Source organism: Gemmatimonadota bacterium (assembly GCA_039715185.1).
GTDB lineage: Bacteria > Gemmatimonadota > Gemmatimonadetes > Longimicrobiales > RSA9 > DATHRK01.
On record JBDLIA010000007.1, the window covers coordinates 1 to 57,671 of the forward strand.

Sequence of the window (57,671 nt, forward strand, 5' to 3'; positions counted from 1 at the left end):
CTGCCGCTGCACAGAAGCGGCGCGGCGCGCTGGACGCGCGACTCGCTCGTGCCCTGGCCCGTCGAGGCACGGGCGCGCGAAGCGCTCGAGGCCGACGCCGAGACAGCCGAACAAGCGGCGGCCGGCGCGGGGTAGGCCGCGCCCGGGCATGGCTGCGTGGGCGACGCGCGCCGAAGTGAGAAGCCGCCTGCGCCTGGGCCGCCCTGGGCATGGCCGAGCGCGGGTACGCCCAGCCGAGCGAGTCCTACCTCACAGCGCCAGGTCCCAGTGCTGGCTCACGAGGTCGTGGCCGAAGGCGCGGTCCTCTTCTTCGCTCATCAGCTCGTAGCCTTCGGCTTGGTAGATGCGGCGCGCCGAGGCGAGGACGCTGTACGTCCAGAGGGTGATCGTCGAGTAGCCGGCCTGCCGGGCGAAGCGCGTGCACTCGTGCACCAGTCGAGCTCCGATCCCCAGGCCACGTGCCTTGGGGTCGACCAGGAGCAGGCGCAGGCGAGCCACTCCCTCGCGCTCCGGGTGCTTGACCAGGAAGACCGAGCCGACGTTCTCGCCTGCCTTCTCGGCGATCCAGCAGCGCTCGCGCTTGTGGTCGAAGTCGCGCAGGAACGCCGCCGCGATCTCCGCGCAGAGCGCCTCGAAGGATTCGTCCCAGCGGTACTCGCGGTTGTAAAGGGCACCGTGGCGCTGTACGACCCAGCCCATGTCGCCGGCCTGGTGCGGGCGCAGGATGTAGGGCACGCGGTGCTCGGAGCCGGCCCCGAGCAGATCCTCGATGCTGGCCATCGCATCGGTCAGCTTGCGCTGCTCGGCCTCCTCGAGCTCCCGAAGCAAGGCCTCGATCGAGTCGCGAGAGGAGGCGTTGAGCCTGGCGAAAGCTTCCTGACCGGCTCGGGTGAGCGACAGGAGTTGCCTGCGACGGTCCTCCTCCGAGGGTTGTTTGCTGATCAGACCCTTGCGCCCGAACGCGCTCAGGATCCGGCTCAGATAGCCGGCGTCGAGCCCCAGCTCGTCGGCCAGGTGCGTAGCGGTCGTGTGCTCGTGGTGGGCCAGTTCGTACAGGACGCGCCCCTCGGAAAGCGAGAACTCCGTCCGCAGAAGCCGTTCCTCTAGCAGCCCGATCTGGCGGGTATAGAAACGATTGAATCGCCGTACCGACTCGACCCTCTGAGGGAGTTGAACCTGGTCCATGAAGCCTCCGACGCATCGTAAGGTCCATTGCTTGAATAATACGATTAGTTGCTCTTGGCAACCATCTGCCCAAGGGGCGATGCGCACTGCTCATGGTGCAGGGGAGACTCAGGGACCTGCCATCGAGCTTCCCGATGAGAACTCGACCATCTACCCCCCGAAGACCTCGTCGAGGAACGCCTCCAGCTCGGCCCAGCTCTGCTGGTCCGCGGCCTCGTTGTAGGCCAGCGGCAAGCCGAACTCCTCGCCCTTCGCCGTAGCAACCGGATTGGTGAAGGCGTGGACGGCGCCGGGGTAGGCGACGAAGCGCAGGTCGGCGCCGGCGGCCTCCATCTCGGCTTGGAAGGCCTCGACTTCCGCGGGCGGCACGAAGGGGTCGTCGGCGCCGTGGGCGACGAACAGGCGGGCGGTGATGTCGGCCATGCCCGCCGGCGACTCGGTGGCCAGCGAGCCGTGGAAGCTCGCCACCGCGTCCAGGTCGCGGCCGCGCCGCGCCATGTCCAGCGCCACGCCGCCGCCGAAACAGTAGCCGATCGCCGCCATCGCCGACGGATCCGTGGTGGCGTGGTCCTGGAGCAGGGCCAGGGCCGCGTCGAAGCGCGCCGCGCCCGCCTCCATGTCGTTCAGCACCTCCATCATGAAGGTCTGCGCGTCGCCGGGGTGTTCAGCCTGCTTGCCGTCGCCGTACATGTCCAGCGCCAGCGCGGTGTAGCCCATCTCGGCGAGCATGCGCGCTCGCTCGCGCACGTAGTCGTTGTGTCCCCACCACTCGTGCACCACCAGCACGCCCGGGCGCTCGCCGGTGCGGTTGGCGTCGTAGGCGATGTAGCCGGTGAGCGCCACGCCGTCGACCTCGTAGGCGACCTCTTCGCCGACGACGTCGGGCGCGGCCTGGGCCTCGACGGCTTCTCCCGCCGGCGCGTCCGCGGCCTGCTGGTCCGCGGTATCCGCGCAGCCGACCAGCGCGAGAGTCAGGAGGGACACGAGGAGTTTTCTCATGGGATCCACGATTCCTGGTTGCGCGTTCCGCCGGCTACCCGGCGCGAGACACCGAGCCTAGCGACCATCGCACCAACGGGCGAGGGGCTTGGCGAGTTCCTGACGGCGATTGGCCGAGTCATGAAAAGGCCCGACAGCTCCTCTCTAGCGGCCGGGCCTTTCCGTATTGGGTGCGCTACCTGCGCGCCGTCAGTCAGTCGTCCATCGCGCCCATCGTCCAGCTGCCCTCCCAGCGGATCGTGAAGCGCCCGTCATCGCCCATCGCTACGACCTGCGTCGTGCCGCCGCCTTCCATGCCCTCGAACGTACCTGTACCGCCCAGGATCGTCCACGTGCCCCCCTCGGCGTCGTTCCAGTAGGCCAGCCACCACATGTTGCCCTCGCCGTCGCGGCCGGCGCAGTAGCCGGCTGTGCGAATCGGCATGCCATCGGCGGTCGCCAAGCCGGTGCCGGCGCAGTCCTGCGACATCAGGTGGAAGGGGTTCTCGGGATCGTCGGCGATGACGACCCCTTTGAGCGCGTCGCTGGTCCGGAGCCTACCGTCGGGCAGCTCCGTGGCCTGATCGTGGGACGGGACGTAAACGACGTAGCCGCCCCCATCCATCTGCTGTGCGATGCCGCTCGCCGGTTGAGCAAAGACGAGCGCGGCCGCCGCGAACGCGGCGAATGTGAAGCGCGTCATGGGTTCCTCCTGAGGTCCCCGGGGATCGTGGGTGTCCCTTCCTCCAGGATGACCCAGGTGCAACCGCGCCGCAATCGTCCTGGTCGCGACCAAAGCCGGCCGTCGCCCACCTACTACGGCCCTCCGGCTCAGTTGACATATGCCCGATTCAGCATATGTTGAAAACCATGCCACGGACCGCCGCCGCAACCGACGTCTATAGCGCCATCGCCGAGCCGCGGCGACGCGCGATCTTCGCGTTCGTGTGCGCTGAGGAGCGCTCCGTGAACGAGGTCGTGGAGGGACTGCGCATGGATCAGCCCTCCGTTTCGAAGCATCTGCGTATCCTGCGGGAGGTGGACCTGGTGCACGTTCGGCAGGAGGGACGGCGGCGATTCTACTCCGCCAACCGGGACGCGCTCGACCCCGTGCAAAGCTGGATAAGCGAGTGTGAGCGCCTGTGGCACCGGCACCTGGACGCGATCCAGGAGCGCGCCGAATCAGGCCGAGCTTCTCGGCCGCACTCGCACCCGTCTAATACCGACCAACCCCTGGAGGATGGATGACTACCCAGATTACCGAGACGAAGCCGATGAGCGGAGAGTTCACGATCGAGTTGGAGCGCCTGATCGACGCACCGATCGGCGCGGTATGGGAGGCGGTGCTGACCGAAGTGGGGCCGGGCTTCCTCGGGCGGGATTCGACCCCTTTGGGCCTGAAACTGGAGACCTTCCCCGGAGGGCGATGGTACCGTGATCTGTCCAACGACACCGGCCACCTCTGGGGCCACGTGCAATCGATCAAGCCACCGGCGCTGCTGGAGCTCACCGGGCCGCTCTTCATGTCGCTGCCCGTGACCAACAACGTCCTGTATCGGCTGACGGAGGAAGGCGGAAAGACGACGCTGCGGTTCGTGCACTCCGCCTTCGGACCCATCCCCGACGACCTCCCCGACGGTCTGCGCGAAGGCTGGGGTTCGCACGTGGACGCGATCGAGCGAAGGAGCGCACGATGAGCGCTCAATCCCTGGTCGAGCTCCGTCCCTTGGTATCGCGCGTCGACTGGCTGGCCGCGCGCAGGCAGCTACTCGCCGAGGAAAAGGCGATGAGCAAGGCGCTGGACGCGCTGGCCGCGAAGCGCCACGCGCTGCCCTGGGTGCGCGTCGACGAGGACTACGAGTTCCGGACGACGGAGGGCGTCCAGTCGCTGGCCGACCTGTTCGCCGGCAGAGGCCAACTGGTCGTGTATCACTTCATGTTCGGCCCGGACTGGGAGGAGGGCTGCCCGAGTTGCTCGTTCTGGGCCGACAACTTCGACCGCATCGACGTCCACCTGGCGCACCGGGACACGACGTTGCTCGCCGTATCGAACACGTCGGTGGAGAAGATAGAGGCCTACCGGGAGCGCATGGGCTGGAGCTTCAAGTGGGTGTCGTCGCTGGGCACGGACTTCAACCGGGACTTCGCGGTCACCTTCACCCCGCAGGAGCTCGAGGCGGGCGGGGTCGACTACAACTTCACCCTCAGCGCCTTTCCTTCGACCGAAGCTCCGGGGCTCAGCGTGTTTGCTCGTCTGGCCGGCGGCGGCGTCGCGCACGCGTACTCGGCGTTCGCCCGTGGGCTGGACATTTTCAACGGCGCCTACCAGATCCTCGACCTCACGCCCAGCGGACGGGACGAGGGGGATCTGCCATACACGCAGGCGTGGATCCGGCGGCGGGACCAGTACGAGGACTGACGCCCGCCCCCTATCAGCGGGACGACCAGTGGACGTGGCGGATACGCCAGCCATCGGAGGTGCGTACCAGCAGCATGCTCTCCGTGCCTCGTGAGTCGATCTCCCGGTCGCGCCACGCCCCGGTGGTGTGCGCCTGGCTCGTGTACAGAGCGGCGTCGCCCAGCACCGCGACCGACTCCTCGCTGACCACACGATCGGTGGCGGCCGCGAAGGCCATGTCGCCCGGCATGTGCCCGGCGCGGTACTCGGCCAGCGTCTCCGCGTGGCCGCTCTCGTAGATCGTCACGTCGGGGTGCATCCGGGCGATGGCTGCCGCGCTGTCCCCCGCCTCGAGCGCCGCATGGAAGGCGTGGACGACCTCCAGGACCTCCGCCTCGGCGGAGTCGTCCTGGGCGACGGCGGTCACCGGCGCGGCGAGGACGAACCGGACGTCGCGCGTGCGCCCGTTGGCGGCGTTGAACCCGGTCACCGCGCCGCCATCGCCGCGCTCGAAGTCGAGGGTGGCGAACGGGAAGCCGCCGCCGAACGAATCCTCCTTGCCCGGGTTGGGGGTGAGCGTCACGTCGTCCATGCGACGGTGCGTCACCACCAGCTCGCCGTCGCGGGCCACGATCTCCCAGTACGCCTCGACCTCCTCGCCGTAGAAGCGGCCCACGTACTCGGCGAGTTGCTCCTCGGTCAGCGGGTCGCCCTCGACCCGCGTCGCCGGGTGGACGCCGTTCTGGTTCAGCGTCAGCCGGCCCACCGAGCCGTCGTCCTCGCGGTGGAAGGTCACGTGAGCGTCCACGATCACGATCTTGAAGGTCGAGTCGGAGGTCGGCGCTATCTCCAGCTCGGGCTGGCCCGTGCCCTGGATGTGGAATGTCGACTCGTCGCGCCGGAACGTGAGCACGAACGCGGGCATCTCCTCCAGCGAATAGCGCCCGGCGTAGTCGTCGAAGACCTCCGGGTCGAAGTCGGCAGGGTCGTACGCCTCGTCGGACACCGCCACGGCCTCGGACTCGTCCTCGACGAACCGGTCGCCGAAGAACGCCTCGGCCACCTGCGCTGAAATCGCACCGGGGAACGACGCGTAGTTGCTCTGCACGATGAGGCCGGCGTCGAGGTCCGGGAACATGAAGAAGCCCGAACGGTGCGCAACGTCGGCGCCGCCGTGGTGCACGCGCCGCAGGCCGCGGAACTCGTCGACGAACAGGCCCTGCCCGTAGCCCGTCGTGTCACCGTCGGTGAGCACGTAGCGGGTCATCATCTGCCCGACGATGTCCTCCCCGCCCAACTCCGGCTCGAAGTAGTTGGCCATCCAGATCGCCAGGTCGCCCACGGTCGAGTAGATACCGCCGGCACCGGCCGCGCCGCTCAGGTCCGACGCCTCCTTGTAGGCGCCGTCTTCGGTCACGTAACCCATGGACGCGCCCGGCACGATCGTGCGCGGGTCCGCGCGCACCATGGTGTGCTCCATGCCCAGCGGCAGGAACACGTTCTCGCGCATCCACTCCGGGAACGGCTTGCCGCCCACCTTCTCCACCACCTGCGCGAGCAGCCCGAAGCCGGTGTTGTTGTAGTTCCACTCGGCGCCCGGGGCGTTCTGCAGCTCGGGCTGACGGTTGACGATGTCGATCAACTCGGCGCGATCCACGTAGTCGTAGTTCAGGACCCGGCCACCCATCGCCAGCAGGTTCAGGAACTCGCGGTAGCCGCTCGCGTGCGAGAGCAGGTGCCGCAGCGTGATCGTCTCGTCGAACTCCTTGAGGTCGGGCAGGTGCGCGCGCACGTCATCGTCCAGCGACAGCTCGCCGCGCTGCGCCAGGAGGTGGATCGCGAACGCGGTGAACTGCTTGGAGGTGGAGCCGATGTTGGTGCGCGTGTCCACCGTGAACGGCAGCTCGTGCGACAGGTTGGCCAGGCCGTAGCCCTTGGCGAACACGAGTTCTCCGTCCTGCACGACGCCCACCACGCCGCCCGGAGAGCCGGGCCGCTCGAAGCGCGCCATGAGCTGATCCACGCGCACGCCCGTATCGGCGGCGATCGGCTCCACCAGCGCCAGCGCGAACTCGTAGCGCCCGGTCTGCTCCTCGAAGGGAGAGACCTCGATGCGGTAGACGCCCGGCTCCTCGGCGTCGAACGCGAAGAATTCCTCGCCGCGGGCGGGGCCGTCGAAGCGGCCTACGGCTTCGCCGTCCGGGCCCAGAATGGTGACCACCACGTCCAGCGAGATCTGCTCGACCGCGCCGCGCACGTAGGTGTCCGCGCCCAGGTCGAGCGTGAACGCGTGCGTGGCGTCGCCAGGCAGCGAATCCGCCACGGCGACGCCCACCTCTGCGCGCCTGGCCGCCGGTTCGGAGACTTCCTGGGCGGCGACTTCCTGGGCAGCCAGCGGGGTGGCCGTCGGTGCGGCTAACGCGGCGACGAGAAGCGACAGGGCGGTGAATGGCAGAGCTACGGACCTGGGGTTGGTGCGGGTCATGGTTCCTCGTGCGTGCACGTGTGCGCGTTTGCTCCCAACGGCCCTCAGTACGACGGCCGGGGGCGTTTACTTCACCGGCCGCTTAGGTTGCCCCGGAACCTGGTGCACACCTCCTGGAGGAATTCGATGTCGCTCGATCATCGCCCGTGGCGCGGCACCGTTCTCGTTGCGTGCGCGGCCCTGCTGGCCGCCTGCGCGGATGCCGGCGATTCCCCCGAAGCACGCGCGCTCGCCGCCGCCGACCGCTACGCCGAGGCATACTTCGAGCAGTTCCCCGAGGAGGCCTTCGAGGCGGGCTACTCGGGCGCGCCCGCGGACCGCTGGAGCGACCGCTCGGCGGAGGCGCTGGCGGCGTGGGCCGCCACCGAGGACGGCCTGCTCGCGGAGCTACGCGCGATCGACCCCGCGGAGCTCGCGGGCACCGACGCCGAGATCCCCTACGCCTACGCGCTGGACCGGCTGGAGGCCTCGGAAGGCCGACGCGTGTGCCGGCTGGAGCTGTGGAACGTGAGCCCCACGTGGACCGGCTGGCCCGAGGCGTTCCCCACCGTGCTCGGCCAGCAGCCGGTGGACACCGAAGCCAACCGCGCCGCCGCGCTGGCGCGGGTGCGCGACATCGCGCGCTACCTGGACACCGAGATCGCGAACCTGAGCGCGGGCGCCGAGGCGGGCTACGTCGCGGCGCGCGCCGACGTCGACGCGGTCATCGAGCAGGCGGGCGCGCTGCTCGCGCTCTCCGCGGACGAATCGCCCTTCACCGGGCCAGCCTCGCGCGCGGACGACGAGGACTTCGCGGCCGCGCTCGCGGAGGCGGTCGACGACGAGGTGATTCCGGCGATCAGGCGCTACCACGACTACCTGGCGGGCATGTACGCGCCGTCCGCGCGCGAAACCGTCGGCGTATCGGCCAACCCCGACGGCGCCGAGTGCTACCGGGCTTCGGTGCGTCACTACGTCACGCTGGACATCCCGGCCCAGGAGATCCACCAGACCGGATTGCGCGAGATGGAGCGGATCCAGGGCGAGATGCGCGCCATCGCCCAGCGCATGTTCGGCACCACCGACGTGAAGGAGGCGCTGCGGCTGGCGCAGGGCCCGGACTTCACCTTCCGCTCCGAGGAGGGGATCCTCGCCTACACGGGCGACGCGGTGGCGCGCGCCGAGGCCGCCATGCCGCGGGCGTTCGGCTTCGTGCCCGACGCCGAGGTGGAGATCCGACCCTACCCCGCGTTCCAGAAGCGCACCGGCGGCGGCTTCTACAGCGCCGGCCCGGTCGGCCAGCCAGGCGTCTACCAGCTCGGCACCTACGCCCCCGAGGAGCTGAGCAAGGCGGGGCTGGAGGCCACCGCGTTCCACGAGTCCTGGCCGGGTCACCACATGCAGGCGCAGGTGGTGCTGGCGAGCGGCGGCGCGCACCCGGTGCTCAAGTACTTCTACAACTCGGGCATGGGCGAGGGCTGGGCGCTCTACACCGAGCGGTTGGCCGACGAGCTGGGGCTCTACACGGGCGACATCGACCGCCTGGGGATGCTCTCCAACGAAGCGCTGCGCGCCGCGCGGCTGGTGGTGGATCCGGGCATGCACGCGCTCGGGTGGACCCGCGAGCAGGCCGTCACGTACATGCTGGAGAACACCGCCGAGGCGCGCTCGTCGATCGACTACGAGGTGGACCGCTACATCGCGGTGCCCGGCCAGGCGACGGCGTACCTGATCGGCTCGCTGGAGATCCAGCGGCTGCGCGCGGACGCCGAGGGGCGACTGGGCGACGGGTTCGACCTGCGCGGATTCCACGACCTGGTCCTGCAGAACGGCACGATTTCGCTGACGATGCTGGGCGAGCAGGTGGAGCGCTGGATCGCCGAACAGGAAGTGGAGGCCGACCAGACCGTCGCCGTGGTCGCGGTGCTCGACGAGCTGCACGCGGCCGCGTCGGCCGCCGACTTCGACCGCTACTTCGGCGTGTACACCGAGGACGCGGTGTTCATGGGCACCGACGCCACCGAGCGCTGGACGATCGGCGAGTTCAGGGACTACGCGCGCGCGCCGTTCTCGGAGGGCCGCGGCTGGACCTACACGGTCACCGAGCGGCACGTCTTCTTCTCGGCCGATGGCGCCACCGCGTGGTTCGACGAGCGGCTGGACAACGCCAACCTGGGCGAAACGCGCGGCACCGGCGTGCTGGTGCGCGCGGACGGGGACTGGAAGGTGGCGCACTACAACCTGACGATTCCCGTGCCGAACGAGCTGGCGCGGGATCTCGTCGAGAGGATCAGGGGGCTGGACGGGTCGTGAGGTCGCTCGAGGTCGAGGTCTACAGCGATTACACGTGCCCGTGGTGCTACGTGGGCTGGGCGCGGCTGGAGAAGCTGCGCGCGGAGCTGGCGGAAGAGGTGACGCTGGAGGTCCGCTGGCGGCCCTTCGAGATCCACCCCGAGGTGCCCGCCGAGGGCATGCCGGTGGAGGATCTGCACTACACCCCGGAGGTCTGGGCGGCGATGATGGAGAGCCTGCGTCACAACGCCGCCGCCGAGGGGCTCGAGGTGGCGCAGAGGCCGCTGGTGGCCAACACCCATGAGGCGCTCGCCGCCGGCACTTGGGCGCAGACCGAGCACCCCGACGCCTTCCCAGCCGTCCACGCCGCGCTCTTCCGCGCCTACTTCGCGGAGGGCCGCAACATCGGCGACCGCGCGGTGCTGCGCGAAGTCGTGGAGGGCGCCGGCCTGGACGGCGCGGAGCTGGACGCGGCGCTCGACAGCGGCCGCTACGACCGCGCGATAGCGGACACGTTCGCCGACGCCATGCGGCTGGGCATCAACGGCACGCCCACCTTCGTGTTCGGCGGCCGCTACGGCACGGCGGGCGCGCAACCGGTGGAGGTGCTGCGGCGCGGCGCCGAGCGAGCTCTCGCCGAGGAAGTCTCGGAGGCTACTCCAGAGGGGTGATCTCCAGCCCCTCCCGGTCCGCTATCCTGCCGTACAGGCCCCAGCCCCCGAAGATCTCGCCCACCGCTATCACCAGCGTGTTGTCCCCCGCGTCCAGCGGCAGGTAGACCGCCGCCTGCTCCTGCAGCAGCAGCCCCTGGCGCCGCGGAAAGTTGGTGCTGAACGCGTTGCGCATGGTGGCTATCAGGCGCCCGTTCAGGAAGACGCTGGCGTCGTCGCTGAAGCCGAGGCGCAGGCGCACGGTGCGCGCGTCCGCTGAGCGAATGCGCACGCCAGCGAGCACCGCGCTGATGCCGCCCTGGACGCGCCCGGCGTGGCGGTCGAGCTCCAGCACGCCGTTCTCCGCTACCCCCACCGCGCGCCACCCCGACGGCACCGGGTCGGGCAGCTCCAGCACGTCGTCGCCGGACCGCGCGAAGGTGCCGCTCAGCGCCCACCGCCCGATGATGCCGGGCAGCTCCTTCTCGACGGCGGGCGGCTCGAATGCGTAGCTGGTCTCACCGTGGCGGATCACGATGTCGCGCACCGCGGCGGTGGGCGGGTCATCCCCGGTGGCGCCGGGGTGGTTGCCCCAGAACGCGATGAAGCCGCGCTCGACGCCGGCGCGCAGGCGATCGGCGACCAATTGCGGCTCCTCCGCGTCGCCCACGAACAGCGCCGCCTGCGAGCCGCGCACCTCGATGCGAACCCTCTGCCACTCGCGCGCGGCGAAGCGCGCGGGCGCGGTGGCGTCCGGGCCGTGGTAGATCTGCCACTGCCCGCGGCCGCCGTAGTCGGGGGTGTACTGGGTGGCATCCGCCAGGCCGGTCTTGTGCAGACGCAGGTAGACGTCCTCGCCGTCTCCGTTCTCCTGCGTCCGGAAGACGACGCCCAGGAACGCGCGCCGGTCCGTCGGGCGCATCTCGAACTCGATGGTGCCGTCGCGGAAGTCGATGTCCTCGCGCAACGCCACGCCGGAGCGAAGCACCAGCGCGGGCGCGCCGTCCACGTCGCGGACTTCGGCCTCTCTATCGAAGGACCACGCCGGGTCGTCGAGGTCGAGCCTGACCTCCTGGCCGGTCACCGGCGCCGCCGCCAGCGCGATCAACGCCAGCGCGGCGGCGAAAGCCGGCAACGCCGGGCCGCTGGAGTCGACGCGATCCGTGCGCGCGGGCGTTGGGCTAGCGGGCGGAAACGCTGCGTTCATGGTCGGTCTCCCGAGGCTTCGTGCTTGTCTCGCTTCCCCTGTCTGGACAATTTTGGATGCATGGGGGTTGACCAGGGCTCGTGGAAGCGGCCCGGGCCCGAGCAAAGGAGGAACCCATGAAGATCTCCACGATTCTTCAGCGGAAGGGCGATTCCGTAGTCACCATCCACCCGGACGCCACCGTGCTGGAGGCCATGCGGCTGCTCATGAAGCACCGCATCGGCGGCGTGGTGGTGGTGCGAGGAGCCGCGCCGGTGGGCATCCTCACCGAGCGCGACGTGCTGCGGGTGGGCGCGGAGGACCCCAGCCACCTCACGACCGAGGTCGTCGAGGCCGTGATGACGCACGAACTCATCACGGCGAGCCCCGATGACGACATCGACCACGTGATGCACGTGATGACCGAGCACCGGATCCGCCACCTGCCGATCGTCGTGAACGGCGCGCTGACGGGGATCGTGTCGATCGGGGACGTCGTGAACACCGTGCGACTCGAGGCCCAGAACGAGAACCAGCAGCTCAGGGCCTACATCCAGGGCGCCAGGTAGGCACGACGCGCGCGGCTATTCGACCGCGGGCGCGATGTTCTGGTTCATGCGCAGCAGATTGTCGGGGTCGTAGCGCGCCTTGAGCGCCGCCAGGCGCGCGAAGTGGTCTCCGTAGGCGCGCTGCACCGCGTCCGTTTCGTCCTCGGGCATGAAATTCACGTAGGCGCTGCCGGTCGCGTGCGGCGCCGTCGCATCGAAGAGCTCCCTCGCCCAACGAACGCACTCATCGTCCACAGCCGGGTCCTGCCAGCGGGCGTGCACGTTCATGATGTAATTCACGTCGCGGTTCGGGTACGCCGTGGCGTCCGGGGCAATGCGACCCATCTCGCCGCCCACCTGCGCCAAGAAGAGCTCGCACTCCGGGGTGGGAAGCCTGCCGGCGGCGCTCACGAACGCGTCCAGGAAGCCGTCGGACAGCTCCAGGAAATCGTGCGACTTCCAGTAGTTGCGCGCGCCCGGGGTCAGTAGCGGGTCGAAAGCCTGCTGCCAGTCCACGTAGGGCGTGGGGCCGATCACGTCCGCGATGGGGCTGCCGAAATCGCGTAGCGGCTGCAGCGCGCGCTCGCCTTCCGCCATGTCGCCTCCGTGGAAGGCCGGGACCACGACCACGTTCCGGCCGTGCCACTCCTCCGGCAGGAAGGGCAGCGGCGGCGCCTGGCGCAGCACCACCCAGGCCGACGTGTCGTCCCCCAGCGTGGGCGCGAACTTCCGGTAGAAGCGCAGAAAGTCGCCCGCATCGTCGCCCGGGTGCACGATGAGCCCGGCCAGGATCTCCGGGCCCACCGGATACAGGCGAAATTCGAACGAGCTGACGACGCCGAAATTGCCGCCCCCGCCTCGAATCGCCCAGAACAGGTCGGGCTCGTCCTCCGCGCTGGCGCGCACGCGGCGGCCGGAGGGCAGGATCACGTCCGCGGACAGCAGATTGTCGATGGTCATGCCGTAGCGGCGGCTCAGCCAGCCGAAGCCCCCACCCAGCGTGAATCCGGCGATCCCGGTGGTCGAGTTGATCCCCGCGGGGGTGGTCAGGCCGTGAGCCTGCACGGCGGCGTCGAAGTCTCCCAGCGTGGCGCCCGGCCCCACCCGTGCGGTGCGCGTCTCGGCGTCCACCTCCACGCCGTTCATGTCCTCCAGGCTGATCATCAGGCCGCCGTCACACACCGCGTTGCCGGCGATGTTGTGGCCGCCTCCGCGCACGGACACGAGCAGCCGATGCCGGGCCGCCAGCGCGAGCGCGGCGGCGACGTCGTCCGCATCCGCGCACCGGGCGATCAGCACCGGCCAGCGATCGATCATGGCGTTCCAGATGGCACGCGACTCGTCGTAGTCGTCGTCGGCGGCGCTCAGAAGGCGCCCGGAAAAACCCGCGCCCAGCGCCTGCACCTCGGCCTCGGCGACGGTGATCTCGCCGCCGTCGATCGTACGAAAAGTGACATCCGGCATGAGGGTCTCCGGTAGGGTTGGCGGCGTTCACGGCGTCTCCTGAGTGAGCGCCGCGTGGCCGGACCCTCTAAATACGGCTGGCGGTCCGGCCGAGCAACGAAGCGTGAGCCGGGGCTGACTCCGACTCGCGCACCTATGGTCTCACCGCGCCCAGCATCGACTCCGTGTCGGCAATCCAGATGTCGCGCCCACCCGGATTGGCGCCGTAGATGAGTCGATCGCCCAGCCAATCGGGCCACGACTCGCTGCCCGGCGTGTCGGTCACGCGACGCACCTCGCCGCCCAGCATAGCGACGTAGAGGTCGGGCGCCCCGTCCCTGGTCGACAGGAACGCGATGCGGGCGCCGTCTGGCGACCAGCGCGCGCCCTCCCCCGCCCCCACGCGCGTCTCCGATTCCAGGCGTCCGGCGACGACCAGCGCGCGTCTGATCACCCCTTCCACGGCGTAAAGGAGCGCCCCGTCCGCGGCGCAGTCGCTGGTCCTCTTGTCCCCCGGACCGTCGGTGAGGCGCGTGGGGCTCCCGCCCGCGGGGTCGATCGCCCACAACTGGTCCGGCCCCTCGGCCGCGCGCGAATGCTCGCGCGTGTACACGACGGTCCCGCCGCACCAGACGGGCTGGCGCACGTAGCCGTGCTCGGTCACGGTGCGGATCTCGCCCGTCGCCAACTCCAGCAGCCCCACCTGGGTGGTGCGCGGGCCGCCCCCCGGGCTGCGCTCGAACGCGATCATGGCGCCGTCGGGAGACCACGCAGGCCGGGCGTTGTAGGTGATTTCCTCCGTCAGGCGAGTGACGGCGCCGGAGCCGACGTCGAGCACGAAAAGGTCGGCCTCGGTGCCCACGTCGGTCGACTCGAACGCTATGCGCGAGCCGTCCGGCGAAGCCACCGCCTCCACGGCGTCCCGGCCACCGTCGGTCAGCGGCTCGGGGTCTCCGCCGTCCGTCGACACCACGAAGATCTGCTCCTTGGAGCGCAGGTAGCTGAACGCCAGCCGGCGGCCGTCCGGCGACCAGGAGTGGAGTCCGCCGGCCCGCCCGTCGGTCGCGATGGGCACCGCCACGGTCCCGTCCGCGCTGGAAACCCACACGCCCGACTTGGATACGCGGTCCGAGGAGTAGGCGATCCAGGCGCCGTCGGGCGACCAGGTGGGACGAAAATCCTCGACCGGCAGGTCGGTCACGCGCGTGAGCTCGCCGGTCGCGACGTCGGCGCTCCAAACCTCCGTCATCTCGTCGTCCCACGTCGTATAGAAGACGACGCGGTCGCCGACGGGCGACCACTGGGGCCACCACTCCTCGCCCGCGTGGGTCGTTATCCGGACCCAGTCGCCACCATCGACGGGCACTCCGAACACGTCCTGCTCCTCGCCGTAACGGATCACCAGCACGTGCCTCCCGTCGGGCGACCAGCCGTAGGGGACGTGGTCCGCGCCCGGGCCGGTGAGTCGGCGCCTGTCCGCGCCGTCCGGGCGCGCGATCCAGGTCTGGTTCCCGTGCTCGGCGCGTCCCGCGAACGCTATCCACTCCCCGTCGGGGGACCAGCGCGGACGGCCGGCCCGGTCGGCGGGGTCGGTCACGCGGCTCGGAGGGCCGCCTCCCGCCGGTGTGAGCCACACCGCGGATGCGCCCCCGGCGATCGATACGAACGCGATCCTGGACCCATCGGGCGACCACGCCGGCTCGCCTTCGTCGGCGTCCGAGACGGCGACCGCCGTGAGCTCTCCGGTGGCCACTTCCACGACGCGTATGTCCCGGTTGCCGCGCTCGTCGCTGGTGAAGGCGACCCGGTCCCCGTCAGGTGAAAAGACCGGCTGAGTCTCGTCGCCGGGGAGGCTCGTCAGACGTGCCAAAGAGGATGGATGGTCGGGCAGGGAGGACACTTCGTCGGGCGGAGGACCGCAGGCGGTCACGCCGAGCACACCCACGAGCAGTGATCTCGGGAGCGCCGGTCGGGGGGTCGGTGGCATGGCTTCCTCGAGTCGCGCGGCGGCGGCGGCGCGTCAAACACCCCGTCCGATTCGGTGTTCCCCCCGAACCTGCCGCTCTCTTTTCGGTACCAACCAACTCGTTCGAGATTTGAACTGGTTGCCCATCGGCCGCGAAGGACACACCCGCATGTTGCTCGACGCGATCAAATCCCTGCTCGGGGGCAAGACGGACCAGGCCGACTCCGCCGCCGACGAGGCGTCTGCCTCCGACGACGCGGCATCAGCCGAGGCCGCGGCATCGCCCGACCACCCCGACATCAACCCCGTCCACCTGGCCGCCTGCACGCTGCTGCTCGAGGTCGCGTACGCCGACGGCGAGTTCACCGACGACGAACAGGTCCACCTGGAGGAGGTGCTCGAGAGGCACTTCCGGCTGCCTCCTTCGGCCGGCCGCAAGCTGCTCGAAGTGGCTGACGTGGAGCGCCGCAGCGCCATCGATCACTACAAGTTCACTTCGATCCTGAAGGAGAACTACGACCTGGGGCAGAAGATGGTGCTGGCCGAGGTCATGTGGGGGCTGGTGCTGGCCGATGGGGTGGTGGCCGAGCACGAGCAGTACCTGACCCGCAAGATCGCCAACCTGCTGGACCTCAAGCCGGGCTACCTGTCGGCGGCGAAGAAGAACGCCGGGGGCTGATCGGAGCGGGCGCGCCGCGCGCAGGTAAGCCTAGCTACAATTGAAGTCGTTCTCGCCGACGGGGCGGCACGACGACGGGTAGCCGAACTCCTGCCAGAACTCGACGAAGCCTCCGGCACGCATCCAGTCGTGGAACTCGGGGCTCCGCCTGACGGGCGCAAAGCGTGGGTCATCGAATACCCATGGCAGGTCAAAGGCGGATACATCCCCCGAGTCCACCCGTGCCGCCAGAAGCTCGACGGCCCTGTCGGCCGCGCCCACGTCCGCGGCGACGATGAGCGTGTGCCTGTCGACCTCCAGCGCGTCGACGAGACCCCGGGTGAATTCTCCGTGCTCGGCCAGGTGGGCCGTCAAGGTTCGCGCGTTCTCCATATGTGCAGCGGCACGCTCGGGCACCGTGGCCGCAAAGCGCGCTGCGTATCGGGTGTACCCTTCCACGTCCCCCGCCAGCACGAGGGCGTCGGCCCCGAACCAGAGCACCGGACCGAAGCCGGGGTCCAGGGTCGCGGCGCGTTCGAACTCCCTGATGGCGGCCGGATAGTCGCCCGCGCCCGTGAGCGCCATGGCGTACGCCAGGATGTTGACCGGCATGGGGTCGAGCGCGACCATGCGCTCGGCCAGCTCGACCGCCTGCGCGTTGAGGCCGTAGGCGAAAAGCGTCCCGACCATGTCCTCCATTACCAGCGAATTCGATGGGTCGATGTCGAGGGCGCGGCGGTAGTAGCGCATGACCTCCCGACCGTCGCGGCTGGCCTTGCCCATGGCGTGCAGCGCGGCGGGCAGGTCGGGGGCGAGACGGTGCGCGGTCTCGGCGGCCACGCGAACCTCGGCGTTGATGCTGTCGCGCTCCGCCCGAGTCACCTCCAGGCCTTCTTGCGAGGCCCAGATGCCGTACTGGTCCAGCGCGCGGGCCAGCGTCGCCCAGGCGGGGGCGAAATCGGGATCCAACTCGACCGCGACTTTCAGCGAGTCGATCGCCTCGTCGATGCGGGTACGCGCCCGCCACAGGGCGAGACTCTGCAGGTAGAGATCGTAGGCTCTCCTGTTGTCGGTACGGCTCGCTACGACCGGCGTCTCCGTCAGGTTCAACTCCACGCTGAGCGCCTCGGCGATGGAGGTGGATATCTCCTCTTGAACCGCGAAGATGTCGTCCAGGTCGCGGTCGTATTGGTCCGTCCAGAGGTGGAAGCCCGTTTCGGTCTCGATGAGCTGCGCGGTTATGCGCACGGCCTCGCCCTGCCTCCTGACGCTGCCCTCCAGGATGTGCTGCACCCCCAGGTCACGCCCGACCTCGCGCAGGTCCGGGTTCTGGCCCTTGTACTGGAAAGCGCTGGTGCGGGCGGCGACGCGCAGCTCGCGGATCTTGGCCAGGGCGTTGAGGATCTCCTCGGTGATGCCGTCGGAGAAGTACTCCTGCTCGGGGTCGCTCGACATGTTGGCGAAGGGCAGCACCGCGATGGAGGGCGGAGCCGCCTCGACGGTCGTCGTCGCGGCTTCGGGCGCCGCGCTCGCCCCCGCGAACCTGCTCTCCCAGACGAAGTAGCCGAGCGCGATGACGAGACCGCCGATGATGAGGCGATTCAGCCGCCGACCGGTGGACGGTACGAGGGAGGGGCTCGCGTCTACCTCCGCCATCCGCTTCACCCCCTGCGGCGTGATCTCGAAGGCCCAGGCCAGGAACACCGCCACGGGCAGGCCCAAGCCGAGCGCCACGATCAGCATGCGCATGACCCAGTCGGGCGCGCCGAAGGACTCCGCCGCCAGGTCCACCACCTGCAACGCCAGCCAGGCGACCACCGCGTAGGCCGCGGCCACGCGGAAGACGTGCCGGCGCTTGAGCTCCTCGAGGAAGTTCATGCGGCTATCCTACTCCTCCTCCGCCTGCTCCGCGATCCGGTCGAACTCCGCGACCAGCGCGGCGCGCTCGGCGGCCAGCCTGGTCACCGTCTCTGGCCGGCCCACGGTTCTCAGGAAAAGCCGCGCGTCCTCATAGGCATGCCGCAGACGCTCCCGCCAGGCGACCGCGAACGCGCCCAGGAAAGGCAGCGCGACCGCCGCCACGAGGACCGCCGGCCAGCCGCCCAGTCGGAACGCGACCAACAGCCACACCGCGTACATCGCCGGATAGGCCAGGATCGAGGGCGCGAGCTTCCAGGTGGCCAGCTCGTCCTCGCGTAGCGAAGCGCGCCGGACGATGATCTGCGGCACCAGGTAGGGGATCGCCCAGGCGATGGCGCCGGCGGCCGCGACCAGCCCGGCCAGAGCCAGCGGCAGCGCGCGCAGGAGCAGGTAGCGGACGACATCGAAGAGCGCCGTGGCGGGCGGCACGTCGGCGGCCTCGCCCGCGCCAAGGGCGTCGGCCAGGCGCCGGTAGCGCCCGACCCGATCTGCCAGCTCCTGGTGGCGCTCGGGGTCACTCGCGCGCAGCCAAGCGAGCCCGCGCGCGAACGCCTGCAGGCGCGGCACCCGCGTGCCCAGCGGGGCGCGTTCGCGCCAACGCGCCAGGCCTTTCTCGCGCGCCCAGATGCGCTCGGCGGTCTCCACCAGCGCGCGCTCTTCGTGGCTGGACAGGTTGACGGTGACCGCGCGCAAGCCCGCGTCGATGCGCTTGGTGAGCTCGCGCGCGGCGGCGTGGTCGTCCGCCTCGTAGGCCGCGTGCAGGTCGTCCACGCCGATCGGCTCGCCCACCAGCGCCAGCGCGTCGCCCCGGAAGAAAGGCTTGCGCGCGTAGGTGAGCCCCACCGGAACGATGCGGACCCCCAGGGACCAGCCGTGCGCCGCCTCGGCCTGCAGCGCGATGCGCGCCGCGCCCGTTTTCAGCGGCGACAGCTCGGACGCCGAGTGGCTCTGGCCCTCCGGGAAGATCTGGATCGCGGCGCCGTCCGCGAGTGCGGCGATGGCCGCCTCGAAGGTGCGATCGTTCTGCCCCATGAGCGCGGGATCGTCCCGGCGCCGGTACACCGGGAGACCGCCGAGCACGCGCAGTGCGACGCCTACGATCGGGTGCGAGAACAGCGGCGCCTTGGCCAGAGGCCGCACCAGGCGACCCGCCGACCGGAGCACGATCAGCGGATCCAGCAGGGCGTTGGGGTGGTTGGCCGCGACCACCATCGGCCCGGACGGGTAGTCCGCGCCGCGGCACTCGAGCCTGTAGAAGAGCGCCGCGGTGGCGCCGAGGGCGCGGGCGATGAAGTCGCGCATCAGCCGAGCCGCCCGGGCCGTCCGCCTAGAACCAGAAGGCCCGGCGCAACCTGGTCAGCGCCGTCTCCTCTTCGTGCTCCTCCCCCGAGGTGCAGCCCAGGCCGTCCTGGTGCGACTCGTTGAACGCCTGCGCGTTGTCGGGGACCTCGTCGAAGCGCGCGTCGATCAAAGCAGGGTCCACATCGGCGGGGCCGTGGTGCACCAGCAGCCGGTCCAGCGACCGGATTTCCCGGTTGGCGATGGAGGGCACGCCTGAGCCGTTGAGCACGAAGACGAGCTCCTGTCCGTCCCCGTCGACGAAGCGCTCGCCCTCGTCGTCCACCACCACGTCGTCGCCCACCGTGTAGCCCAGGTTGGAGAAGAAGTGACCCCAGGCGACGCCCGAGTCGTGAGTGTGCACGACGTCGTCGATCATCTGGTGGAAGTGCACGCGGTCGTACGTCGACAGCATCGTGGGGTCCAGCCTGCAACTGGCCAGATCCTGCATGTAGAGCTCGTCCTGGAAGCGTACGCGCTCGCCGTCCAGGTACACGACCAGGTTCGCGTGATAGTGGATCGGCTCGTCTGTTTCGGCCGGTGGCATGGCCGCGTATCTGGCGGCGCCAAGCCCGACGATGCCGATCGCCAGGCCGCCGAGGAACATCGTGGTCGATTTCATGCTCGAAACCTAGCGCCTTGCGCGCGCCCGCGCGCCGGCCCAGCCTGCGCTCCCCCTACAACCCAGAGGCAGCACCATGCGCACAGCTCCCACGCTCGCCGCAGCAACGATTCTCGCGGCCCTCGCGGCGCCGGCGACGCGCGCCCAGTCCCTCGACGCTCAGGACGGCGGCCTCATCGTCGGCTTCACGCCCGCGGCCGGAGAGGCGCAGCTAGCCCTGGAGGCCGACTTCGACGCGCTCCTCGACGCGGAGCACCTCGCGGACTGGATGGAGCGGATGACGGTCGAGCCGTTCTACGTGGGATCCCCGCAGAACCGTGCGAACGCGGAGTTCACCGCGGAGCTGTTCCGATCGTGGGGCTATGACGTGGAGATCGAGGAGTACCGGGTGCTGTTCCCCAAGCCGCGGATCCGCGTGCTCGAGATGGTAGCGCCCGAGGCGTTCACGGCGAGCCTCGAGGAGCCGGTGCTGGAAGGCGAGGCGACCACCGAGATCGGCGACCGATTGCCGACCTACAACGCGTACTCCGCCGACGGCGACGTCACCGCCGAGCTGGTCTACGTCAACCAGGGCATCCCGCGCGACTACGAGGATCTCGAGCGGCTCGGGATAGACGTCGAGGGCAAGATCGTTATCGCCCGCTACGGCGGTTCCTGGCGCGGCATTAAGCCCAAGGTCGCCGCCGAGCACGGGGCCATCGGCACGATCCTGTACTCCGACCCCCGCGACGACGGCTACTTCCAGGGCGACACGTACCCGGACGGCCCCTTCCGGCGGCGGGACGGCGTGCAGCGCGGCTCGGTCAGCGACATGCCGCTCTATCCGGGCGATCCGCTGACCCCGGGCGTGGGGGCGACCCCGGACGCCCGCCGGCTTCCGCTCGACGAGGCACCGTCGCTCATGAAGATCCCGGTGCTGCCCATCTCGCACGCGGACGCGCTGCCGCTGCTGCGCGCGCTGGCAGGACCGGTGGCGCCGGCGTCCTGGCGCGGCGCGCTGCCGCTGACCTACCACGTGGGTCCCGGCCCCACGCGCGTGCGCCTGCACCTGGAGTTCGACTGGAACCTGGAGCCCGCCTACAACGTGATCGCCCGGCTGGAGGGGTCGGTGCACCCGGACGAGTGGGTGATGCGCGGCAACCACCGCGACGGCTGGGCGATGGGCGCGCAGGACCCCATCTCCGGCCACGTGGCGATGATGGAGGAGGCGCGCGCGATAGGGGAGCTGGCGCGGCGCGGCCACCGGCCCCGGCGCTCCCTGGTGTTCGCGTCGTGGGACGCCGAGGAACCCGGACTGCTCGGCTCCACCGAGTGGGTCGAGCACCACGCCGACGAGCTGCGCGAAAAGCTGGCCATCTACATCAACACCGACGGCAGCGGCCGCGGCTTCCTGCGCATGGGTGGCTCGCACACCCTTCAGAAGATGATGAACCAGGTCGCCAGGGAGGTGGATGATCCGCAGACGGGGGTCACCGTGTGGCAGCGCGAGCACGCGCGGCGCGCGGTCAACGGCGACCGCGAGCCGAGCGAGCGGGGCGACCTGCTCCTGTCGCCCCTCGGGTCGGGGTCCGACTACACGCCGTTCCTGCAGCACCTGGGGATCGCGTCGCTGAACCTCAGCTACGGCGGCGAGAACGCCGGCGGCAGCTACCACTCGCAGTTCGACAACTTCGACCACTATACGCGCTTCGGCGACCCCGGCTTCGCTTACGGCGTCGCGCTCGCCCGCACCACTGGGCGTGCCACGCTGAGGGCGGCGAACGCCGAGATCCTGCCGTTCCTGTTCGGCCCGTTCGTGGACAACGTCAAGACCTACCGCGACGAGGTCATCGAGCTGCTGGAGGAGGTCCGCGAGGAGACCGAGCGGGACAACGCGCTGGTGGCCATGAACGCGTACGAGCTCGCGGCCGACCCGACCAAGCGGTACGTGCCGCCGGAGGCGGAGGGCGAGGTGCCGCACCTCAACTTCGCGCCGCTCCAGAACGCCATCGACCGCCTGGAGCCGAGCGCCCGCGCGTACGATTCGGCGCTGCACGCCGCCCTGGCCGCCGGCGTAGCGCTGCCCGACGACGTGCGCGCGCTGAACGCCCGGCTCATCGCCACCGAGCGCGCCATGACGCGGCCCGACGGCCTGCCCCGCCGCGACTGGTTCCGGCACCAGATCTACGCGCCCGGCTTCTACACGGGCTACGGCGTGAAGACGCTGCCCGGCATCCGCGAGGCGATCGAGCAGCGGGAGTGGGCCGAGGCGGACGCCCAGGTGGCGCGCATCGCGGAAACGCTGGACGCGCTGAGCGCCGAGATCGACCGCGCGGCGGCGCTGCTGCGTTGAGGCGACGCGCGACGTTCGCTCTGCTGGCCGGCGCGGCGTGCCTGGTCGCCGCCGGCTGCGCCGAGGCGCCCGCGCGGGTCGTGCTCGCGACCACCACGTCGACCGAGGACTCGGGTCTGCTGGGCGCGCTGCTGCCGCTCTTTCACGAGGCCCACCCCGGCTACGCGGTGAACGTGGTCGCGGTGGGCACCGGCGCCGCGCTGGACCTGGGCCGCCGCGGCGACGCAGACGTGCTGCTGGTGCACCACCCGGAGGGCGAGCGGGAGTTTATCGCGGCGGGGCATGGGACCGGGCGATGCGAGCTGATGCTCAACGACTTCGTCATCGCGGGCCCGCCGGCGGATCCTGCCGCCGTGCGCGACGCGTCGGACACCCGGGAAGCGCTCCGGCGCATCGTCGACAGCGGCGTGGAATGGGTATCTCGCGGCGACGACAGCGGCACCCACCGGCGCGAGCGCGTGCTATGGGAGTTGTTCGACACCAGGCCGCGCGGCGACGTCTACGTCGAGGTCGGGCAGGGCATGGGCTCGACGCTGACGCTGACCGACGAGCGCGGCGCCTACACCCTGTCGGACCGCAGCACCTACCTCTTCATGCGCGACGCGCTGGAGCTCGAGATCCTGTTCGAACGCGAGCCGCCCCTCGAGAACCGCTACAGCGTGATCCCGGTGGTGGCGGCCGCCGATCCCGAAGGCGGCAGGGCGCTGGCGCGGTGGCTCGCGTCCGCGCAGGCGCAGGACGCCATCGCCGACTACGGCGTGGACAGATTCGGGACGGGGCTGTTCGTGCCGCTGCGGCCGAGGTGCGAGTTCTGAGGCTGGGCGCGCGTTGATGCGTTCCGCGTTTCCGCGGAAACGTTTCGGGTGCCAAAGCCGCCCGGGCGTTAGTTCCCGTCGGGGATGAACTCCCAGCGGCCTTGAACGCGGGCGGAAACGGCTACGTTCTGCGGGTCCAGCATGAAGGTATCGCCGGCCCTCAATGCCTGAATCGCTACAGGGCCAATCCCTGGTGCCGGGTCGAGCCGATCGGTCGTAAGCAGCAGGAGTGGTCCCAGCCGGCCACCGGCGGCTTCGGCCATCGCGGCCGCGTCCTCGCGCGCGGCGGCCACCGCACTCGCCAGCGCCAGACGCCTGAGCGCGTGCATCTCTGAGGAGGAGGAGTATCCGACTCCTCCGATCGTCGCTCCGGCGTCGGTCCCCGCGTTCACGAGGCGCCCCGTCTCGCCGAGAATGTGCGTCCGAGCGCGCACGGTCGTGTTGGCTCGGTAGCCTTTGAATTCCCGGTCGCCGTTTCTCTTGTGTTCCCAGTGCGGAGAGACTGCCAATCCAATCCGCTCGATCTCCAGGTCCGCCAAGCCCATGGCGCCCAGCGCCGAAATGACTGCCTCCGCCAACTCCGCCGTTCCGTCCACCGCGTCTCCCGGCGAGTCTTCCACGCGGCTTGCCGAAAACGATACCGTCACCATGTCCGGCGGCACGGTTTGGGTCGACGACCCCGTCACGACGACGGTGGGAGTCTCGGGCTCCGGCGCTTGAGCGACGCCAACGGCGGGTAGCGCGAATAGCAGGATCGGGGCGGCGTACCTCATGGGATCTCCCGGATGTGTGACGCGCGGGTTGGGGACTGCTAATGCTGAAACGCGCATGGAGAGGCAGTGGTGTCTGAAATCGGGGGCGGGCCCGGCGGTTTTGTCACCGCCTCGCGGGCGTACGAGCTGAGACGTCCAGGACGTTTCCGCGGAAACGTCTCGGGGGACACGCGGCGACGTCTCCCGCGTTTCCGCGGAAACGTCTCAGGTGCCGTCGAAGCGGTCCGGATCCAGAAACCCAATCGGCAGCTCGGTCGATCCCTCCAGCGCGAGGTCCGCCAGCGCCTCGCCGATCACGGGGGCGAACTTGAAGCCGTGGCCGCTGAAGCCCGCCGCCACGCTCACGCGCTCGGCGCCAGGCAGCGCGCCAACCAGGAAGTGGCCGTCGGGCGAGTTGGTGTACAGGCAGGTCATGGTGGACAGCACGTCGGTGCCCGCGCTGGGCAGGTAGCGCGCCACTCCGGGCAGGAAATCCTGGTCTTCGGGCGGGGCCGGCCCCCGATCGACGGTGTCCGGATCGGCCTCGGGTCCGGGCACGTGGCGACCGACCTTGATGCCGGCGCGCTCCGGCATGGCCGACGAGCCGCCCACGATGGGAAATCCGTAGTAGAGTCCGTCGCTCGGGTCCTCGATCGCCCAGGCAGCAAAGCGCGGTGGGGAGAACGCGTCCGGGTCGTCGGGCCGCACCCAGCCCAGCACCTGGCGCGTGGGCGTGAGGAACCCCGCCAAGCTCGGCGCCAGCGCGCTCGTCCAGGCTCCGGCGGCGAGCACCAGGTGCGCGGCTGTATAGCGGCCCGCGTCGGTGCGCACGACCACGCCGTCGCCGGTCTCCTCCCAGCCCAGAACGCGCTCCCTTGGCCTAAGCTGCGCCCCCGCGTGCCTGGCGAGCCCCCCGTACGCCCCGATCGCCCAGGCCGACAGCACCAGCCCCCCGCCCGGCTCGAACAGAGCGCGATAGCCGTCCGGCAGCGCAAACTGGGGGAAGCGGTCCGCCGCGTCGCCCAACTCCTCCAGCGGGATCTCGTACGCCCTCGCCGACGCCTCGGTATCGCGGATCAAATGGCCATCCGCCGGACCGGCATATAGCACGCCTGTCTCGTAGAACACCGTTACGCCGGTGTCCTCTTCCAGGCGCGACCACCCGGCGCGCGCGCGGCGCAGGAGCGGGACGTAATCGGTGTGCTCGAAGTAGGAGGTGCGAAACAAGCGCGTGTCGCCGCCGCTGGAACCGAACTCGTGCGGATGCGCGTGGCGATCGATGCCCAGCACGCGGGCTCCGCGCGCGGCGAGGTGGGCGCAGACGGAGGAGCCCATCGCGCCAACGCCAACCACGATGACGTCGAACGACCCTACGGCGATCATGCAGGGAGAATAGCCGGCGCCCCGTTTCTCGCTACATCGCCTGCAGTGCCAGGCCGAGCAGAACCTGGATCAACCGGAAGTGCGACGCCCCGTGGCCCGCTCCGTTCAGGTTGTAGGTGAGCGCGATGGTGATCCCCGTCGTCTCGTCCCACAGCAGGAACGCGCTGCCGTTGCCCTGGTTGCCGCTGTGCCCCCACGACGTCCGGCCCAGGTAGTTGTACTTGCGGATCCCCACGCCCGCGGCGACCTGGCCCGGAATGCCGCCGTCGTCGGGAACGTCGGTGAGCATCTCGGCGCGCACCGCGGGCGACAGGAAGTCGCCGAACAACGCGGCGCCCCAGCGCGCCAGCGACTCGGCGTCCATGACGACATCGAGAGGTCCGCCGGACGAGTGGAACGCCGGTCCCACGAACAGGTCCGTGAAGTTGACGATTTGGCCGTTCTGGAAGCTCCAGGTAACCGCGAGCTCGCCGGGCGGGGTCTGCCAGGCCGGCTGGGCCATACGCAGCGCCAAGGGATCGAACAGGCGCGCGGTGAACAGGTCCGGGACGGTCGACCCGGTCACCGTCTCGGCGATGATCCCGCCGAGCAGGTAGCCCGTGTTGGACGACTTCCAGGAGGTCCCGGCCTGAAACTCGACGGGGCCCACGAACTGCATGAGCTCCTCCAGCGTCCACAGGCGCGACAGGTCGGCCACGATGCTGTCGCCGAACCCCACTCCCGAGGTGAAGCTGGCTACGCCGCTGGTGTTCTGGAGTAGCTGCCTGACCGTGACGTCGCCCGGCACGTTGGCGAAGGAGACCCACGTGCCGACCGAGTCGTCCAGCTCCAGCAGGCCGTCGTCTACCAGGTCGAGCACGAGCCCGCTGATCACGGTCTTGGCCACGCTGCCAACGGGCAGCAGCAGGTCGGGGCGCATCACGCTGCTCGAGTCGTTCTGTCCGTAAACGCCCTGCCAGGTCCCCTGCCCCGGGATGATGATCGCGGCCTGCACCCCGACCACCCCATTCGCCGACGATGTGTCCTCGAGCGCCCACTGGAACGCCTCCGCGGATGCGGCGCTCAGCTCGAGCGGGATGGCGTCGACCACGGTGTAGGCGCGGCTCGCGCCCATGCCGTCGACCGTCACCGAGATGTCGGCCGTCCCCTCACCCACTGGCGTGACCATGCCGCTCGCGTCCACGGTGGCGACCGCAGGAGCCGAGCTGGCCCACTCGAGCGCGGTGCGCGTAAAGGGTGCTCCTCCGGCGTCGAAGCCGGACGCCGTGAAGCGCGAGCGCACGCCCACCGCGAACACCGTGTCGGGCCCGACGATGGCCACCGAGTCGAGCGCCTGCGCGACGGTCAGCTCGAGCGTCTCGGTTTCGCTCAGCACGGAGGCTCTCACCAGCGCGCTGCCGTTGCCGGTCGCGCTCACCACGCCGGCGTCGTCGACGCGGAAGACGCTGCCGTCGGTGACCGACCAGGTGACCGTCCCGTCCGCGCCGGCGGCGAGGCCGGTCACGTTGGCCTCGATCTGGACGGTCTCGCCCAGGAAGGTGAGGGTCGTGGCCGCGGCGGACAGGGTGATGACCGGCACCGAACCGCCGCCGGGGCCTCCGGGGCCGGCCGGGTCGTCTCCGCCGCAGGCGGGAGCGGCGGCGGACAGCAGCAGCGTGAGAATCGCGGTCATCGGTGGTGCGCGCATGAAGGCTCCGTCACGGGCAGGTGCGTGATGCTCGCCCCTACCCTCACCCGCGCGCGCCCACGCGTCCATGAACGCGATCTGAGGAACCGCGGACGCCTTGGGACTGGCCGCGCAAGACCTTTGGCCGTCTAAACTTGTCGGGTTTCTGAGGGCAAACTGAGGAGGCCCGGGAACGTGGCGGAGCGCCGGCGGCCGCGCCTCAGGGCCCGACGCGGGCCATGGTCTCGGCGAGCCGGCCCTCGGCCGGCGCGGCCAGGTACTCACGCAGGGGGGCCCACACCGGATCCGAGCGCAGGCCCTTCACGGTGAGCGTCGAAGGCCTGGCAAGCTGCTCGGCCACGAGCGCCGCGGCGCGCTCGAAGTCCCCGATCGAGGTAAAGATCTCCGCCGCGATGACGCGCAGATAGGACGCGGTCAGCGCGTCGCCTTGCGCGGGGAACTCCTCGAGGATGCGGTTGGCCTGGCGCCGCGCCCTGCGGACGTCCCCCGCCCCGGCGTACGCCAGGCCCAGGATTCCCTGAACGGTCGGGACACCGTCCCACGCACCGGGCCCGTGCGCCCGGGGCGCCAGCTCCTCTACCAGCCTCGCGTACTCGGTGCGCGCCTCGTCGGCGCGGCCCGAGGACGCCAGCAGCCACGCCCTGCCGAGCCGGACGATGGTGCTACCCGAGTTCGCGTCGATCCCCTCCCAATCGCTCGACGGCCCCAGCATCCTGGCCAGTTCGCGGATCGAGAGCGCGAGCTCCGTGGGACTGCCGTGGCCCGCTCGGGCGGCCTCCTCCAGGATCGCGCGGGCGCCGTTCGGGTCGCCGCCGAGCCGCGCGTGCATCAACGCCCGCCGCAAGTACGCGGGCAGGTGCTCCGGGTCGAGGGCGATGGCCTTTCGATACAGCGCGTCGGCCCGGTCGAAGTCCCTGAGGCGCTCGTGGTTCAGGGCCAGCGCCCAGGTGGCCGGTACCGAGAAGGGGTCGAGCTCCAGGACGCGGCCGAACGCGCGATTGGACTCCAGCCAGCGCCCGAGCCGACGGTAGGCGCCGCCCAGCGCCAGGTGCACCCGGGGCTCGCCCGGCAGGAGGTCGCGCGCCGTCTCCAGCGAGTACAGAGCCTCGTCGAAGCGTCGGTCGAAGTGCTGGGACCGGCCCAGGGCCAGCCACGCCTCCCCCGAGTGCGGGGTCCGCTCGATCGCGGCGCGCGCCGCCGTGCCCGCCTCCGCGATCAACGCCGGATCGCGCTCCCTCCAGCCGCGCTCGGCGCGAGTCCCGGCCAGATACGCGCGCGCATTGGCGAAAGTCGGATCCAACTGAATCGCACGCGTGAGCAGCCTGTCCGCCTCACGCAGCGAGCCCTCTCCCTCCCCCTGGAGGAGCACCGTGGCGCGCACGTAGGCGGTCCACGCCTCTGGCACGACCGTTCCGGGGTCGACCAGCGGGTCCGCCACGGCGCGCAATCCCGCGCCGCTCCGGAGGCCTTCGTTCGCATCCGCGTCGGTCAACGTGCCGCGCGCCGTTACGCCCACGAGAAAGGCTCCCGCGATCACCGCGGCCGTGCGCCAGCGGCGGGAGCCGAGCGTCCGCGGCGCCGACCGCGCGTGCCGGTCGCGCGCGCTGTCCCACGCGGCCGCCGTGACGTCGCCCACGAAGCGGTACCCGCGCCCGCGCTGGGTAACTATGTAGCCGGGCGACCTGGCGTCGTCGTCCAGCGCCGTCCGCAGCGCGCGCACGCACGTGTTCAGGCGATCGTCGAACCCGACGCGGTGCCCTCCCCAGCAGGCCTCGCGCAGCTCCGCCCGGGTCACGATTCTGCCGGGGTGCTCAAGCAGGTGGGAGAGCACCGAGCTGGGCAGCGGGGGCAACGGGACGGGGTTTCCGTCGCGCCACAGGCTCTGGCTCGCCGGGTGGAACTCGAAGGGACCGAACCGGACCACGTTGCCGGTAGGGAGAGGGCGGCTCATGTTCCTGCAACGCCCGCCTCGGCGCCGTTATGACGCCCCGATCGCCAGGACGCAGCGGTCGGGGGCGTCGACCGCCACGGCGGTCTCCCCGAACCGGTGACCGGACGCACCGTTCGGTCCCCGACCCCAGGAGGTATGCGATGTCGCTCAGGAACAACGCCGCTCTCCCGTTGGCCGCGCTCGCCGTGTTGGCGCTCGTTGCCGCACCCGGCCAATCGGTCGCCCAGGACGACGCCATGGCCGAGGACCAGTCCGTCGAGGGCGCGTGGGTGGTCACGAACTGGGAGGGCCCGGAGGAGTCCTACGAGGCCCAACCGGGGATGTTCATCTTCACCGGCACGCACTACGCGATCATGTACGTGAACGCGAGCGAAGCCCGCGGCGGCTACGACGCCGAGGCCGGGATGACCGACGAAGAACGGACCCACGCGTATCAGACCCTCGTGGCGAACGCGGGTCGCTACTCGGTGGAAGGCGACCAACTCACGACGATCGCCTATGTGGCGAAGGACATGAACTACATGGGCGACTTCCCCGGCAACGCGCAGCCCTACACGATCCACTTCGCGGGCGACGTGCTGCACATCTCCTACGGGGAAGACACGTTTCGCGCCGGCTGGACTGCGACGCTGCAGAAGGTGGAAGGGATGTCGATGGAGTGATCTACGGCTGGCGTAGAAGCGGAAAGAGAAAAGGGACGGGGCCGCTACCCCGTCCCTTTCTCGTGCCGAGCGTCGCCGAGAAGGAGCGACGTTGGTCTCGCGCTCAGTCCTCCGTCACCGGCCTGGGCGCCACCACCATCGCCTCGTCCAGAACCACTGTCACGACGGTGCCGGCGTTCAGGTAGGCCTCGTGCTCCTTGGTGGCGAGCGCCACGCCGGTGCCCGCGGCGGCGCCTGCAGCCGCGCCCAGCACCACGTCCTTCGCGTCGCCGCCCACGATCCCGCCGATGACCGCGCCGGCCGCCGCGCCGCCGCCGATCTTCTTGCCCTTGTCGACCATCTCGGAGCGCTTCATGGCGTTCACCACGACCGGCTCCGTGTGGACCTCGAAGGGGGCCCCGTTGATGTCGATGCTGGTCAGGCGAATACCGATCGTCGGCGGGTCCTCGCTGGCCGACGTGACCTCACCCCGCACCGCCGTCCCGACCGGCAGGATGACCTGTCCGTCGGCCGACAGCGGCTCGGCCAGCACGCCCGCGAACGCGCTTCCGGGCGCGTGCGCGTCGGAGCTCAGCCGTTGGCCGATCTCGATCGCGAGGGAAGTTTCTGCCGGAATTACCGTTGATGCTTCAGCGGTGCTGCAGGCCGCCAGGAACGCCGCAATCGCCGCCGTCCCAACGACTTCCGTGATGCTCCTCATGTCCACCTCCATGCCGTGTGCCCCACCCCACGCGGCATGGCCGCAAGTTCTCTGCCGCGGCTACTCGCCGCGCAGCACCCGCGCCGGATCCACGCGGCTGGCCCGAATCGCGGGCGTCAGCGCGGCGACGACCCCCACGGCGAGGAGCGCGCCGGCGCCGGCGGCGAGGCTCGGCGGATCGACCGGCTGCACACCCCACACCAGCCCGGCCGCGGCGCGCGCGGCGAGCGTTGCCAATCCGACCCCCACCGCGACGCCGATCAGCACCTGGACGGACTCGCGGCGCATCACCTCGCGCACGAGGCGGCCGCGGTCGGCGCCCAGCGCCATGCGGATGCCGAACTCGCGTGAGCGCCTGGCGACCTCGTAGGACACGACGCCGTACACGCCGACCGCGCCGATCGCGAGCGCGAGAGCGGCCAGCGCGGCCATGAAGAAGCGCAGCCGGAGGACGTCCGCGATTGAGGCGTCCAGCGCCCGACGCAGCGTCGTCGGCTGCAGCACCACGGCCGTGGCGTCCAACTCTTCCAGCGTGCGGCGCACCGTCTCGAGCAGGGCGGCTGGGTCGCCCGAGGTGCGGAAGGTCAGGACCCCACCGGGCCAAAGAGCTGCCCACTGCTCGTAGGGGCGATAGACGACCCGCGGCGCGGGCGCGCGCACTCCCTCGATGGGCACGTTATCGACTACGCCCACCACGGTGGACCAGTCGTCGTCGAAGTTGCCCATCACCGACTTCCCCAAGGCGCTCTCGCCCGGCCAAACTTCTTCGGCGAACGCGCGGTTGACGAGCGTCACGGGGGCGGCGCCGGCCCTGTCTTCCGGACCAAATCCCCTTCCCTCCACGACCCGCATCCCCATGGTCGTCAGGTACTCGTCGGTGATGGCCCTGTAGTAGGCGGAGAGGGCGTTCGCCCCGTCCAGCTCGGGGCGGTCTCGCACCCCGGTGCTGCCCTGGATGCCGCCGTCGCGGAGCGGAAGCCGCAGCCCCATGGCCGCGTACTCTACGCCCGGCAGCGCTCGGGCGGCGTCAACGGCGCGGCGCGCGAAGCCGTGGCCGCCGCCGGGCGTCGCGCGATCCACGCCCACGGTCACCGCGCCCACCCCCGCCGGATCCAGGCCGGTGTCCACGCGGTAGAGCTGCGCGGCGCTACGTGCGAACAGAGTAGCCCCCGCCACCAGCGTCACGGCGATGACGACCTGCGCCGACACCAGAGCCGCCTGCAGTCGCCCGGACCGTCCCGCGGCCGCCCCGCCCTCGGCGCGGGCGCCCGGCTGGAGGTTGGTCGGCCGGTCCCTGAGCAGCCTGTGCGCGGGGGCCAGCGCCACCAGGGCGCCGAGCAGCGTCGCGCCGGCGAGTGCCGCCACGAGCAGCCGCCAGTCCAGGCCGATGGTGGTCTCGAAACCGCCCCCCAGGGGGAGCCGGCTCACCACCGCTCCGAACCCGAGATACGCCAGCGCCACCCCGACGCCCCCCGCGATCCCCGACAGCAGCACCGACTCGGCAACGATCTGGCGCACCAGTCGCGCGCGGCCCGCGCCCAGCGCGGCGCGCAGCCGCATCTCGTGGGCGCGATCGATCATGCGTCCGAGTAGCAGCGCGGAGACGTTGGCCAGCGCCATGACGAGCAGCAGCGCGGTGGCCAGCGTCAGGAGGCGCAGCAGCGGCCCCACCTCGCCGAACAGATATGTGCGCAGCGGCACGCTGAACGCGCCGCGGGTCTTGTCCCACTCCTCCGAATAGGTGAAGCGCTCACCGAGCCGGGCCGCGATGCCCTGGATCTCCGCCTCCACCTGGGCGTTGGACGCGCCGTTCGCGCGGCGGCCGACCAGAATGAGCCAGCCGTTACCGGCGTAGGCGCCGTCGGCAGGGTCCAGGTCCAGCGGCACCCACGCCCGCTGATCCGGGGACGGGAAGAAGAAGCCGGCGGGCATCACCCCGACGATGGTCCGCTGGACGCCGTCGACGCTGACGAGTCGGCCGACGACTCCGGGGTTGCCTCCGTAGCGCTGCTGCCAGAGCCCGTGGCTCAGCACGATTACCGGCTCGGCCCCCGGACGATCCTCGCCCTCGCGGAAGGTCCGGCCCAGCAGCGGCGCGGCGCCGAGCACGTCGAACAGGCCGGCGGACCCCATCACGGCCGCGACGGGCGCTCGGCCCCGCCCTTCGCCCAGGGTGACCACCTCGTGCCCGTAGGCCGCCACTTCTTCGAAGGCGACCACGCCCTCGCGTACGTGGTCGAACTCCGAACCGCGCCAGTTCTGGTCCGACCAGAACACCTCGACACGGTCACCGGCCGGGAACGGGAACGGCCGCACGAGGAGCGCGTGGATGGCGCCGTAGAGGGCGAGCGTCCCGCCTATGCCCAGCCCCATCGTCGTGACGGCCACGGCCGTGAACCCGCGCGCTCGCCGGAGCCCCCGCGCGCCGATGCGCAGGTCGCGCCACAGGTCGTCCAGCCAGACGAGGCCCCACGACGCGCGGGCCCGTTCCCTGTGGTGCTGGACGCCCCCGAAGCGCCTCAGCGCCTCGGTGCGGGCCCGGTCGGGGTCAAGGCCTTCGGCGGCGAGCTTTTCCACCTCGCGCTCCAGGTGGAAGGCCAGCTCCTCGTCCAGCTCGCGCTCCATGCGGCGCCGCCGGAACAGCGCCGAGAGACGAGTGGCCATATCGCTCGTGATGCCCATGTCTATCCTTCCACGCGGAGCCCGAAGCGACCGATCAGGTCGCCGCGACGATCCTGTCGACCGCAGCGGACAGCCGTTGCCAGTGCACGACCTCGGCGCCGAGCTGTCTTCGTCCTTCAGCCGTAAGCGCATAGTAGCGCGCGCGTCTGTTGTTCTCGGTCGTCGCCCAGGACGACGTGATCCAGCCCCGCCGCACGAGCCTGTGGAGCGCCGGATAGAGCGCCCCCTGGTTCACCTCCAGCACGGCGCGGGACATGTCCTGAATGCGCTCGCTGATGCCCCAGCCGTGCAGGGGCTCCAGCGACAGGACCTTCAGGATCAGCAGATCCAGGGTCCCCTTGATCATGTCGTTGCGGGACTTGTCGTCGTTCACGCCGCCCATACGAGACGCCTTCCTCTAGGTTTCAGAGAGAACATTGAGCGACTCCTCTCTGGAATCAAGAGGAGGTTGCGCTTCGCCGACTATCCTCAGGCCGCGACCAGTTGCTCGAAGTACTCGGCGATCCTGCGGGTGCCGTAACGCGGCGCGATCAGGTCCTCATTGGAGACGCGTGCGTAGAAGGCCGTCAGGTCCGCCACCCGCGGGTTTATGGGCCGGATGACCGCGCCGACCAGCTTCGCCGCGAGGGAGGGGACGACGCGGATCTTCTGCGGCGCGCCGAGGGCCGCCAACGCGAACTCCGCGATCTGGCGCCTGGACAACACCTCTGGCCCGCCGACGGCCGCCTCGCCGACTCCGGCCTCTTCGACGGCATCTACGCAGACGCGCGCCAGGTCCGCCTCGTGGATCGGGTTCGTGCGCGCCGAGCCGTCCCCGATCAACGGCACCGACCCCTTGCGCGCAAAATCCAGCAACGTCGCGAAGGCCGAGAAAAACCCGACGGGCCTGATGACGGCGTGGGACAGCTTCGAGGCGCGCAGGACATCGACCACCGCTTCATGGGCGGCGACATATCGCAGATGCCCGAGCGCTTCGTGACCGGCTACACCGACATAAACGAAGCGGCGTACGCCCTCGCCCGTCGCGGCCCCTATCAGGTTACGATTTGCCGGCAAATCGACGCGGTGGAAGCTCCGACGACCGCGGCGCAGATCGGGAAGGACGCTCGCCCCCGCGCAGGAGAACACGACGTCGATACTGGCGCAGGCCCGTCCTAGCCCAGCCGCGCTGAGCGCGTCTCCGCGGTGCGCCTCGACCCGTTCTACGATATCGTCCGGCAGTGCCCGGTGCCGGACGAGCGCGCGGACCTGGTGGCCTCGCGCGAGCGCCTCACGGACCACGTGGCTGCCCAGCGCCCCGGTCGCGCCGGCGATCAAAACGCGAAGAGACATCGCCCCTCCCGAGTCGAACGACATGACGAGCGTATCCGCGAGTCCCCGACGCCTCAAGTTCGAGCCGCTCACGGCAGAGCTGCTCCCAGACCTGGAGCGGCTGTTCGGCGAACGCGGGGCGTGCGGCGGCTGCTGGTGCATGTACTACCGCCTGATGAGGCCCGAGTACGAGGCGAGCAAGGGCGAAGGGAACCGGCTGAAGCTGAGGGCGCTCGTGGAAGAGGGGGCTCCCACGGGGGTCCTGGCGTACGCGGAGGGGGAGCCGGTCGGCTGGTGTTCGGTGGCGCCGCGGGAGCAGTTCGTCCGCCTGGCCCGGACACGCACCATGAAGTCGCTGGACGGGCGCCCGAGTTGGGTAATCCTGTGCCTGTTCGTCGCGCCCCACGCGCGCGGTCTGGGGGTGTCGAAGCGCCTGCTGGCCGCCGCCGCGCGGCACGCGCTGGACCGGGGCGCTGCTCTCGTGGAGGCCTACCCCATCATCCCGACCAAGCCGAACGTGCCTCCGGTGTTCGCCTTCAACGGCCTGCTGTCGGCCTATCTGGCCGCGGGTTTCGAGGAAGTCGGCCGGCCCTCGGAGACGCGCGCCTACGTGCGCTACGAGGGCGGCGGCTGACCGGCGGCCGGCCGCCCCCTGGCGGCGTCAGGGAGTGGCTTCCTCGGCCGCGTCGATCTCCGCCAGCTTGTCGATGGCGTTCTGGTTCTGCGGGTTCAGTTCCAGGCTCTTGCGGTAGAAGATCCGCGCGGGCCCGTTCATCCCGGCCGTCATGTAACCCTCGGCCAGGCTGTCCCAGACGTTGGCCGACTCCGGGTTGTGCTCTGTGTTCAGGTGGAAGATCCGGATCGCGCCTTCGTGATCGCCCTCTCGCAGCAACTGGTAGCCCATGACGTTCAGGCTCCGCTCGGAGAAGTTGTAGGCTCCGCGCCCGTAGTAGCGCTCGCGTAGCGCCCCGTACTTGGCCACGGCTGCGTCGATGCCCTCGGCGCGGTAGGTCTCCATGAGCGCTTCCTCGAGCACCTGCGGCCGTGCGCGGCCGGCGTGGCAGGTGAAGCACCACATGTTCACCTTCTCACCGGTCGGCTCGATGTTGCCCAGATGCTCGTTGACCGAGCCGAGCAGCCTGAGCATTTCGCGCGCGGTGCGCTTCTGCACCTTCTCGTCCGACGGAAAGTCGTAGGTGCTGAGCGGCTGGCCCTCCTCGCCCACGTGGCAATAGGAGCAGCGCACGCCGAGCGACCGGGTGAAGCCTGTCATGACGGCGCGTAGCCTGTTCGGCGGAAAGTCCGCGGGAAGGTCCTGCAGGTTCTCCGCGCGCTCGGGCCAGCTCCAGCCCTGGGCTGCGGCGGGCCTCGCCGGAGCCAGCGTCGCTACGAGCAGCAGGGGGAGGTAGACGTGGCGATGCATCGGCACTCTCGCTTGCGTGCGGTTCACTTCGCGGCGGTCCGGGACCCAGATCCCGGTTACGGGCCGCGGGCATGGGTGAAATGCAACGCCACAGGCGCGCGAGTGCAACGCCGCCTTGCCAAGGCCGTGCACAGGCCAGGTCAATTCCGTGCAAAGACGGGTGGGCTGGATCGGCGCGACCCCTTCCGCGAAGGCTTCTTCCTGCGCCAGTCAGTACTCCCATCGCGGGCCGCCGCCGGGTCGTGATAGGTTGCGGTGAACCTTCTCTGCTGCGATTCGGACATACACCTCGGGAGATCCATGTCGCATCGCTCGTTGCCGATCCTCGGCTCCGCATCCCGCGTGCTCTCCGCCGCCGCCATCTTGCTGGCCACGTCGGTCTCCGGGCTGGACGCACAGCACGTCGAAGAGGGCCCGGTCACCATCGACGGCCTGGGCACCCTACACTTCCCGACCTCTGGGTCCCCCCACGCGCGCGGGCACTTCCTGCGGGGGGTGCTGCTCATGCACAGCTTCGAATACGAGGACGCGGCGGAGGCATTCCGCCTGGCGCAGGAGGCCGACCCGAGCATGGCCATGGCGTACTGGGGCGAGGCGATGACGCACACGCACCCGGTCTGGAACGAACAGGACGTGGACGCCGCCCGAGAGGCTCTGGGCCGGCTCGCGCCGAGCGCGGAGGAAAGGCTCGCCGCGGCGGCCGACGCCCGCGAGAGGGCGTGGCTGGAGACGGTCGAGACTCTGTACGGCGAGGGCGAGAAGGCAGCCCGAGACACCGCCTTCAGCCTGGCGATGGGCGCGCTGGCCGACGCCTACCCCGACGACTTCGAGGCACAGGCGTTCTACGCGCTGTCGCTGCTCGGGCTGAGCCAAGGTGCCCGTGTAGTACCCACTTACATGCGCGCCGGCGCGATCGCCCTCGAGCTCCTCGAGAAGAACGGCGATCACCCCGGCGCCGCGCACTACGTGATCCACTCCTTCGACGACCCCGCCCACGCGCCCATCGGCCTGCGCGCCGCGCGCGCCTACTCGCGCATCGCCCCGAACGCGGGCCACGCGCAGCACATGACCAGCCACATCTTCCTGGCGAGCGGCATGTGGGGGGACGTCGTGGCCGCCAACGAGCGGGCCATGGCGGTGGTCAACGCGGACCTCGCGGCCCGCGACCTGCCGCCCTCGAGCTGCGGCCACTACAACATCTGGTTGGCGTACGGCTACCAGCAGCAGGGCCGCCTGACGGACGCGGAGACGCTGGTCGGCGGGTGCCTGGAGAACAGCGGGGACGAGCGCCTGTCCGAAGACCGGCGCGCCAGAAACGGGCGCTCGTTCGCCATCATGCGGACGTTCTATCTAACGGACGCGGAGGCCGCCGCGGGCTTCCCGGCCGACGCCGAACTGCCCGCACGGGCCGAGGGCCTGGCCGGCGCCATGTACGCCTTCGGCACCGGCCTGGCGGCTGCACGCCGGGGCGACATCGACGCGCTGCGGGCGGCGCTGGACGCGGTGTCGTCCGCGGGTGCGGACATCGCCGACTGGACGTCCGGCTACCGGCCGATCTGGAAGAGCACGCTCGAGGCGCTCGCGTACGAGCTCGACGGCGACCTGGACGCGGCCATAGCGGTCGCGGAGCGCGGCGCGGACACCGAAGCGGCGATGCCGATCGACTTCGGGCCTCCATACTCGTTCAAGCCCCCCAGGGAGCTGGAGGGCGAACTGCTGCTCCGGGCGGGTCGCTCCGAGGAGGCCCTGGCGGCCTTCGAACTGGCGCTCGGCCGCACCCCCAAGCGGGCGGCTGCGCTGCGCGGGTACGAGGCCGCGGCGGCGGCCGCAGGGCTGATCGCGCGGGCCGAGTGGGCACGCGCGACGCTCGACGAGATCACCGCCGAGGATGAGGAATAGAGGGCGCGTTTCCGCGGAAACGTCCCGGCGTGTTTTCGGCCGATCCACGTTTCCGCGGAGACATCCAAACATGAGCGCGCCCGGAATGCGTTTCCGCGGAAACGTCGGCGCGTGAGCTCGCCCGCCTTCATCGACGGCGACGAGGTCCGCCGCCGCCTGCCCATGGCCGCCGCCATCGACCTGATGGCCACCACCCTGCGCGCGTTCTCCGAGGGCCGCGCGGTGCAGCCGCCGCGCGGCTTCTTCCGAGTCCCCGACGGCTCCGGGGTGGTCGGCCTCATGCCCGCGTTCGTGCCCGACCCCGACGTGGTCGGCGTGAAGGTGATCTCAGCCTTCCACGGCGCCGACCCCGCGCACGACGGCGCGGTGCTGCTGTTCGACATGGCGGGCCGGCTGATCGGCGTGGTGGACGCCATCGCCGTCACCGAGATCCGCACGGCGGCCGTCTCGGGGCTAGCGACCCGGCTACTCGCGCGCGAAGACGCCGGTGATCTGGCGATTCTGGGCAGCGGAGTGCAGGCCCGTTCGCACCTGGAGGCAATGCTGGCCGTGCGAGACGTGCGGCGCGTGCGCGTGTGGAGCCGCCGCGCCGAAAGGGCGCGCACCTTTGCCGAGTGGGCGGGCCAGGCGCACGGCGTCGCGGTGGAGCCAGTCGCGTCCGCCGAGGACGCCGCCCGCGAAGCCGACATCCTGTGCACCGTCACGTCATCGCCCGAGCCCGTGCTCCTGGGCGAGTGGGTCTCGCCCGGCGCGCACGTGAACGCCGTGGGCGCTTTCAGCGCCGCGACCCGCGAGGTGGACACAGCGCTGGTCGCCGGGTCCGCGTTCTACGTGGACTCGCGGGAATCGGCCGATCTGCAGGCCGGCGACTGGCTGCTGGCGCAGGAGGAGGCCGGGCTCGACGCGAGCCACATCCGGGCGGAGTTGGGGGAGGTGGTGGCGGGGGCACAGGGGCGATCGCGCGACGACGAGATCACGGTGTTCAAGTCGCTGGGGCTAGGGGTGGAGGACGCGGCGGCGGGGCGCGCCGTGCTTGCCCGCGACGCCTAGCCTAGCCTACCCCCGCTCCTCCGCGTCCACCACCCGCCCCACCTCCGCCACCATCTCCGGCAGCGCGTCCACATCCTCGGCCGACGTGTTGTAGTTGACTATGCAGGATCGAAGCAGGAATGTGCCGTTTGTCCGCGCCAACGACACGAACGCTTTCCCCTCCCGGTCCATGCGGTCCATCACCTTCTCGTTCAGGGAGTCGAGGTATGCCTCTGCCTCCCCGTCGCCGCGACGATCCCGGAGGTCGATGGGAACGTATCGGAACGTGTTGATGCTCAGACTCTGGGTGAACGGCTCGATCTCGGGGTGATCAGACAGACGCTGGTGCATCCGACGGGACAAGGCGCAGTCCTCACCGATCATGCGTTGGAACCCGGAGCGCCCGACCTGGCGGAGCGCCAGCCAGACCTTGAGCGCCCGAAAGCCGCGCGAGTTCTGGAGTCCCAGGTCCACGTAATTGGTGGCCTCGACGCCGAAGTAGAAGTAGGGCGGATGGTACGCGAATGCCCTTTCGAGAGCCCCCCTGTCTCGGACCAGGACGCAGCCCGCTTCCAGCGGAGCGTACAGCCATTTGTGCGGATCGATCGCGATCGAATCGGCCAAACCAATAGCAGCGAGGCGGGGGTCCACGTCGGGGACACAAGCGGCGAAACCGCCGTAAGCGCCGTCGGCGTGGAACCACACGTCCCTCTCCCGACAGACCTCGGCGATCGCGGGCAGGTCATCGACCATGCCGAAGCCCACGCTGCCCGATGTGCCGACCACGAGCATCGGCAGGTCACCGGCGTCGATATCGCGATCAACCGCATCCCGTAGCGCCCCGACGTCCATCCGCCGCTCCGCATCGGTCCCGATCCAACGAATTGAATCGGTGCCCAAACCGAACAGGTCGGCCGCCTTCTCGATCCAAGTGTGCGTGTCGGCTGACCCGTATACCCGAAGCTGTCGAGCGTCGGACGCGGCAAGACCGTGCTCCCGAACCGGCCAGTCCGCGACCGCCGCCCGGGCGGCCAGGAAGGCCGTCAGGTTGGCCATGTTGCCACCACTTACCAGCAGCCCGCTACCGTCTGGGGGGTAGCCGATCAGCTCCGCCAACCAGCGTACGGTCTGCGCTTCGATCTCGGCGGCCACCGGGGACAGGATCCAGGCCCCGCAGTTGGCGTTCATCCCGGCCGCGAGGAAGTCCCCCAGGATTCCGATCGGCGCCGCCGGGGCCGTTATATAGCCGAAGAATCGGGGATGGGCGTTGAAGAGCGAATGGTCCATCAGGAGGCCCGTCGCTTCACGCAAAAGCTCCTCGGCCGACTCTCCTCGCTCGGGCAGGCCCGCCTCCGAGTTCAGCAGGGCTCTGATTTCTTCCGGTCCTTCGCCCGGCGTCACAGGACGCTCGCGCAATTCGTCGAAGAATTCGGCGAGCCTCTCAACCAGCTCGTGCCCCGCTCTTCGGAATTCGTCGCCCGTCATGGCGATGTCCGCGCGGCGTCTCTCGGGCGCCTCCACTTCCAGCGTCGGTTCCATTACCTGAGTCCCTCGAAGAGGTCGGTCTCACGCGCGCGCCCGCCGTTGACCAGCGAGTAGACGCGGTAGAATTCCTGTAGGCCCCAGAGCGCGTGCTGGTGCTCCTCGCCCAGCTCGCCCAGCGCCGCGTAGATCCGGATCTGCGACTGGTGGCACTGGACCGCGCTCCAGACCGTCTCCCAGTGCTCGCGGGCGTCTACGTGCGTCGTCAGCATCCACTCCGGCCACGGCTGCACCTGCCGCTCCACTCCGTCGACCTTGCTGACCAGCTTCTTGAAGGCCGCTTGGTACGCGTCCCAGTGGGCCTGCCCCCAGGCCATGTAGTAGAGCTTGGGCGTAGACCAGGGGTCGTGGGCGTCGGCCCCTCCGTCGTCGTAGTCGCCCACCAGCTCCGCGGGCTCGTACGCCCCGTCCGCCGCGGCCACCAGCGCGGCGGTCGTGAACTGGCAGACGCCGATGTGGTCGGGATGCCCGTAAGCGCCGTCCTGCGCGAAGGTCAGCACCACCTGCGGGCGCACGCGTCTCACGTGGGTCACGATGCGCGCCACCGCCTCGGCGGGGTCGGCCTTGTCCAGGTCCGCGTCCAGGTAGTCCAGGAAGCGCACGTCGCCGACGCCCAGCACCTCCGCGGCGGCCCGCTGCTCGGCCTCGCGGATGCGACCCAGCTCCTCTTCGCCGGGGTGCGTCGAGCCGTCGCCGTAGCGGCCCCGCTCTCCCCGCGTCGCTGTGACGACGTGCGTCTCCACTCCTTCGCTGCCGTACTTCGCGAGCGAGCCTCCGACCCCCAGGGTCTCGTCGTCCGGGTGGGCCAGGACTGCGAGTAGTCGTAGCGGTTCTGTCACGTGTGGTCGCCGTCCAGCGGTCGATGAGATGAGGCGTAGCTCGGGGCAGCCCGCCCCGGCCAGTCTACCTAACCGCGCCCGAACTGTCGATCCGCACACCTGGCGCAGGCGCCGGTTGATACGAGCTCGACCGTCGGTTGACAGCGCGCGCGCACGATGGGGCGAGAGGGACGGCACCATTCGGGGAGCCGTCGGGCCGGAAGCGGAGAAAGAGATGTGTGCGCGAAGCGGATGGAACCGTACGAGGGGGCTGGGCGGCGCGGTCGGCGCCTTGGCGGCCCTGACGATGCTGGCGATTCCGACGTCCGGGGCGGGGCAGCAGGCCGGGGGCCGGGCCGGCCCGGTCAGAACCGAGCGTTTCGCCATGACGGCGGCCGCTGGGCCGCTGGAGCTCGAGGTCGACGCAGGATCAGGCGGCGACGAAGGTAGATCGACGGCGCTGATCGCAGGAGCGGCGCTCGCGGCCGGCGCGCTCGGCTGGCTGGTGGGCGCGTACGCGGGGGGCTCGATGACCGAGAGCTCCGGCGACGACGACCTCGCGGTGCTGACGGGGATCGTCGTCGGAGGAGCGGCGGTGTCGATCCCCGCCTCGGCTTTGGCGCCCCACTACGCCTCAGGTCGAAAGGGCGACCTTTGGTGGTCGATCCTGGCCGGATACGGCGTCAGCGCGATAGCGATCGCGGCGTGGAACGAGGGCGGTTGGGTACTGGGGCCGGCGCTGGCGATCCCCATCGCCATCGCGATCGAGACCTGAGCATCGTGTCCCGGGTGCGCGTCCTGGCCGCCCTGGCAACTCTGGCTCTGCCGGCTCCCGGCGCAGGGCAGTCAGGTGGGTCCGTCCTCATGTGCGCCGCGGACGAACTCGCCCGGCCGTTGGCCTGCGCTCCGGTGGATCAATGGTCGGACGTGGCCTCAGCTGTCTCCTCGGAGGGAGCGGCGCCGAGTACTCCGTTGATCCTGCCTCCGGACACGACGGTGTCGTGGGAGCGGGTGTTCGTAGCGGCACTCGGCGTGGGCGTCATCCTGTCCATCCCCACGGGCTATGCGGGTGGCTATCTCGCCGACGCGGTCAGCGAGGACAACTACGCCGGCCTGGTTGGCCTGTTGGTGGGAGGCGCGGTCGGCTTTGGTGCCGGCGGCGCCTTCGGCGCGCACCACGCGTCCGGAGGGAGGGGCAACCTCTGGCGAACGCTCGGCGTCGCCGTAGCCATTACCCTCCTACCGGCGATCCTCGACCCGGAACTGGCAACGGCCGGGGCGCTGATCTCCATTCCGGTTTCGGTGTTGCATGAGATCGGCTAGTCGGACTCAGGGCATCGGGCCATCGGCGGCGGCAACGACCAGAATGGCCGAATCGGTGTAGGCTCGGAGCGACCGGAAGGATCCTGCCCGAATCAGAGGAGCGAACGTGCCCCAAGTGCCCGGAGACCGGGCGACCTGGTTCTCTACCCTCGCCACTTTGAGCCTGGCGGCTGCGGCATTGGCCATCGGACCGGCTCCTGCCAGCGTCCAGCAGGCTGACGAGGGTCGCGGGCCCGCGGTAGAGGTCGAACTCCAGTTCCCACTGGGCCTGGCTCAGCATCCCGACGGCGCGCTTTACGTCTCCGAGCGACGCGCCCACCGCGTCCAGCGCATCGACCTGGAGCGGGGCACCGCGGAGGTCATTGCCGGCACCGGCGAGCGGGGGTTCTCGGGCGATGGGGGGCCGGCGTCCGAGGCCGAGCTCGGCTGCCCGGACAGCATCGACATGGACGGGGCAGGCAACCTGTACATCGCCGATCGCTGCAACGAGCGCATCCGCCGGGTCGACGCCGGCACCGGGATCATCACGACCATCGCGGGGAACGGCGTCCGCGGGACAGCGCCCGATGGGCCGGGCCTCACAATGCCCCTTCAGGGCGTCTACTACGTGCGCGTCTTGAACGATCGCGAGTTGCTGTTTGCCGAGACGGATGCGCACCGGATTCGCGTGCTGGATCTGGAGAGCGGCTTTGTTCGAACAGTCGCCGGCAGCGGCGAAGAAGGCTTCTCGGGCGATGGAGGCGCCGCCGCGGACGCCGCTTTCAGCCGCCCCCACGTGGCCCTGTATACGGCCAACGGTGATCTGCTCATCGGAGATTCCGGCAACCAAAGGATTCGCCGGGTCGACGCGGAGACGGGCGTGATCAGCACCGTCGCGGGATCGGGAGCGCAGGGTGTCGCGGAGGACGGAGCAGCCGCCCTCGAGGCTCCGTTCAGCTACTTCGGCGAGATCCACGAATCAGAGGACGGCGATCTGCTGTTCACCGAGTGGTCGAGCGGGCGCGTGCTGCGCCTGGACCTCGATGCCGGCATCCTGGAGGTGTTGGCCGGGACCAACGACGAAGCGACGCCCTCGGCCGACGGCGGTGTTCCCCTGTCCACCCGCTTCGGGCCTCTGGCCGACCTGGTCATCGACGAGGAGGGGCGACTGCTCGTCGTGGCGGCGAACGAGGGCGCAATTCGGCGAATCGACCTTGCGGCGGGGACCGTCGAGACTCTGGCGGGGCGGCCCAACTCGCGCTGAGCTAGGCCGCCACCGCCGAGTCGAGTCCCATCGCCGCGGCCGGCGCCGGACGCAGGACCGGGTCTAGCGGCGCGCCCTGGGCCAAAGCTGGACCCATTCCTTCCTGGCCGAGGCAGCGTCCGCGGCCAGGCCCATGGCCACCCCGAGGGCGCCCCCGAATGCGATCGAAGAGCCCGCAAAGTCCTCTTCCGAGTCGCTAGACAAAAAGAACGCCGCGCCAACGCCCATCAACAGCCCCGCTCCCAAACCGTAGAGCATGCCGTCGGTGACCGGGTCGGGATGCTTGATTCGCTCCTCCACGAGGCGGATATCCGGCAGCGCGAACCGGGCGGTGCCCAGGCTCACGGTGGAGCTGTCCCGCGAAAGCCTCGGTCGGCCCAAGGCCTCGACCCCGGTGGTCGTCGTCACGCGGAGGAAACGGTCCTGCATTAGGAGGAACGAAGGAGGGCCCTCCGGAGCCGGATCGGGGGTGCCCTCCTGGGCCAGGACAGGCACCGAAAGGGTCAGCGACAGGACGAGCGAGGCGAGGGCGTGCATCGGACGTGGGCGCATGGTTGGGTTGATCGAGTGAATCGGAGCACCTGCGTCGGCGCCGGGAAAGGCGGGTGGTGGACTGCGTACCCAATATAGAACGCCGCGGCTGATTCGAGCCAGGTCGCCGCCGCCGCCCTCCCTCCCTATCTTCCGCGCCGTTCCCGGCGGCGCCCCTCCTGCCAGCGCCACCTGGCAGGCCCGTTCACACCACAGAATTGCCATGAGATTCCACCGCAGCCGTTCACGCCACGATTTCCCGTCCCCGGCCGGGACTCTCTCCACGTCGGCCTGGCTCACGCCGTTCGCGCTGGCCCTGCTGCTGGGCTTCGGCTCGGCCGCCGCGCCGGCGCCCCTCCTCGCTCAGGAGGAAGAGGCGGCTGACACGACCGAGGCCGCCGACACCACCGAGGCGGAGGAAGAGAAATGGACGCCCGACATTGACCTGGGACCGTCCAGCACCCTCGCCTTCACGGTGTCCGAGGGCACGTGGATGAACCTGGACCTGTCGCCCGACGGCCAGAGCATCGTCTTCGACCTGCTGGGGGACCTCTACACGCTGCCCATCGCGGGTGGACAGGCCACGCGCATCACCTCCGGGGCCGCCTACGACATGCATCCGCGCTTTTCGCCGAGCGGCGACCGCATCGTCTTCAGCTCCGACAGGGACGGCTCGCTCAACCTCTGGCTGGTGGACCCGGACGGCGAGAACGAGACGCAGGTCAGCGAGGAGACCGACCGCGAGGTGAACTCCACCGCGTGGTCGGCCGACGGCGACTACGTCTTCACGCGCAAGCACTTCGTGGACACGCGCTCGCTGGGCGCCGGCGAGGTCTGGATGTACCACCGCTCGGGCGGCAAGGGGCTCCAGGTCACCGAGCGCACGAGCTGGCAGAAGGATCAGGGCGAGCCGGCCGCTTCGCCGGACGGGCGCTGGCTGTATTTCAGCCAGGACAACACGCCCGGCCAGAACTTCCAGTACAACAAGGACCCGTACGGCGGCATCTACGCGGTGCGGCGCCGCGACCTGGACACCGGCGAAACGGAAACCGTCACGGGCGGGGCGGGCGGCGCGCACTCGCCGCGCGTGTCCCCGGACGGCCGCTACCTGTCCTTCATCCGCCGCGACCGCTTCGAGACGGTGCTCTACCTGCGCGACCTGGCCACCGGTGAGGAGTGGCCGGTGTTCGACCATCTCGACCGCGACATGCAGGAGATCTGGGCGATCCACGGCGTCTACCCGCAGTACGACTGGACGCCGGGGTCGGACCGCGTCGTGATCTGGGGCGAGGGCAAGATCTGGTCGGTGGACGTGGCCACGGGCGCGTACGCCGAGGTGCCCTTCACGGCCGACGTCGAGCACACCGTACACGAGGGCCTGCGCTTCCCGGTCGAGGTGGCGCCCGAGACCTTCCACGTGAAGATGCTGCGCAACGTGACCACGTCGGCCGACGGCGGGCGGGTGGCCTACGACGCGCTCGGGCGCGTGTACGTAAAGGACATGCCGAGCGGCGCGCCGCGCCGGCTGACCAACGCGGACCGGGTCGAGTTCGACCCGACGCTCAGCCCCGACGGCCGCCGCGTCGCGTTCGCGACGTGGTCCGACGAGTCCGGCGGCCGGATCGTGGTCACGAACGCGAACGGGGGCAGCGAGCGCACGGTCGTGTCCGAGCGCGGGCACTACACCGAGCCCGCGTGGTCCCCGGACGGCCGCTCGCTGGTTTACCGCAAGGCCGGGGGTGACAGCCGGCGCGGACCCACGCACGGCGAGGACACGGGCATTTACGTGGTGCCCGCCGACGGCGGCGCCGCGCCGAGCAAGGTGCGCGACGACGGCTCCGAGCCCTCGTTCGACCACACCGGCCAGCGCATCTACGTGGCGGCCTTCAGCGACGGCGACCGGCAGCTCGTCTCGACCGACCTGAACGGCGCCGACGAGGTCGTCCACTTCGAGTCGGACAACGCCACCCAGATCGTGCCGTCGCCGGACGGCCGCTGGGTGGCGTTCACGGAGCGCTACAAGGCGTACGTGGCGGCGTTCCCGCGCACCGGCCGCACGGTGACCCTCGGCCCCAAGGTGAGCGCCTTCCCGGTCGCGCAGATCAGCCGCGACGCGGGCATCGACCTGCACTGGAGCGGCGACGGCTCGGCGGTCAACTGGTCGCTCGGGCCCGAGTACTTCACGCGCGCGCTGGACCGCAGCTTCGCGTTCCTGATGGACGCCGTGGACGACGAGGATGCGGAGGACGACGAGGACGCGGAGGAGGGCGAGGATCCGAAGGCCGATGACCCGATCGAAACCGGCACGGACATCTCCTTCGACGCGCAAACCGACATCCCGAGCGGCACGGTGGCGTTCACGGGCGCGCGCATAATCACCATGGCGGGGGTCGGTTGGGACGGCGGAGTGGCCGGTGGTCTGCGCACGATGATGCCGATTCCCACGGTGATCGAGGACGGCACGATCGTCGTGGAGCGCAACCGCATCGTGAGCGTCGGCGCGGCCGACTCCGTCGAGGTGCCCGCCGGCGCGCACGTGGTGGACGCGTCCGGCAAGACCATCATGCCGGGGCTGATCGACGTGCACGCGCACGTGGGCAGCGAGGGCAGCGGCATCCTGGCCGAGCAGGCCTGGCCGCTGATGGCCAACCTGGCGTTCGGCGTCACGACCTCGCACGACCCGTCCAACAACACCGAGATGGTCTTCACCAACTCGGAGCTGGGGAAGGCGGGCATGAAGCTGGGCCCGCGCCTCTACTCCACCGGGACCATCCTCTACGGCGCGGAGACGGCGTTCAAGACGGTGGTGAGCAGCTTCGAGGACGCGCAGGCGCACATGCGGCGCATGAAGGCCGTGGGCGCGTTCAGCGTGAAGAGCTACAACCAGCGCCGCCGCGACGCCCGCCAGTGGATCCTGAAGGCCGCGCGCGAGCTGGAGATGATGGTCGTGCCGGAGGGTGGAGCTCTGCTGTTCAACAACATGAGCATGATCCTGGACGGCCATACCAGCGTCGAGCACTCGCTGCCCACCGGCGAGATCTACGAGGACGTGGAGCGCCTGTTCTCGGAGTCCGCCACCGCCTACGTGCCCACGCTGATCGTCGGCTACGGCGGCCTGTGGGGCGAGAACTACTGGTACGAGCGCACCAACGTTTGGGAGGACGAGCACCTGCTCTCGTTCACCCCGCGGGGGATCATCGACGGCCGCTCGCGCCGGCGCGTGAAGGCCGCGGGCGACGGCGACTTCAACCACATCGAGCTGTCCGAGGACGCGGGCGACATCGTCGGCCAGGGCGGGCTGGTGGCGCTGGGCGCGCACGGCCAGGTCCAGGGCCTCGGCGCGCACTGGGAGCTCTGGAACATGGCGTTGGGCGGCATGTCCAACATGGACGCGCTCGCGGTCGGCACCATAAACGGCGCGCGCATGCTGGGCCTGGACGCCGACATCGGCACGCTGGAGCCCGGCAAGCTGGCGGACCTGGTCGTGCTGAGCGCAAACCCGCTGGACGACATCCAGAACTCCCGGACGGTGGAGCTGGTTATGCTGAACGGCCGGCTCTACGACGCGGCGACGCTGGAGGAGATCGGCAACCACTCATCGCCTGCGCCGGTGATGCACTGGACGCGCGGGAAGGATTTGCGGCAGTAGGGGGATCGCCGCCTGCACGACAACCGACGGGGCGTCCATAGTGGCGCCCCGTTCTCTTTGGAGCGCACGGCTTTGATCCTTGACATGAACCTGAATTCATGTTTAGATAATATCATGTTTGCGAAATCGAATGACCGGAGCGGCCTCCTGCCGCCGCTACAGCGCCGGAGCGCCAAGAAGCTCGCCGACATCCTGGCCGCCACCATCGAGCTACTCGAGGAACGGTCTCTCGAGGAGATAGGCGTCGCCGACATCGCGAGGCGGGCAGGGGTGTCCGTCGGCACCATCTACACGCGTTTCACCGACAAAGAGGCGCTGCTCTCGTTCCTCATTGTTCAGCTGCTTAGCAAGCAGGTCGAGGGCTTCCGGGCTCTGTTCGACCCGCGGGAGTGGACTGGCGTGGCGCTTGACGCACGGGTGCTCCACTTCGCGCACCTTGTAGTCGCGTCGGTCCAGCTCCAGCCGGGCTTGCAGCGCGCGATACTACTTCGGGCTCTGGGCGCGGCGCGGGATAGGGGGCCGGAGGAGGAACGCCTCCAGGGCGAGGCGCTCGACATCGCCGCGGCCTGGCTGCTCGAGTGCAGAGCGGAGATGCGCGTCTCTCACCCCGAGAAGTCGGCACCTCTGGCGATCTCCCTCGCGATGTCCCTCGTGCAGAGCCGCCTGCTGTTCGGCGATGCCGGCGACGGCGCCGACCCGGACTCCCTACCTGAAGAGATCGCCCGGATGATGTTGGCATACCTGACGTGCGAAGCTCCTCTTCCCGAAGAACGTCCACAGCTTGGCTGGCCGGGCGCGGGCTTCTCGGAGTTTCCGGAGCTCGACGCCAATGAATAGGCCCGTAACCAACGGCGAGGTTGTTGCGGAGGCCGCGCTGGTCCTCGCCGTGATCCTGGGGGGAAGCGCCCTCTCCGCGTGGACCGGGTCGATCGGCTTCGGCGTGACCGCCGTGGTGCTCGCCCTTCTGCTCGCGACCTACCTCCTGCGGCGCTCCGGAGAGTCGTGGCGCGACATGGGGCTGCGCCGGCCATCGGGGTGGGGGAAGGCAATCCTGGCCGCTGTGCTGACGTACATCGCCATGGCCGCTACCGTCGGCGTCGCCGTTCCACTCGCGCTGTCCGCCTTCGGCCTCGATGGCCCGACGCTAAGCCAGTTCGCCGGGCTCGAAGGCAACCTGCCCCTGCTCCTGTTCTTCCTCGGCCCGATCGCCTGGGGCACCGCGGCGTTCGGAGAGGAGATGGTCGTGCGGGGATTCCTGCTCGACCGACTCTCCATCGTGTTCGCGCGCGAACACAGGGCTTGGGGCGTGGCGGTCGCCGTACAGGCGATCCTGTTCGGCCTGGCCCACGCCTACCAGGGGGTTTCCGGCGTCGTCACGACCGCGACGCTGGGCCTCGTGCTCGGGATCGCCTACCTCAAAGTCGGGCGCAACCTCTGGCCGGTCATCATCGCCCACGGGGTCGCGGATACGGTGTCACTAATCGCGATCTACCTGGGCGCACTACCAACAAGCTGAGTGTTGAGGAGCCTCCGATGACCTTCGCGGCTGCGTTCGTTCCGGGAACCGTTTTCGGGGCCGCCCTGGTGGGGTACGGCGTGTTCTTCCGCCGCGCTGGGATCGGCTTCCAACACCCGGCCGCCCTGGTCTTCTACGGACTGGCCGCCCTGTCGGGCGGGCTGCCGGCCTGGCTGGCGGCGGGGTCGGGCTCCGTGGGCTTCCTCCGGGCGCTTCTCCCCGGAGTCCTGTCCAGCGCTCTTGCCGCGCTCGTGTACGCCCTCTTCGTGTACGTGTACAACGCGCACATCGACGACGGGCTGCTCCACGAGGTGCGCGCCCACGGACTGGAGAAACGCAGGAGCCAGGGGTCGCTGGACGCGAACGCCGAGGCGCGCCTCACGCGACTCACGCAGCCAGCGCCGTTCGCTGCGTCGGTGTTCGTGAGCCTCACGGCCGCCGGAGCGCTTGCCAGCCTTCTGTCGGCGCTGCTCCTGCGCTGGACGGCGTAGTCGCCCGGCGTCGGACCGCAGGGTCATCCTGAACGGCCGGCTCTACGCCGCCCCGACGCTGGAGGAGATCGGCAACCATTCGTCTCCGGCGCCTGTCAGGTAGTGGAAGCGAAGGAGCGCTTTGACGGCAGGAGGACAACCCTTTGTCGAGAATAAGCCGAGCACGGACCCTCTCCCTCGGGGCGTTCCCGGGCCTGCTGGCCGTCGGCGCGTGCGCCCAGGCTGAGGCGCCGGCGGTCGAAACGGACCGCGTTGCCTCCGCCAGCTTCTCTACGGGCAGCGTCGCCTACTACGTACCGGCGGTTCCGCGGGATGTCCTCGTGTTGGTGCACGGCTACCCGTGGCCCGATGACTCGCGGTCGTCCGATCAGCTCATCGAGCACGCCGAGTCGTATGTCGAGCGCTGGCAGCCGTTCGCGGCCCGGGAGCGGTTCGTCCTGGTGGCGCCGGCGTTCGGCTCTGGGGATTTCGCCGGGTACAGGCAGCTGTTCGGCCGGCGGGTGGACGCCGACGAATTCGTGAACCTGGTCGTCGACTCGATAGGCGGGAGGTTCGTAGCCGATTTCGATGGTCGATTCTATCTATACGGGCACTCGGCGGGAGGGCAGTTCGCGAGTCGATACGTCGTGGCTCGCCCACACCGATTGAAAGGCGCGCTTCTGAGCGCTCCCTCGACCTATCCGTTCCCGGACACCACGGTACAGTGGCCGTACGGCACGGCGCCCGTGATTCGCACCGAGGAGTTCAGCGGGGGCCCGCAGACCGGGAAGGACCCGGCGAGGAGCGCTGGAACCAGCTACCGACCCGACCCCGAGCGGTGGGTCGCAGCGGCGGCCGGGGTTCCTATCGGTGTCGTCGTGGGAAGCGCCGACATCGAGCCGAGGACCGAGCGTAGAAGTCAGCCGGGCCTCACGCGCGTCGAACGCGCCCGCGCCTGGGTCGACACGATGAGAGCGCTGGCGCTCTCCGTCGACGCGGAGCCCGTCCTCCTGCTGAGATTGGTCGATGGTATCGCCCATGACCCCGTGGCGCTGACCGAATCATCGCAGGATCTGCTTCTGGAACTGATAGAGGCCAACCGGTAGGGTCGCGACTCGACCTCAATTCCGTACAAACGCAATCGGGTGCAAGACGGGCGCCCGGGCCGGGTGCAGGTTACTGGGACCGGGCGCTTCGCCTTCGAGAGTCACTCGCCCGGCGCGTCGCTGCCTTTTTAGAGGGTCGGCGGCCCGACTCGACAACCACGTTTGCCGAGATGAATCGACAGATCCTTACTTCGTACGCGCTCGCCGCCACCGCGCTCGCGCTGTCCATCGCCCTCTCCCCACGGCCCCTGGCCGCCCAGGCGTCGACCGGAGCCGCGATCGACACGCTGCACGGCGTGGAAGTCGTGGACGAGTTCCGCTGGCTGGAGGACCTGGACGACCCCGCCGTTCGCGAGTGGGCCCAACTCCGGGACGGGCTGGCTCGCTCGTTCACCGCGCGCAACCCGCGCAGGTCGGAGTTCCGCAGCGCGATAGCCGACGTCGGCAGCCGGCAGGTCACGGCGCCCCCGTACCGGCGCGGCGGCCGCCTGCTCTACGCGCGCTTCGACCCGACCGGCCCGGACCGCACCGTGTCGATATTCGCGCGCCCCGCGGCCGGCGGCGCGGAGCGAGAGCTGGTGAACGGACCCGCCTTCCGCGCGGCTACGGGGGAGACCCCGCTGCGCTTCAGCCCCAGCCCGGACGGAAGCCTGATCGCGGTAGGCAGCGCGGAGGCGGGCTCGGCCTGGGAAAACCTCCGCGTCCTGGACGTGGCCAACGGCGCTGTGGGGGAGGTCGAGCTGCGCGACGTGCACGCCACGCTCTCGGTTGTAGTGTGGTCGGCCGACTCGCGGGGTTTCTACTACCAGGCCTACGACCGGGATCCCGACGGCGGCTCGGTCAGCAGGCCCAGGGTCGTGTACCACAGCGTCGACAGCCCGCAGTCCGCCGATGTCGAGGTATACGCGCCCGGAGTGGGCGACGTCTTTCTCAGCCTGGCATCATCCCCCGAGGCCTCTTTCCTGGTGATCGGCCAGCGCGAGGGCTCGGCGTCGAACAACGACCTCCTGGTCCACCCGCTGGACGACCCGACCGGGGAGACGACACGGCTCTCCGGCGCGCCCGAGGCCAGCTATATCTACGCCGGCTCGATCGGCTCGCGGGCGTGGTTCCGCACCGATCACGACGCGCCCAACGGCAAGGTCGTGGCGTTCGACCTGGAGCGCCCGCGCAGCGGCTACGTGGAGGTGGTCCCCGAGGCCGAGGAGTCGATCAGCACCTGGTTCGGCTTCGCGCCGGTGGGGGCCGTGGTCACGGGCGAACGCCTGCTCGTGACCTACGCTGCCATGGGCCGGATCGTCCCGCGGCTTTTCTCGCTGGATGGGGAGCCCGTGATGGACGTGGCGCTGCCCTACGAGGGCTCGGTCTGGTCGGGCTGGGTGGGCAGGGAGGCCGACGGCGTCGTCTACTACTCGCTCAGCGGCCTGGTCGACCCCGGCACCATCTATGGCCTGGACCTGCGGACCGGTGAGTCGGAGGTCTTCGAGGCGCCGGACCTGCCCTACGACCTGGACGGAATCGCGACCGAGTACGTGCGCATCCCCGCGCGCGACGGCGCCGAGGTGCCCGCGTTCGTGGTGCGCAGAAAGGACACGCCGCTCGACGGCAGCGCCCCGCTCATCCTGTACGGCTACGGCTTCGCCGGCTGGAACGCGGCGCCCTACTTCTACCCGCTCATGGCGTCGTTCGTGGACCGCGGCGGCGTCTGGGTGGTGGCCGTGGTGCGCGGTGACGGCGGCTTCGGCACGGCTTGGCACACCGCCGGGCGCCGGCGCAACAAGCCGACCGGGATAGGCGACTACGTGGACGTCACGCGCTGGCTGATCGATCGCGGCTACACCAGCGCCGACCGCATGATCGCCAACGGCAGCAGCGCGGGCGGGCCGCTGGTCTCGGCGGCGGTCACCTCCAACCCAGACCTCTACCGGGCGATGATCCTGGACTACCCGCTCGTGGATGTGCTGCGATACGACCGCTTCAGCGTCGCCTCCGCCTGGGTCGCCGAGTACGGGACCGCGAGCGATCCAGCCGACTTCGAGGTGCTGCGCTCCTACTCTGCGCTGCACAACCTGGAGGACGGACGCTGCTACCCCGCCACCTTCCTGGCGCCGGGAGAAAACGACGGCCGAACGCCGCCGCTGCACGCGTACAAGCTCGCTGCCGCGCTCGAGACGCGAGCCTGCGACGCACCTGTGTTGCTGCGCACCTCGTGGGGCGCCGGGCACGCCTCGGGGGCGGACCTGGAGCGCTCGATCGCCAACTGGGCGGACCAACTCGCGTTCCTGGACTCGGTGCTGCCCGAGGGGGCGCTGCGCTAGCGCGGCCCACGCGTCCGTGTCGAGGGCTGACCGTAGGCGATGTGTGCGAATCTTGTGCAGTTCGGAGCAACCGGGCGGAGATCGTGTATGCGGGTCGATGAGCGCACAGCCTTCCTGGAACTGCGGCCATATCGCCGGCCGATCCACCTCGCTGTTCGACGTGGACCTCTACCGCCTGGACGAAGGCTTCTCCGGCCCCGTGCACCAGCACGGCCGGCCGGGCATCGCCTGGGGCGTCACGGGCGCCATGCAGGTCGTGGGCGCCGGCCGCACGGACGACATCTTCGCCGCCGCGCCGCTGTTCATCCCCGCCGACTACCCGCATCGCGAGCGCGTGCCGTTCGGGCTGGCGGTGTGCGTCCTGGCGCGGCCGCGTGGCCCGGCGTTCCCCGGCGGGTTCGAGAGTCGGGTGGGAGCGCTGCCGGCGGGCGCCGCTCTGCGCACCGGCAGGCGTCTGCTGCGCGAGCTGACCGAGGGCGATGACGTGAGCGACCTGGCGGTCGACGCGGCGCTGCTCGAGGCGCTCGCGGTGCTGGCCCGCCACGAGGCCCCGCGGGCGAGGAACGGCTCCCGGCTGGCTCCGTGGCTGGAGCGAGTGCGCGACCGCCTGCACGACGACTTCCGCGATCCGCCGGCGGCGGCGCGGCTGGCCGCCGACGCGGGCGTGAGCGCGTCGCACCTGTCGCGCGCGTTCCGCGACGCCTTCGGCTGCTCCATTCCGCGTTACCTGCGAGACCTGCGCGTGCGCCGCGCGGCGCTGCTTCTGGCGGAGACGCCCGACCCCGTCTCCGCGGTCGCGTTGGACGCCGGCTTCTACGACCAGAGCCACCTCACCCGCTCCTTCCGCGCCGCCCTCGGGGTCACGCCCTCCGCGTACCGGCGCATGTCGCGCGACTGATCCTCCCTTTGACACCTCCGGCTCCGGGCCGGAAGATTGACCCGACCCTCGCACGCGCGGGGTCGAGCCTTCGAACGGAGTCACAATGGGTCGACGCAAACGTGCCGCTGGCCTGCCGGTCATGCTCCGGCCGGTCCCCAAGGGCCGCCCGACCGACGAACACGCGCTGGCGGAAGTCCGTGCCGCGCTCGGCGATGCGCCGCGTCGGCGCGACCTCCTGATAGAGCACCTGCACGCGGTCCAGGACTCCATCGGCTACCTCACGCTGGACCACCTGAACGCGCTCGCCGAGGACATGCGACTGACCCCGGCGGAGGTGTACGAGGTCGCCACGTTCTACCACCACTTCGACATCGTGCGAGACGGCGATGCGCCGCCGCCGCCGCTGACCGTGCGCGTGTGCGACTCGATCGCGTGCGAGATGGCGGGGTCGAGCGAGCTGATCGCCGCGCTGCGCGACGGCCTTGGCGCCGGCGCGCGGGTCGTGTCCGCGCCGTGCATAGGACGGTGCGCCGGGGCGCCCGCGGCGCTGGTGGGAACCCGGTCGGTCGATCGCGCCTCGGTGGAGGCCGTCCACGCGCTGGTCGAGGCGGGCGACGTGGAGCCGGAGATAGCGCCGTACACGGACTACGCGGCCTACCGCTTCGCCGGCGGATACGAGATGCTGCGCGAGTGCGAGGAGGGCGCGCGGACCTTCGAGGACGTGAGCACCGCGATCCAGGAGTCGGGCCTGCGCGGGCTGGGGGGCGCGGGCTTCCCGTCGGCGCGCAAGTGGGACTTCGTGCGCTCCGAGCCCGCCCCGCGCTACGTCGCGCTGAACGCGGACGAGGGCGAGCCGGGCACCTTCAAGGACCGCCACTGCATGGAGACCGAGCCGCACCGCGTGCTGGAGGGCCTGCTGATCACGGCGTGGGCCGTGGACGCCGAGGCGGTGTGGATCTACCTGCGCGACGAGTACCCCGCCTGCCGCGACATCCTGACCCGCGAGCTGGACGCGCTGCGCGCCGACCCGCCGTGCGCGCTGCCGGAAATCCACCTGCGGCGCGGCGCCGGCGCCTACATCTGCGGCGAGGAGACGTCGCTGATCGAGTCGCTCGAGGGCAAGCGTGGCGAGCCTAGGCTGCGGCCCCCCTACCCGGCCCAAGTGGGCCTCTTCGGACGGCCCACGCTGGTGCACAACGTGGAGTCGGTCTACTGGATGCCGGAGATCCTGCGCCGCGGACCCGAGTGGTTCGCCGGCGAGGGGCGCCGGGGACGAAGCGGCGTGCGCTACTTCTCCGTAAGCGGGCGCGTGACCAACCCGGGCGTCTACCTGGCGCCCGCGGGCGTGTCGGTGCGCGAGCTGATCGACGAGTACGCGGGGGGCATGGCCGACGGACATGAGTTCTACGCGTACCTCCCCGGGGGCGCCTCGGGCGGCATCCTGCCCGCCTCCCTGGGCGATGAGCCGCTCGACTTCGACGTGCTCGCCGAGCACGGGGCGTTCATCGGCTCGGCGGCCATCGTGGTGCTGTCCGACGCCGACAGCGCGTCGGCCGCTGCGCTCAACCTGCTGCGCTTCTTCCGCCACGAGTCGTGCGGCAAGTGCACGCCCTGCCGGGCGGGCACGGACAAGGCGGTGGGGCTGATGGCGGGACCCGGGGCCGATTGGGACGCGGCGCTCCTCACCGAGCTCGCGGACGCCATGGCCGATGCCTCGATCTGCGGCCTCGGCCAGGCCGCCGCGAACCCCATCCAGTCGGTGCTGCGCTTCTTTCCGGGGGAGGTGGGCGGATGAGCGAGGTGCGCTTCACTCTGGACGGGCGCGAGGTGGACGCCGCCCCCGGCGAGACGATCCTCATGGCCGCGCGCCGCGCGGGCGCGCGCATCCCGCACCTGTGCTACGCGGACGGCATGCGACCGGACGGCAACTGCCGCGCGTGCGTCGTGGAGATCGACGGCGAGCGCGTGCTGGCGCCGTCCTGCTGCCGCGAGCCGGCCGAGGGCATGGCCGTGAGCGCCGAGAGCGAGCGCGCCCGGAAATCGCAGCGTATGGTGCTGGAGCTGCTCCTGGCCGACGCGCCCGCCGAGCGGTACAGGCACGACTCGGAGCTGGCGCTGTGGGCGGCCGAGCTGGGCGTTGGCGAGACGCGCTTCGGGGCACGGCGCCAGCCGGCGCCGGACCTTTCCCACCCGGCCATCGCGGTCCGCCTGGACGCCTGCATCCAGTGCACGCGCTGCGTGCGAGCGTGCCGCGAGGTGCAGGTCAACGACGTGATCGGCTTCGCGGGCCGCGGCGCGGACGCGCGCATCGTGTTCGACACGGAGCTGCCCATGGGCGAGTCTACGTGCGTGGCGTGCGGCGAGTGCGTGCAGGCGTGCCCCACCGGCGCGCTCTTGCCGGGAGGGCTGGACGCCGCCGACACGCCGCCGCTCGGCGCGGCCGAGGTGGGCAAATGGTACGGTCCGCATCGCGCCGAGCTGAGGCCGGGCGAGCCCGAGGGTGCTGCGCCATGATATCAGGACCCATACCGATGATCGGGTGCGCGAAATGAGCGACGAGAACGGCGGCGAGACCGCGACCTGGACGCGCGCGCCGCGGCGCGAGGCGGGCGGAGTCGCCGGCGCGGTGGCGGCGGGCGCCGGCCAGGCTGCGGCGCGCCTTACGACCCCTGGCCCCGGCCCGAAAGGTGATCCGGTGGTGGCCGACGGCGTGGAGGCGATCCCCTCGCTGTGTCCGTACTGCGGCGTGGGCTGCCAGCTCACCTACTACACGCGGGACGACCGGGTCCTGTACACGCTCGGGCGCTGGGGCCCCAGTAACCACGGCCGACTGTGCGTCAAGGGCCGCTTCGGCTTCGACTACGTGCGCAACGCGCAGCGCCTCACCACGCCGCTGATCCGCAAGGAAGGCGTCCCCAAGGACCCGACGAAGTTCGTCGACCCGCGCGACCCCGCGGAGGCTTTCCGCGAGGCCACCTGGGAAGAGGCGCTGGACTTCGCCGCGGAGGGCTTCAATCGCATCAAGGCGGAGCACGGCGGGGACGCGCTGGCGGGCTTCGGGTCGGCCAAGGGCAGCAACGAAGAGGCCTACCTGGTCCAGAAGCTCGTGCGCGCCGGCTTCGGCACAAACAACGTCGATCACTGCACGCGGCTGTGCCACGCGTCCTCGGTGGCAGCGCTCATGGAGCTGATCGGCTCCGGCGCGGTGTCCAACCCGGTCGCCGACGTCCAGTACGCGGACGCGTTCATCATCATCGGCGCCAACCCCGCGGTGAACCACCCGGTCGCCGCGACCTTCATGAAGAACGCCATCGAGGGTGGCGCCAAGCTGATCCTGTGCGACCCGCGCCGCACCGAGCTGTCGCGGCTGGCCGAGCACATGCTGCAGTTCAAACCGGGCACCGATGTCGCCCTCCTGAACGCCCTACTGCACGAAGTCGTCTTCGAGGGCCTGACCGACGACGCATTCATCGCCACTCGGACCGAGGGATTCGAGGCGCTGAAGGCCAGCCTGAAGCCGTATTCGCCCGAGGCGATGGCGGAGGTGTGCGGCATCCCGGCGGAGACCCTGCGCGCCGTTGCGCGGCTGTACGCCACGGCGAAGAACGCGATGATCTTCTGGGGGATGGGCATCTCGCAGCACACCCACGGCACGGACAACGCGCGCTGCCTGATCAACCTGGCGCTGACCACGGGACACATCGGCACACGCGGCAACGGGCTGCACCCGCTGCGCGGCCAGAACAACGTGCAGGGTGCATCGGACGTCGGGCTGATCCCCATGGTCTACCCCAACTACAAGGGCGTAACCGACCCGACTCACAAGGCGTTCTTCGAGGAACTCTGGGGCGCGGAGCTGGATGGCAGCGAGGGCCTCACCGTCGTGGAGATCATGCACGCCGCCAACCGCGGCGAGATCCGCGGCCTGTACGTGATGGGCGAGAACCCCGCCATGTCCGACCCCGATCTGGCCCACGCGCGCGCCGGCTTGTGCGCGCTCG

Annotated in this window: 46 protein-coding genes and 2 pseudogenes (1 of these 48 running past the window's edge); 26 read left to right on the forward strand and 22 right to left on the reverse strand. The window is 70.3% G+C overall.

Translation table 11 applies throughout. The annotated features are described in order from the left end of the window. Positions 1–249 precede the first annotated feature (249 nt). From ABFS34_02430 to ABFS34_02440, 3 genes are all read right to left on the reverse strand, one after another. The gene (locus tag ABFS34_02430; GenBank protein ID MEN8374286.1) at positions 250–1,185 is read right to left on the reverse strand and encodes a helix-turn-helix domain-containing GNAT family N-acetyltransferase; all 936 of its coding nucleotides are present in this window, start codon (positions 1,183–1,185) and stop codon (positions 250–252) included. A gap of 150 nt (positions 1,186–1,335) precedes the next feature. Further along, complete coding sequence (locus tag ABFS34_02435) at positions 1,336–2,184, reverse strand: dienelactone hydrolase family protein (protein ID MEN8374287.1); 849 nt, start codon at positions 2,182–2,184, stop codon at positions 1,336–1,338. A 193-nt stretch (positions 2,185–2,377) separates the two neighbouring features. Further along, a complete protein-coding gene (locus ABFS34_02440; protein MEN8374288.1) occupies positions 2,378–2,866 on the reverse strand; it encodes a hypothetical protein in 489 nt (162 codons plus the stop codon). A gap of 167 nt (positions 2,867–3,033) precedes the next feature. Here ABFS34_02440 and ABFS34_02445 point away from each other — a divergent pair, with 167 nt between their 5' ends. From ABFS34_02445 to ABFS34_02455, 3 genes are read left to right on the forward strand one after another with little or no spacing between them, the layout of a single operon-like run. Beyond that, positions 3,034–3,411 carry a metalloregulator ArsR/SmtB family transcription factor gene (locus ABFS34_02445; GenBank protein MEN8374289.1) on the forward strand — a complete coding sequence of 126 codons (378 nt, stop codon included), beginning with the start codon at positions 3,034–3,036 and terminating at the stop codon, positions 3,409–3,411. Then, the gene (locus tag ABFS34_02450; GenBank protein ID MEN8374290.1) at positions 3,408–3,860 is read left to right on the forward strand and encodes an SRPBCC domain-containing protein; all 453 of its coding nucleotides are present in this window, start codon (positions 3,408–3,410) and stop codon (positions 3,858–3,860) included. The genes ABFS34_02445 and ABFS34_02450 overlap by 4 nt, the downstream gene beginning before the upstream one ends. After that, a complete protein-coding gene (locus ABFS34_02455) occupies positions 3,857–4,582 on the forward strand; it encodes a thioredoxin family protein (GenBank protein ID MEN8374291.1) in 726 nt (241 codons plus the stop codon). Before ABFS34_02450 ends, ABFS34_02455 begins: the two co-directional genes overlap by 4 nt. 13 nt (positions 4,583–4,595) lie before the next feature. On the opposite strand, the gene ABFS34_02460 is transcribed toward ABFS34_02455, so the two are convergent. Beyond that, positions 4,596–7,046: a serine hydrolase gene (locus ABFS34_02460; protein MEN8374292.1), complete on the reverse strand. Its 2,451-nt coding sequence runs from the start codon at positions 7,044–7,046 to the stop codon at positions 4,596–4,598. Positions 7,047–7,172: 126 nt separating this feature from the next. Between ABFS34_02460 and ABFS34_02465 the strand changes: the two genes are divergently transcribed. Both ABFS34_02465 and ABFS34_02470 read left to right on the forward strand, forming a co-directional pair. Next, the gene (locus ABFS34_02465) at positions 7,173–9,338 is read left to right on the forward strand and encodes a DUF885 family protein (protein MEN8374293.1); all 2,166 of its coding nucleotides are present in this window, start codon (positions 7,173–7,175) and stop codon (positions 9,336–9,338) included. Continuing rightward, positions 9,335–9,988, forward strand: coding sequence for a DsbA family oxidoreductase (locus ABFS34_02470; protein MEN8374294.1), 654 nt, complete (start codon positions 9,335–9,337; stop codon positions 9,986–9,988). Before ABFS34_02465 ends, ABFS34_02470 begins: the two co-directional genes overlap by 4 nt. Here ABFS34_02470 and ABFS34_02475 read toward each other — a convergent pair. Beyond that, a complete protein-coding gene (locus ABFS34_02475) occupies positions 9,972–11,174 on the reverse strand; it encodes a family 16 glycoside hydrolase (GenBank protein MEN8374295.1) in 1,203 nt (400 codons plus the stop codon). The two genes, ABFS34_02470 and ABFS34_02475, sit on opposite strands and share 17 nt — an antisense overlap. A gap of 116 nt (positions 11,175–11,290) precedes the next feature. On the opposite strand from ABFS34_02475, the gene ABFS34_02480 reads away from it, so the two are divergent. Then, positions 11,291–11,722, forward strand: a complete 432-nt coding sequence (locus ABFS34_02480) for a CBS domain-containing protein (GenBank protein MEN8374296.1) — start codon at positions 11,291–11,293, stop codon at positions 11,720–11,722. A 15-nt stretch (positions 11,723–11,737) separates the two neighbouring features. Here the strand turns inward: ABFS34_02480 and ABFS34_02485 are convergent, their stop codons facing one another. Both ABFS34_02485 and ABFS34_02490 read right to left on the reverse strand, forming a co-directional pair. After that, positions 11,738–13,165 (reverse strand): FAD-binding oxidoreductase, encoded by a 1,428-nt coding sequence (locus ABFS34_02485; GenBank protein MEN8374297.1) that lies wholly within the window; start codon positions 13,163–13,165, stop codon positions 11,738–11,740. A gap of 133 nt (positions 13,166–13,298) precedes the next feature. Continuing rightward, on the reverse strand, positions 13,299–15,131 hold the full coding sequence (locus tag ABFS34_02490; GenBank protein MEN8374298.1) for a hypothetical protein: 1,833 nt from the start codon (positions 15,129–15,131) through the stop codon (positions 13,299–13,301). Between the two features lie 109 nt (positions 15,132–15,240). On the opposite strand from ABFS34_02490, the gene ABFS34_02495 reads away from it, so the two are divergent. After that, positions 15,241–15,789, forward strand: a complete 549-nt coding sequence (locus ABFS34_02495; GenBank protein MEN8374299.1) for a TerB family tellurite resistance protein — start codon at positions 15,241–15,243, stop codon at positions 15,787–15,789. Between the two features lie 30 nt (positions 15,790–15,819). On the opposite strand, the gene ABFS34_02500 is transcribed toward ABFS34_02495, so the two are convergent. The 3 genes from ABFS34_02500 to ABFS34_02510 are packed head-to-tail and all read right to left on the reverse strand — an operon-like array spanning position 15,820 to position 19,648. Next, positions 15,820–17,646 (reverse strand): hypothetical protein, encoded by a 1,827-nt coding sequence (locus ABFS34_02500; GenBank protein MEN8374300.1) that lies wholly within the window; start codon positions 17,644–17,646, stop codon positions 15,820–15,822. A gap of 9 nt (positions 17,647–17,655) precedes the next feature. Beyond that, positions 17,656–18,990, reverse strand: coding sequence for a 1-acyl-sn-glycerol-3-phosphate acyltransferase (locus ABFS34_02505; GenBank protein MEN8374301.1), 1,335 nt, complete (start codon positions 18,988–18,990; stop codon positions 17,656–17,658). A 25-nt stretch (positions 18,991–19,015) separates the two neighbouring features. Beyond that, on the reverse strand, positions 19,016–19,648 hold the full coding sequence (locus ABFS34_02510; protein ID MEN8374302.1) for a hypothetical protein: 633 nt from the start codon (positions 19,646–19,648) through the stop codon (positions 19,016–19,018). 76 nt (positions 19,649–19,724) lie between these two features. On the opposite strand from ABFS34_02510, the gene ABFS34_02515 reads away from it, so the two are divergent. Continuing rightward, positions 19,725–21,980, forward strand: coding sequence for a transferrin receptor-like dimerization domain-containing protein (locus tag ABFS34_02515; protein ID MEN8374303.1), 2,256 nt, complete (start codon positions 19,725–19,727; stop codon positions 21,978–21,980). Beyond that, positions 21,977–22,795: a substrate-binding domain-containing protein gene (locus ABFS34_02520; GenBank protein MEN8374304.1), complete on the forward strand. Its 819-nt coding sequence runs from the start codon at positions 21,977–21,979 to the stop codon at positions 22,793–22,795. The genes ABFS34_02515 and ABFS34_02520 overlap by 4 nt, the downstream gene beginning before the upstream one ends. 68 nt (positions 22,796–22,863) lie before the next feature. Here ABFS34_02520 and ABFS34_02525 read toward each other — a convergent pair whose 3' ends face one another. The 4 genes from ABFS34_02525 to ABFS34_02540 form a co-directional block, all read right to left on the reverse strand. After that, complete coding sequence (locus tag ABFS34_02525; protein MEN8374305.1) at positions 22,864–23,568, reverse strand: SIMPL domain-containing protein; 705 nt, start codon at positions 23,566–23,568, stop codon at positions 22,864–22,866. 204 nt (positions 23,569–23,772) lie between these two features. Beyond that, positions 23,773–24,930 carry an N-methyl-L-tryptophan oxidase gene (gene solA, locus ABFS34_02530; protein ID MEN8374306.1) on the reverse strand — a complete coding sequence of 386 codons (1,158 nt, stop codon included), beginning with the start codon at positions 24,928–24,930 and terminating at the stop codon, positions 23,773–23,775. A gap of 31 nt (positions 24,931–24,961) precedes the next feature. Next, a complete protein-coding gene (locus ABFS34_02535; GenBank protein MEN8374307.1) occupies positions 24,962–26,617 on the reverse strand; it encodes a serine hydrolase in 1,656 nt (551 codons plus the stop codon). A 199-nt stretch (positions 26,618–26,816) separates the two neighbouring features. After that, a complete protein-coding gene (locus ABFS34_02540) occupies positions 26,817–28,568 on the reverse strand; it encodes a winged helix-turn-helix domain-containing protein (GenBank protein ID MEN8374308.1) in 1,752 nt (583 codons plus the stop codon). Between the two features lie 140 nt (positions 28,569–28,708). Between ABFS34_02540 and ABFS34_02545 the strand changes: the two genes are divergently transcribed. Then, positions 28,709–29,230 carry a lipocalin-like domain-containing protein gene (locus tag ABFS34_02545; GenBank protein MEN8374309.1) on the forward strand — a complete coding sequence of 174 codons (522 nt, stop codon included), beginning with the start codon at positions 28,709–28,711 and terminating at the stop codon, positions 29,228–29,230. A 103-nt stretch (positions 29,231–29,333) separates the two neighbouring features. On the opposite strand, the gene ABFS34_02550 is transcribed toward ABFS34_02545, so the two are convergent. The 4 genes from ABFS34_02550 to ABFS34_02565 form a co-directional block, all read right to left on the reverse strand. Beyond that, a complete protein-coding gene (locus ABFS34_02550) occupies positions 29,334–29,930 on the reverse strand; it encodes a hypothetical protein (protein MEN8374310.1) in 597 nt (198 codons plus the stop codon). A 60-nt stretch (positions 29,931–29,990) separates the two neighbouring features. Continuing rightward, positions 29,991–32,612 carry an ADOP family duplicated permease gene (locus tag ABFS34_02555; GenBank protein MEN8374311.1) on the reverse strand — a complete coding sequence of 874 codons (2,622 nt, stop codon included), beginning with the start codon at positions 32,610–32,612 and terminating at the stop codon, positions 29,991–29,993. A gap of 34 nt (positions 32,613–32,646) precedes the next feature. Further along, positions 32,647–32,985, reverse strand: coding sequence for a PadR family transcriptional regulator (locus tag ABFS34_02560; GenBank protein MEN8374312.1), 339 nt, complete (start codon positions 32,983–32,985; stop codon positions 32,647–32,649). Positions 32,986–33,080: 95 nt separating this feature from the next. Beyond that, complete coding sequence (locus tag ABFS34_02565) at positions 33,081–33,944, reverse strand: NAD(P)H-binding protein (protein ID MEN8374313.1); 864 nt, start codon at positions 33,942–33,944, stop codon at positions 33,081–33,083. Between the two features lie 22 nt (positions 33,945–33,966). Here ABFS34_02565 and ABFS34_02570 point away from each other — a divergent pair, with 22 nt between their 5' ends. Further along, entirely contained in the window at positions 33,967–34,557 is a 591-nt protein-coding gene (locus ABFS34_02570; protein MEN8374314.1) for a GNAT family N-acetyltransferase, read from the forward strand. Positions 34,558–34,584: 27 nt separating this feature from the next. On the opposite strand, the gene ABFS34_02575 is transcribed toward ABFS34_02570, so the two are convergent. Next, positions 34,585–35,346 carry a c-type cytochrome gene (locus tag ABFS34_02575; protein ID MEN8374315.1) on the reverse strand — a complete coding sequence of 254 codons (762 nt, stop codon included), beginning with the start codon at positions 35,344–35,346 and terminating at the stop codon, positions 34,585–34,587. 300 nt (positions 35,347–35,646) lie between these two features. On the opposite strand from ABFS34_02575, the gene ABFS34_02580 reads away from it, so the two are divergent. Together ABFS34_02580 and ABFS34_02585 are read left to right on the forward strand one after the other, a co-directional pair. Next, a complete protein-coding gene (locus ABFS34_02580; GenBank protein MEN8374316.1) occupies positions 35,647–37,245 on the forward strand; it encodes a hypothetical protein in 1,599 nt (532 codons plus the stop codon). 111 nt (positions 37,246–37,356) lie between these two features. After that, a complete protein-coding gene (locus ABFS34_02585) occupies positions 37,357–38,295 on the forward strand; it encodes an ornithine cyclodeaminase family protein (protein ID MEN8374317.1) in 939 nt (312 codons plus the stop codon). A 6-nt stretch (positions 38,296–38,301) separates the two neighbouring features. Here ABFS34_02585 and ABFS34_02590 read toward each other — a convergent pair whose 3' ends face one another. Together ABFS34_02590 and ABFS34_02595 are read right to left on the reverse strand one after the other, a co-directional pair. Next, complete coding sequence (locus ABFS34_02590; GenBank protein ID MEN8374318.1) at positions 38,302–39,813, reverse strand: aspartate aminotransferase family protein; 1,512 nt, start codon at positions 39,811–39,813, stop codon at positions 38,302–38,304. After that, positions 39,813–40,655, reverse strand: coding sequence for a PIG-L deacetylase family protein (locus tag ABFS34_02595; protein ID MEN8374319.1), 843 nt, complete (start codon positions 40,653–40,655; stop codon positions 39,813–39,815). Before ABFS34_02595 ends, ABFS34_02590 begins: the two co-directional genes overlap by 1 nt. Positions 40,656–40,941: 286 nt before the next feature. Here ABFS34_02595 and ABFS34_02600 point away from each other — a divergent pair, with 286 nt between their 5' ends. The 3 genes from ABFS34_02600 to ABFS34_02610 all read left to right on the forward strand — a co-directional run bounded on the left by ABFS34_02600 (position 40,942) and on the right by ABFS34_02610 (position 43,200). Then, positions 40,942–41,409, forward strand: coding sequence for a hypothetical protein (locus tag ABFS34_02600; protein MEN8374320.1), 468 nt, complete (start codon positions 40,942–40,944; stop codon positions 41,407–41,409). A gap of 197 nt (positions 41,410–41,606) precedes the next feature. Continuing rightward, entirely contained in the window at positions 41,607–41,957 is a 351-nt protein-coding gene (locus ABFS34_02605; protein MEN8374321.1) for a hypothetical protein, read from the forward strand. A 106-nt stretch (positions 41,958–42,063) separates the two neighbouring features. Further along, entirely contained in the window at positions 42,064–43,200 is a 1,137-nt protein-coding gene (locus tag ABFS34_02610; protein MEN8374322.1) for a hypothetical protein, read from the forward strand. Between the two features lie 63 nt (positions 43,201–43,263). Here ABFS34_02610 and ABFS34_02615 read toward each other — a convergent pair whose 3' ends face one another. Then, positions 43,264–43,752, reverse strand: a complete 489-nt coding sequence (locus ABFS34_02615) for a hypothetical protein (protein MEN8374323.1) — start codon at positions 43,750–43,752, stop codon at positions 43,264–43,266. 202 nt (positions 43,753–43,954) lie between these two features. Here ABFS34_02615 and ABFS34_02620 point away from each other — a divergent pair, with 202 nt between their 5' ends. From ABFS34_02620 to fdhF, 10 genes and pseudogenes are all read left to right on the forward strand, one after another. Beyond that, positions 43,955–47,380: an amidohydrolase family protein gene (locus tag ABFS34_02620; protein ID MEN8374324.1), complete on the forward strand. Its 3,426-nt coding sequence runs from the start codon at positions 43,955–43,957 to the stop codon at positions 47,378–47,380. Between the two features lie 114 nt (positions 47,381–47,494). Next, on the forward strand, positions 47,495–48,217 hold the full coding sequence (locus tag ABFS34_02625; GenBank protein MEN8374325.1) for a TetR/AcrR family transcriptional regulator: 723 nt from the start codon (positions 47,495–47,497) through the stop codon (positions 48,215–48,217). Continuing rightward, complete coding sequence (locus ABFS34_02630; protein ID MEN8374326.1) at positions 48,210–48,896, forward strand: type II CAAX endopeptidase family protein; 687 nt, start codon at positions 48,210–48,212, stop codon at positions 48,894–48,896. The genes ABFS34_02625 and ABFS34_02630 overlap by 8 nt, the downstream gene beginning before the upstream one ends. A 17-nt stretch (positions 48,897–48,913) precedes the next feature. Next, a complete protein-coding gene (locus tag ABFS34_02635; GenBank protein ID MEN8374327.1) occupies positions 48,914–49,387 on the forward strand; it encodes a DUF4199 family protein in 474 nt (157 codons plus the stop codon). Positions 49,388–49,530: 143 nt separating this feature from the next. Then, complete coding sequence (locus tag ABFS34_02640; protein ID MEN8374328.1) at positions 49,531–50,472, forward strand: alpha/beta hydrolase; 942 nt, start codon at positions 49,531–49,533, stop codon at positions 50,470–50,472. A gap of 170 nt (positions 50,473–50,642) precedes the next feature. After that, the gene (locus tag ABFS34_02645; protein ID MEN8374329.1) at positions 50,643–52,790 is read left to right on the forward strand and encodes a prolyl oligopeptidase family serine peptidase; all 2,148 of its coding nucleotides are present in this window, start codon (positions 50,643–50,645) and stop codon (positions 52,788–52,790) included. Between the two features lie 97 nt (positions 52,791–52,887). Then, positions 52,888–53,688 (forward strand): AraC family transcriptional regulator, encoded by an 801-nt coding sequence (locus ABFS34_02650; protein MEN8374330.1) that lies wholly within the window; start codon positions 52,888–52,890, stop codon positions 53,686–53,688. Between the two features lie 85 nt (positions 53,689–53,773). Further along, entirely contained in the window at positions 53,774–55,465 is a 1,692-nt protein-coding gene (locus ABFS34_02655) for an NAD(P)H-dependent oxidoreductase subunit E (GenBank protein ID MEN8374331.1), read from the forward strand. Next, a pseudogene (locus tag ABFS34_02660) lies at positions 55,462–56,070 on the forward strand (2Fe-2S iron-sulfur cluster-binding protein). The gene ABFS34_02655 and the pseudogene ABFS34_02660 overlap by 4 nt, the downstream one beginning before the upstream one ends. Positions 56,071–56,386: 316 nt before the next feature. Further along, positions 56,387–57,671: pseudogene (fdhF, locus tag ABFS34_02665) on the forward strand (formate dehydrogenase subunit alpha); it runs 851 nt beyond the window's last position.

Coding starts and splice junctions, on each gene's coding strand:
- ABFS34_02615 (MEN8374323.1), bottom strand. CDS start 43,752: ATGCGCCCACGTCCGATGCACGCCCTCGCCTCGCTCGTCCTGTCGCTG.
- ABFS34_02480 (MEN8374296.1), top strand. CDS start 11,291: ATGAAGATCTCCACGATTCTTCAGCGGAAGGGCGATTCCGTAGTCACC.
- ABFS34_02620 (MEN8374324.1), top strand. CDS start 43,955: ATGAGATTCCACCGCAGCCGTTCACGCCACGATTTCCCGTCCCCGGCC.
- ABFS34_02550 (MEN8374310.1), bottom strand. CDS start 29,930: ATGAGGAGCATCACGGAAGTCGTTGGGACGGCGGCGATTGCGGCGTTC.
- ABFS34_02525 (MEN8374305.1), bottom strand. CDS start 23,568: ATGAGGTACGCCGCCCCGATCCTGCTATTCGCGCTACCCGCCGTTGGC.
- solA (MEN8374306.1), bottom strand. CDS start 24,930: ATGATCGCCGTAGGGTCGTTCGACGTCATCGTGGTTGGCGTTGGCGCG.
- ABFS34_02460 (MEN8374292.1), bottom strand. CDS start 7,046: ATGACCCGCACCAACCCCAGGTCCGTAGCTCTGCCATTCACCGCCCTG.
- ABFS34_02570 (MEN8374314.1), top strand. CDS start 33,967: ATGACGAGCGTATCCGCGAGTCCCCGACGCCTCAAGTTCGAGCCGCTC.
- ABFS34_02535 (MEN8374307.1), bottom strand. CDS start 26,617: ATGCGCGCACCACCGATGACCGCGATTCTCACGCTGCTGCTGTCCGCC.
- ABFS34_02645 (MEN8374329.1), top strand. CDS start 50,643: ATGAATCGACAGATCCTTACTTCGTACGCGCTCGCCGCCACCGCGCTC.
- ABFS34_02440 (MEN8374288.1), bottom strand. CDS start 2,866: ATGACGCGCTTCACATTCGCCGCGTTCGCGGCGGCCGCGCTCGTCTTT.
- ABFS34_02505 (MEN8374301.1), bottom strand. CDS start 18,990: ATGCGCGACTTCATCGCCCGCGCCCTCGGCGCCACCGCGGCGCTCTTC.
- ABFS34_02655 (MEN8374331.1), top strand. CDS start 53,774: ATGGGTCGACGCAAACGTGCCGCTGGCCTGCCGGTCATGCTCCGGCCG.
- ABFS34_02590 (MEN8374318.1), bottom strand. CDS start 39,813: ATGGAACCGACGCTGGAAGTGGAGGCGCCCGAGAGACGCCGCGCGGAC.
- ABFS34_02435 (MEN8374287.1), bottom strand. CDS start 2,184: ATGAGAAAACTCCTCGTGTCCCTCCTGACTCTCGCGCTGGTCGGCTGC.
- ABFS34_02540 (MEN8374308.1), bottom strand. CDS start 28,568: ATGAGCCGCCCTCTCCCTACCGGCAACGTGGTCCGGTTCGGTCCCTTC.
- ABFS34_02600 (MEN8374320.1), top strand. CDS start 40,942: ATGCTGGCGATTCCGACGTCCGGGGCGGGGCAGCAGGCCGGGGGCCGG.
- ABFS34_02475 (MEN8374295.1), bottom strand. CDS start 11,174: ATGAACGCAGCGTTTCCGCCCGCTAGCCCAACGCCCGCGCGCACGGAT.
- ABFS34_02580 (MEN8374316.1), top strand. CDS start 35,647: ATGTCGCATCGCTCGTTGCCGATCCTCGGCTCCGCATCCCGCGTGCTC.
- ABFS34_02650 (MEN8374330.1), top strand. CDS start 52,888: ATGAGCGCACAGCCTTCCTGGAACTGCGGCCATATCGCCGGCCGATCC.
- ABFS34_02455 (MEN8374291.1), top strand. CDS start 3,857: ATGAGCGCTCAATCCCTGGTCGAGCTCCGTCCCTTGGTATCGCGCGTC.
- ABFS34_02500 (MEN8374300.1), bottom strand. CDS start 17,646: ATGAACTTCCTCGAGGAGCTCAAGCGCCGGCACGTCTTCCGCGTGGCC.
- ABFS34_02545 (MEN8374309.1), top strand. CDS start 28,709: ATGTCGCTCAGGAACAACGCCGCTCTCCCGTTGGCCGCGCTCGCCGTG.
- ABFS34_02510 (MEN8374302.1), bottom strand. CDS start 19,648: ATGAAATCGACCACGATGTTCCTCGGCGGCCTGGCGATCGGCATCGTC.
- ABFS34_02625 (MEN8374325.1), top strand. CDS start 47,495: ATGTTTGCGAAATCGAATGACCGGAGCGGCCTCCTGCCGCCGCTACAG.
- ABFS34_02430 (MEN8374286.1), bottom strand. CDS start 1,185: ATGGACCAGGTTCAACTCCCTCAGAGGGTCGAGTCGGTACGGCGATTC.
- ABFS34_02575 (MEN8374315.1), bottom strand. CDS start 35,346: ATGCATCGCCACGTCTACCTCCCCCTGCTGCTCGTAGCGACGCTGGCT.
- ABFS34_02515 (MEN8374303.1), top strand. CDS start 19,725: ATGCGCACAGCTCCCACGCTCGCCGCAGCAACGATTCTCGCGGCCCTC.
- ABFS34_02490 (MEN8374298.1), bottom strand. CDS start 15,131: ATGCCACCGACCCCCCGACCGGCGCTCCCGAGATCACTGCTCGTGGGT.
- ABFS34_02485 (MEN8374297.1), bottom strand. CDS start 13,165: ATGCCGGATGTCACTTTTCGTACGATCGACGGCGGCGAGATCACCGTC.
- ABFS34_02445 (MEN8374289.1), top strand. CDS start 3,034: ATGCCACGGACCGCCGCCGCAACCGACGTCTATAGCGCCATCGCCGAG.
- ABFS34_02635 (MEN8374327.1), top strand. CDS start 48,914: ATGACCTTCGCGGCTGCGTTCGTTCCGGGAACCGTTTTCGGGGCCGCC.
- ABFS34_02630 (MEN8374326.1), top strand. CDS start 48,210: ATGAATAGGCCCGTAACCAACGGCGAGGTTGTTGCGGAGGCCGCGCTG.
- ABFS34_02450 (MEN8374290.1), top strand. CDS start 3,408: ATGACTACCCAGATTACCGAGACGAAGCCGATGAGCGGAGAGTTCACG.
- ABFS34_02565 (MEN8374313.1), bottom strand. CDS start 33,944: ATGTCTCTTCGCGTTTTGATCGCCGGCGCGACCGGGGCGCTGGGCAGC.
- ABFS34_02465 (MEN8374293.1), top strand. CDS start 7,173: ATGTCGCTCGATCATCGCCCGTGGCGCGGCACCGTTCTCGTTGCGTGC.
- ABFS34_02555 (MEN8374311.1), bottom strand. CDS start 32,612: ATGGGCATCACGAGCGATATGGCCACTCGTCTCTCGGCGCTGTTCCGG.